We start from the raw sequence: 57,671 nt of genomic DNA, 5'->3' as shown, positions 1-57,671 counted from the left end.
TTAGCTTATTTATATATGAAAAGCTAAAGTAAATATTTAATCTAAAACAGAACTTATCGGTAATGTTACATTTTCTAATAATCCCATCGCTTTAGATACATTGTGAAAGTTTTCTGACAATGCCGCCGATACAGTAACAGTCTCCTTAGTGTAAGGGTGAATGAATGACATTTTTTTACAGTGCAAAAGCAAAAATTTGTTCTGAAATTGCTCTTCTAACATCTTATTCTGCTTATTATCACCGTATCTCGTATCGCCCAAAATATAGTGTCTTATTTTTCCAAAATGGAGTCTTAATTGATGAGTTCTTCCTGTAATAGGTTCTGTCTCCATGAGGGAAAAACGACTACATGGAAATTTACCAACTGGAATAGGCAATTCTACTTGATCTAGCTTTTTGAAAGTACTAACAGCATCTTTCGTATGTTTCTGATACCTACTTTTAATTGGTTCATCAATAGTCCCCTCTTCAGGAGCATAACCTCTAACTATTGTCCAGTATTTTTTGCTTACTCTTTTTTCATTGAACTCCTCTTGTAAAGCAGCACAAGCTTCTGGAGATAATGCAAAAATCAACACACCAGAAGTAGGTCTATCCAACCGATGAACTGGATAAACATACTGACCGATTTGATCTCTTAAGATTGTCATTACAAAAATTTCAGCTTTAGTATCAAGCTCCGTACGGTGGACTAAAATACCGTTTGGTTTATTAACCACTACGTAATATTCATCTTGATACAAAATTTCTAAAATTTCTTTCTGCTCTTGTTCTATTTGCTCCATGATGTATTGACTCTTCAAAATCAGAGAACTATTGTTAATTCCCTTTTCTTAAAATCTTCTAAAAATGAAATGAAGAACAAAAATAATTAAATTCTTTGGGAGTTTATGGTAATAAGAATCTAACGAATCCTTAAATTGCATCTGATTTTGAAGAAATTTCTATGGACAATTTCGTAGTATCTGCCAGAAAATATAGACCTAGTGCCTTCAATACGGTTGTCGGACAAGAGCACATTACGAATACCTTAAAGAATGCCATCAAGAATAATCACTTGGCACAAGCCTTTTTATTCTGTGGTCCTAGAGGTGTTGGTAAGACTACTTGTGCCCGTATTTTGGCAAAAACAATTAACTGTGAGAATTTAACGGCTGACCATGAGCCTTGCAATGAATGTAATTCATGTAAAAGCTTTAATCAGAATGCCTCATATAATATCATTGAACTTGATGCCGCTTCGAACAACTCTGTTGAAGATATCAGAAGCTTGGTTGATCAAGTAAGATACCCTCCTCAAGCAGGAAAAAAGAAAGTTTATATTATTGATGAGGTTCACATGCTCTCAAATGCAGCCTTCAATGCCTTTCTGAAGACATTGGAAGAGCCACCTGAGTATGCGATTTTCATTTTGGCTACTACAGAAAAACATAAAATCATTCCTACGATCCTTTCAAGATGTCAGATTTTTGACTTCAACAGAATTGGTGTAGAAGAAATTTCTGGTCAATTATCTTTTATCGCTCAAGAAGAAGGAATCACTGCAGAACAAGAAGCTTTGATGCTTATCGCTCAAAAAGCTGATGGAGGAATGCGTGATGCTCTTTCTATGTTTGATATGATTGTTACTTTCTCAGAAGATAAAACAGTCAATTATCAGACAACAATTGATAACCTTCACATTCTTGATTACGATTACTTCTTCAAAATTGCAGATAGTATTCATCAAGAAGACTTAGCAACTGTTCTCCTTACCTTCAACGAAATTTTAGGAAAAGGCTTTGATGGACACAATTTCATAGTAGGACTTTGTGAGCACTTCAGAAATCTTTTGGTTTGTAAAGACCAACAGACTGTTGCGCTACTTGAAGTTTCTGAGAAAGTAAAAGCTAAATATTTAGAACAGGCTTCAAAACTTCCAAACTCGCTCATTTTATCAGCCCTTCAAGTTGGAAACCAATGCGATCAAGGCTATAAAACGAGTAAAAATGCGAGATTACACGTTGAGCTTGCTCTCATGAAGATGGTGAGCATCCGACACGCATTATCCCTTGCTGGCACAGAGCAAGGAAAAAAAAAAGTAGATTAAGAAGGGTTAACGCCCAATTTGCAAATACAGGAGTTAAAAAAGTGGTAACTCCTAGCCCTCAAGCAGCAAATTCACAAAAAGTAGAAGAAGGCAATGCTCCAACATCAGAGTTGAAAAACTCGCTTTCTTCTGCTTTTAAAGCTGCCCGTACAAAAGCTGTAACTTTCAAAAGAACGAATGCGATCTCAAATAGCATTCAAGATGTAGGACAACGACTTGTTCAAGAGCAGCAAGCACAAGAAGCAAAACAACAAAAAACACAAGTCAAGCAGAGCTTTAGAAAAAGAGCTTTCAATCAAGATACGCTCGAAAAAGTTTGGTTTGAATACGTAATACAAGTCAAAAGACAGAATGTAAGTCCTTTGATTGTTTTGTTATTGGAAGATAGTCCTGTAAAGCTGGTTGGCGAAACACAAATCAATGTGTCTTTGACTAACCCAATGCAAGTTCAGCAGTTCCAACAGTTAAAACCACAGCTTCACAATTTCCTTAAAGACCAACTGCAAAACGACTACATCACTTTAGATGCTCAAGTAGTTGAGGTAAAAGAAGGGAAAAGGTTGTACACTCAAGCTGAGAAATACAATTATCTAAAAGAGAAATATCCTATTCTGGATGAAATGAGATCATTACTAGGATTTGAGCTGGATGGTTAAATTAACTTAATTCAGAAGTGAAATAATATTAATTCATATTTCTACCTTATTTTTGGAAAACCGTCTATGCTTAGATGGTTTTCTTTTTTTATAGAAACAGTAAACTTGCTATGAACAAAAGGCTCTTTTTTTCTATTCTAACAATATTTTCATTTCTCAACACTATTTCTTTTGCTCAAGAAGAAAACTCTGAAATCAGTATTGTAGAAATTCCGACCTATATAAAACAACACCCCGAAAGATTTGCACTTATTGTTCAGCAAGATAAAGCAAGACTTGTTGATGTAGGAAGTTATGTTGAATTCCCTGTTTTGAACCTACAAAACTTCCCAATTCTAATTGAATATGCTTATCAGATTGCAAATGGGAATTTCACTCCTGATTACAGAATCTCAATACGAGATTTAAATGTGTATCAAATGAATAATATTTCTACTAAATTCTGGCAAGATCACCTCGAACGATCTGGAAAAATTCAGAACAACAAAATCATGCTTCAAGATGTAGCTATGGGAATGATGTTGTTCAATGTAGATGCTTGTCACGAATATCTTGTAGAACTTCTTGGTAAAGGGGCAATTGAATCAAGATTAAAAAAATTAGGATTGAAAGATTTAGACTTCTATCCTTATCCTTCTTCTCAGCACTTTTTCCAAGCTCAATCCGTAAAGAATGCTGATGGCTTTGAATACTATCTGAATAATTTATCAGAGAAAGACAAAGCTAGTAAGTCTTGGGAAGTTCATAATGCCTTAAGAGATGATTTTGATAATACATATAAAGAAAATGATCTTGAAGTTAACCCTGCCACATTTAAAAAAATAGCTAAAATCTGGGTTGATCAAAGTAGAAAAGAAAAAGTAGAAAACTACATCAAAGTACTTCATCAGATCAACTCTAAAAGTTCTTTTCCGAACAAGGTCAATAAAGTAATTTCTGAAACCTTAGAATTGGAAATCATGAAATCACCTGAGGTTAGCAAAGACCTAAAACATTGTGGATTTACTACAGGATCTTACCTTAACACCCTAGTTATTGGAATGTATGGCGAAGACTTATACGGAAAGCAAACAGAAATGATTTTGGTAGTAACAGGGATGAATGAATCAGAACACATTCGACTCTCAAAAGAGCTGAATCAATTTGGTTTAAGAATTATTCGAGACAGAACTTATCGAAAGAAACTCATGGAATCATTTCCTATCAATCGATAAAAAATCCCTAACATGAGAGTTCATGTTAGGGATTTTTTTTAATTAAAATATTCTATTTTTCTAACCGTCATAAAATACGGCTCTCCATTTTCAATAACTACTTTCTGAACCCAATTCCCTTTATCATCAAAAGTATATTCAAAAGTCCTTTCTTCTGCAAGTTGATCATCTGGATTATAAATTCTTGAACTAAGTAGGTTTCCATTTTCATCATAAGCCAACACTTTCTTCGTCTGTACCTGACCTGTTATTGACTTAGATAAAATCTGAGAAACGAGCTTTTGCTTATTATACTCATACTCCTGAATTATTGTATACTGTTCTGAAGCTATATACTTCTTGTATCGTACTTTTTGTCTTTTCTTATACTCAAATACTTCTTCTACATTAGTTTCATCTGCAGAATTCATGTTCTTACGACCAATCAAATTACCTTTCTTATCATAAAAATAATCTGTTTTCCCTGCCTTTGTATTATCTACAAATTCATAGAGTACAGAAGATAGTAATTGACTTGGTTTATCTTTACTAAACTCATAAATGGTTTTATAAGTAGGTTCGTCTTCACTATAATATTGCAGCATTGAGTCTAGTTGATCTCCTTTATAGAAATATTGAAACTTATATTGCTGATCTCCCGAACTACTGAAAATTGTTTTAAGCGCTATATTTCCTGAAGGTAAAAATGTGGTCTTTTCTTTCGCATTATTGAATGGTTTCTCTCCTAACTTCCAAACACCATTTTCATTTGTAACCTTACCATATTCTACTTCTATACTTTTTACATTTCCTTTTAATCCCATTTTTGAACGGTCAGATTCTTTTTTGTCTTTAAAAGGACGTAAGGCCACTAAAGGAATCAGAACTAGAATCCATGATATGTTTCTTAATCTCATTCTTATGTTAATAAGGGTGGTTAATAAATTCAAGTAAATGAAGTTACAAGAATAGCACAAACCCTCTGTTGATATTCATCAACAGCTGAAAATAAATCATAAGATTCTGACATTACTAACAATTATTGACTTATAGCAAGTCAAAAAAGAGGATTTTAAAACCGAATACTACGTCAATAAAATAGCTTTTTAGGAGTATGAAATAAGAATTTATGACTTCAGTTTTAAATGATTATTATAAAAATAAGTTAGAATTGAGAACATATCGATAGTTTCATCCGTATCAAATCTTGTTATCACTAAAACTACAAATCAATAATTATGAAATGGATTGAAAATATCTCAGAAAAATTTGAGGAGTTAAAACAAAAAATTGATACTTCAACACAAAAAATAGTGGAAAAGAAATTGGCTGAATATTCAGAACAACAAGCACATCAATTTACAAAAGTAAGTCAAGAAATAGTAGCTCAGAAAGAAGTGGCAAAACATCTTGAAGACGAAATTCAAGAATCCATAAAAAATATTAGAGGTTTGACTAGTGAGTATGAAAACACAATCACTGAAAACGCTCAAAAAACAAAAAAACAGGAAGAAGATATTGAAAATCTTAAAAATGAGATATTGAGTCTAAGATCAGAATATGAAGACTTTAAAATAACAGCTACAAAGCAGATTCGTAATTCATCATTAATCTCTGCTGTTGTAGCTATTATCGCAATGGTTTCAGTGGTTCTGATCATGAAATAATCGATGGCTCATTAATTAAAAGAGTGAGCTAATTCTTTTTCTTTCATCTAAAAATTCTTCCCAAGTATCTTTTACTACTTCTGAAGCCGTTTTTAGTGAATCAATACTTGCAGAAACTTGTCCTATTTCCAATTCACCTTCTATCAAATCACCTTCAAAAATTCCTTTTTTCGCTCTTCTTTTTGCCAAAAGCTCTCTCAACTCTTCTTTAGAAGCACCTCTGTCTTCTGCTTCTTTGACTCTACTGTAAAAATCATTCTTTAACAAACGGACTGGAGTTACTGCTTTTAAGGTCAATGAAGTATCACCTTCTTTTGCCTTAATAACTTCTTCTTTAAACTCTTTACTAGCAGAAGATTCTACAGTAGCCGCAAATGCACTACCCATTTGAACTCCTTCAGCACCTAAGGCAAAAGCAGCAAGCATAGATTTACCTCCACCGATTCCTCCTGCAGCAATTACAGGGATATTTACAGCTTTAGAAACCTCAGGGATCAAACACATAGTAGTTGTTTCTTCACGCCCATTATGTCCTCCTGCTTCAAAACCTTCAGCCACGATTGCATCAACTCCTGCAGCCTCAGCTTTTAAGGCAAACTTCACACTTGAAACAACATGAACAACGGTAATTCCTTGTTCTTTCAAATGGGAAGTCCAAGCTTTAGGATTTCCTGCAGATGTAAATACGATTGGTACTTTATTCTCAATGATAATTGAAATAAGGTTATCCATTTCAGGATAAAGAAGCGGAATATTTACAGCAAAAGGAGCATCTGTAGCTTGTTTACATTTCTGGATATGTTCCAATAAGATCTCAGGATGCATAGAACCTGCACCAATAATTCCTAAACCTCCAGCATTACTCACTGCTGAGGCTAGCTTCCATCCACTACACCAAACCATACCTCCTTGTACAATTGGGTATTTGATGTTAAAAAGTTTTGTTACTCTATTTTCCATTGTGTTCATCAAAAAAAAAATGCCATCCTTTATAGAGATGGCAATGAATTTATATGATAATTAATCTTTTCGTTACTTTCTTATCGTGAGTTTTTAAACTCAAGAAATAGAGACCCGGAGTTAGTTTATCTTTTGGTGAAATTGAAAAAACTGTTTTTTCATTCTTTTGACCAATTTGAGTTAGTTCTTTAAAAACTATTCCCCCAATCGTGTCATAAATAATAACTTCTAGTGCATCAATTTCTTCAACAGACTCAATAACAAGCTTTATATGATCTCCAGAACTTGGGTTCGGGCTAACTTCAAAAGTCAAATCTGTATCTATTTCAGAAAAAGTAAGCACTGTAGGAAAACTCGCAAAAGAAGTAGAAAAACAACTTAAAACGAGTAACAAACAAAACAGAAGCCCCTTTTTCCTTGATTGGTAATTTCTAATCATAAGCTAAGGAATTTTACAAGGGAGCACATACAAAAAATATACTCAAAGTCTCAATAAGCTTAATTATAACCTATTTATTATAAATAAACTAATTTTTGAAATACTTCTTCATCCAACTTTCAGAAGCTTTTTGCTTCCAAGAACTTTCAAATGACTGATAATTAGTGATCGTATTATTAAATACTGTAGTTTCTTCACTAATCTCACCAGAACTTACGGCTTCTTTTAGCTCATTTAGCCCTTTTGTAAAAATATCTCCATCAGTATTCATCAAAGCGATCTGAGAACGATCTAAAAGAGTGATTTGATATTTATTTTCGATTTCTCTAATCAAACCTACAGAACTATCAATTGAGCAACCAGAAGGAGCATTTTGATCTTCCTCTGCCAAAATTAGAAGAAAACGTTTGTACAAAATATCGCATGATCCGAAAACAGGTGCTCCGTGCGTTTGCCAACTTTCTACAAACCCTCTTAAAGCAATTTGAATATCCTTTTGTTCGTCTTGTGTTAATTCTCTTGAAGCCTGATAAATCCAAACTTTCGAAGAAGGGCTAATTGTATTGATTTCCTTATACATAATTTTGCTTTTTTACGATATAACTAACGATCAATATGACACTTTGTTTTATAAAAAAACAGCGATTCCGATAAGAATCACTGTTTTCCGTATACTTATTAAGAAACTCCAGTACTGCCGTAACCACCAGCACCTCTTTCTGTCTCATTTAACGCTTCAACTGCATCCCACTGAATTGTCTCATGTTTCGCGATTACCATTTGTGCAATACGCTCACCATTTTTTACTACAAACTCATCATTTGAAAGGTTTACCAAAAGAACTTTCACTTCACCTCTATAGTCTGCATCAATTGTTCCAGGAGAATTTAAGACCGTCAAACCATGCTTATAAGCCAAACCACTTCTAGGTCTAACTTGTGCTTCAAAACCTTGAGGAAGTTCCATATAAATCCCCGTAGGAATCAACTTTCGTTCTAAAGGTTTTAAAACAATCTCTTCTTCTAAAACAGCTCTCAAATCCATTCCTGCTGAGTGAGAAGTTTGATAAGATGGTAAATCGTGTCCTGATTTATTTATTACTCTAACTTTCATCTAATATATTAATTACTAATCTGAAGATTTTGTAGTTTTTTCTTTTCAATGAATAGCGTTCCTAAAATATAAACAGCTACTATTCCATTTTTCAAGATTAATCCTAAAGTTCCTGCTGATATTTCAAAAAAGCAAACATAGCCAAGAACTACAGCTACAAACAAATGAATTAAACTATTCTTAGTAGTGTATGGTACTGGGTAATGCTTCTGACCTAATAAATAAGAAATCACCATCATACTTCCATAAGCAGAAAATGTTGCTATGGCAGAACCAAAATAGCCATATTTTGGAATTAAGATGAAGTTGATACTAATAGTAATCAAAGCACCAATTGTACTAATTACGGCTCCATATCTCGTTTTATCTGTTAGCTTATACCAAATCGCTAGATTGTAATAAATACCTAAAAAGATATTTGCCATTAAGAGAATTGGAACTACATTCAAACCTACAAGATATTCAGGTTTCCTAATCAAAATTGGTGCAATCCAATCTACATTGGCTAAAATACCAACATACATCATCGCGAGTACAATCACGAAATAACGCATAATGATACTTAACTGATTCTTAGAATTTTTCTCACCTGCTCTAGCAAAAAAGAATGGCTCAGCTGCATACTTAAATGCCATTACCGACATAGTTATAAAAATCGATAGCTTATAACAAGCAGAATAAACACCCACAGCATATTCTCCATCACCTTCTGCATAAAAACCATCTGGCAACCACGAAAACAGTAATTGACGATCAGCTACCTCATTGACAGCGAATGCTAATCCAGAAATCACTAAAGGCAAACCATAATTCAAGATTTTTGAATACAACTCTTTATCATAGACAAACTTCAATCTCAACCAATCTTTCACAAACATGAGTAGGTAGGTTGAGTTTGCGATAAGATTTGCTAAAAAGACATAACCATACCCAAGATTAGGGTCATAAAAACTTTCAACGAATGGCTTTAGACTTGAAAAACTCTCTCCTTTCAGAATACTTGGGCAAGTAAGAAGGAAAAAATAATTCAGCCCGAACATGATCAACACATTCACAATTTTATAAGACGCAAAAAGTGTTGCCTTTTTTTCAAGTCTTAGCTTAGCAAACGGTACAGAAACAATAGCATCAATCGCTATGAGCATAAATATCCAAACGACATAATGTTGGGCATTAGAATACCCGAGTGCTTCAGCTATATTCTGACTGAAATAAATTCCTATTCCAGAAAACAAGACAGAAGTAAACAATAAAGATGTCATGATTTGGTTGAATACCTTCTCTTTGTTCTCACCTTTCAGATTTGAAAACCTAAAGAAGGCTGTCTCCATCCCATAAGTATACACTACATTAAAGAAGACTATATAAGTGAAAAAGAGAGAGACAATACCATAATCATCAACCTTGAAAACACCTGTATGTAAGGGCACTAAGGCATAACTAACTAATCTAGTAAGAATAGTTGTTCCTCCATAAATAACCGTTTCTGAAAGTAATTTCTTGAACATATCGGTATAAGATAAAAACCCGCAGAAATCAAATTCCTGCGGGTTTACTTATGCATTAAATAAATTTCTTATTTGCCTGTAAAGATCGGCTTTCTCTTTTGTAAGAAAGCAGATGTTCCTTCTTTAAAGTCCTCTGTTCCACAACAGTTACCAAAAGCATTTGCCTCATTTTGGAAACCGTCATTTCCTGATGCAGCTAAATTGATGCAATCAATTACGTGAGAAATTGCAACAGATGCTTTTGAAAGGATTTTATCAATAATCTCAACAGATTTATTTACTACTTCTTCAACAGGAACAACATGGTTTACTAAACCAAATTCCTTTGCTTCAGCAGCACTGATGATATCTCCTGTCATGATCATCTCAAAAGCTTTTCCTTTCCCAACTAACTGAGTAAGACGTTGAGTCCCTCCATAACCAGGAATAAGACCTAAACTAACTTCTGGTAAACCAAATTTAGCATTTTCACTTGCTACTCTAATATGGCAAGCCATCGCTAATTCACTTCCTCCACCTAAAGCATAACCATTTACAGCTGCTACTACTGGCTTCGGACAGTTTTCAATTTGTGCAAAAATTTCTTGTCCTCTTTCAGCAAACTTTCGTCCGTTCATCTGAGTCAACTCCGAGATTTCAGCAATATCTGCTCCAGCTACAAAAGCTTTTTGTCCTTTCCCAGTAATCACTACTGCCTTAATCTCAGGTTCATCATATACACGCTGGAATGCACTATTCAATTCTTCCATAGTGGCAGAATTCAAAGCGTTCAATTTATCCTCACGGTTAATCGTAATCGTAAGAACGCCATTATTAGCTAATTCCAGTAAAAGATTTTCAAATTCCATTAGTTAACAGATTTTAGTTTTCCTGAGAAGTCACAAGTATTTTTTGACTTCCGCTTCCGCTATTGTACTGAACCAAGGGTAATTATATAAATATTTAATGAAAATTACACCCTAATCCCGTTGATATTTCAATCAACTAATCAATTTCTGTTTTGCAATTATAAGCATTTGAATGAAAGCCTTCCCCATTTTTCTGAGATTTTATGTAAAATGAGCACGCTTTTTCTATGTTTCCCTCTAACCTTTGAAGTTCAGCCTTAAAGAAATTATAACCCTCAAGATTTTCATCCATTGATTTTGCTTTTTCCAGAGTAGCTTCAGCTTTTTCAAACTCTTTATTTTGTGCAAAGTAAAATGAAAAATTTCTATACAACAAAGGATTCTTGTCATCATAATACTTTGAGATATCAAGATCATCTAAAGCCTTATCCAATTTACCCAGAAACAGAAGCGCTAAAGCTCTGTTATTTCTGAAATACGGATGAGATGAATCAATTTCTAATGCTTTATTAAACTCTAATTCACTTTTCTCAAATGAATTTTCTCTTAGGTACACTAAACCTAAATTATTGTATGCTAAAGCACTCTTTTTATCCAATTCTATTACCTTTTGGAAACTCTTTTTGGCCACATCATAATCACCATTTGAATAGGTTATATATCCAATATTTAAGAGACTAGCAATATCATTAGGTGAGTATTCAAGCTGTTTTTGAAAATCTAATAAAGCTGATTCATTTTGAGATAAAGCCAGTTTTGAAACTCCTCTAGTTGAAAAAAGAAAAGTTGAATCTGGGTTTGTCTTGATCAAAGAATCTAAAACCAATATTGTATTTTCATGCTTGTCTAGTTCTTGAAAAGCAAGTGCTTTATTTTTTGATGCTTCAAAATAACCTTCTCTGATCGCTTCTGCTTTTTCAAAATCAGAAAGTGCTTTTGGATATTCCTTTTTCTTCATCAATGCCACTCCTCTATTATTGATTGCATCTGCAAAAGAACTATCTAATTGATAAGATTCTGTAAAAAAGTGTATTGCTTCTTCATAATCTTTATCGTCCATTGCTATCATCCCTTTCAAGAAAAATTTATCCCTATCAGTTTGGCTAGAGCATGAAAACATAAAGATGAAGGAAGAAAATATTAAAATTCGAAACTGCCTATTTAAAAAAAACTCCATTGATTTGTTAGTTTTGTGAAATAACATTGACAAATTTAGTTAAGGACTTTTTAATCTAAAAAAAACTAAGGCTAATACTAATTCAGATGAAATATCTACAATTATCATTTTACATCTTTTTAAGTTGTATAACTCAATCTATTTTATTCGCTCAAGACGTTGAGTTTACAAAAAAGAATTTCCCAGATCAGAAAGAGCAGATGAAAGAAGCTGTTGAAAATATGAAAACTGGGCAGTCTTACATGGATGCTGGAGACTTTGATGGTGCTCTAGAATATTTGTTTAAAGCTCAAGAGTTTAACTCAAATAATGTAAGACTTAACTACATTATAGGTATCAGTTACCTTTACTGTACTCAGCATGATAAGACGAAAGCCTTAGAGTATTTAGAAAAGGCAATGGAACTGGATATGATTAATCCTGACCTAGATGAAATTCAAAAGTATTTGGGACTTACTTACCATTATAAAAGAGAGTTTCAAACAGCTATCAAGCATTTTCGTCGTTATATCGACTCTCACGGGGAGGATGAACTTATTTTAAAGAAGATTGAAGAATGTAGAAATGGAATTAGGTTAGCCGATAGTGGTGTTGAGGTTGAATTCATTAACCTTGGAGAAGCTGTAAACTCAGAATATGCTGAATACGGTGTAACCATTAATGCCGATCAAACTGAAATCTATTTTACATCTAGAAGAAGCAATTCAACTGGCGGTCAAATCAGTGGTGATCATCATTATTTTGAAGATATTTATTCTAGCAAATTCCAAAATGGTGCTTGGACTCCTGCATCGAACCTTGGTCATCCAATTAATACAGCCGAACATGATGCATCGGTAGCGCTTTCTCCTGATGGTAGTAAAATGATCATCTACAGAGAAGGACTATTATATGAAAGTATCAGAAAAGGGAGTCAATGGAGTGAGCCTAAGAAATTCCCAGAAACTATAAATATTTCAGAGCACCAACCATCAGCTTGTTATTCATATGATGGTAAAAAGCTTTTCTTCGTTAGTGACTATGATAAAAATACTCATGGAGGACTTGATATTTTTGTTTCTGAACTTCAAACAAATGGTCAGTGGGGAGAAGCTGAAAATTTAGGACTTGCCATAAATTCAATTTATGATGAAGATGCTGTTTATTTCCACCCTGACGGAAAAACTCTTTATTTCTCATCTAAAGGGCATCACACTATTGGTGGTTACGACATATTCAAAAGTACTTTAAAACACGGTACTTGGACAGAAGCAGAAAGCATGGGAAGTCATATCAATACTCCTGGTGATGATATTTTCTTATCGATCACAGCCAAAGGTGATGAAGGATATATTGCAACTTGGAGAGAAGATTCTTATGGTTCTAAAGATATTTATAAAATTGACTTTAAAATTAAAGAGGAGGAACCTGTTGTAGTTAAGGAAGAACCTGAACCTGTAGAAGTAAAAGAAGAAGTAGTAGTGGTTGAAATTGCTAAACTAATTCTTTTCAAAGGGTTTATTCTCGATGAAGAATCACAATCACCTGTAACAGCAAATATCACTATTACAGACGTAAATACGAATGAGGAAATCACTTCCATTACATCAAATAGTGAGACAGGTAAATTCTTGATGCCACTTCCTAGTGGAAAAGACTATGCAATTAATATTGATGCAGAGGGTTATCTTTTCCATTCAGAAAACTTTTCAATTGAAGAGAGTACGGAGTATTATGAAGCTGAAAAAATCATCACTCTGAATAAAATTAAAGTTGGTAGTAAAATTATCCTTAGAAATGTATTCTTTGACACCAACAGTGCTAACCTTAAGACAGAATCTGAACCCGAACTAGATCATTTGGTTATGATTCTGAATGAGCACCAAGATCTGAAAGTTGAGATTGGTGGGCATACAGATGATGTAGGTAATGAAGGTTATAACCAGCAATTATCAGAAAAAAGAGCTCAATCTGTTGTTTCATATCTTATTGGTAAAGGAATTGAAAGCAGTCGCTTAGTTTCAAAAGGATATGGAGAAAGCACACCAATTGCGGATAATACCACGAAAGATGGTAGAGCATTAAACAGAAGAACAGAATTCCAAATTATAGAATAAGAATCTACTTAATCACATAATAAAAGCTATGTTTTCTACATGAGAACATAGCTTTTTTTGTTTAAGGCAAAAAGAAGGTGTATCTTTTTACTATTACTTAACTATACTCAAAAATTCAGATCATATTTTAAACTTATTCTTACAATCATACTATGTCTACCCCTCAGAATAGTGAGGAAACTCACAAATACCCCTATGGAATTATTGGAAATTGTGCTTTCTTGGCTCTTGTCAGTGATAAAGCCTCAATCGATTGGCTATGTTTTCCAAGGTTTGATAGTAGTTTCTTGTTTGGAAAACTTTTGGATGAAGAAAAAGGAGGTTCTTTCTCAATAGTCCCAGAAGATCCAAACTTTACCACCACTCAAACTTACATTACAAATACGAATATCATTGAAACCAAATTTGAAACGGTTGATGGTAGTTTTTTGGTCGTGGACTTTGCTCCAAGATTCGAACAACAACAACGTACCTTCAAGCCACTCATGTTGATGAGGAAAATTATTCTTCTCAGTGGTAGCCCAAGAATCAAAGTAATTTGTAATCCAACTGGAGATTATGGCGAAATCGTACCTGATAAACTATTTGGTAGTAACCATATTCGTTATCAAGGTTTGGAACAAAGAGTTAGACTTACGACAGATATTTCATTGTCTTATATCAGTGAAGAAGAGTATTTCGTTTTAACAGACTCCAAATACCTCACATTGACTTGGGGTATCCCATTAGAAGGCGGATTAAAAGAAACTACAGGTAATTTCCTCAAAAAGACGATTGACTATTGGAGAACTTGGGTAAAAAATACAACGACAGAGTTCTTTGAACAAGAAGCGATCATTCGTTCTGCCCTAACCCTCAAGCTACACCAATACGAGGACACCGGTGCTATTATAGCAGCTGCAACTACAAGTTTACCAGAAGCACCAAACAGTACTAGAAACTGGGATTATCGCTTCTGTTGGATGAGAGATACGCACTATACCTTAAAAGCACTCAATGACCTCTCCCACTTCACTGAGCTTGAAAAATATGCCAACTACATTGAGAATATTGCTTTAAAGAGGGAAAGCAGAGATAGTGAAAGATTGAATCCATTGTACCCAATCGTTCCTAATAAACTACCAGAAGAGAAAATCTTAGACTTGAATGGCTACAAAGGGAACAAACCTGTACGAATCGGAAATCAAGCCTATGAACATATTCAGAATGATGTTTATGGACAAGTGATGGTGACCTTGTTACCTCTTTTCACTGATAAAAGATTAACCTACAATAGCACACCTCATATGCGAGAGCTAGTAATGGGAGGATTAAGGTTGATCGAAAGAACAATGGATGAACCTGACAATGGACTTTGGGAATTCAGAGGTCTAAAACAAAAACACTGTTTTACCTTCCTTTTCCACTGGGCAGGCTGTCAAGCAGCTCTCAGAATAGCTGAAGAAATGGAAGACTTCCAAATGCACAATCTAAGTCATGAGTTATCACTAGAGTCAGCCAAACGAATTGAAGAATGCTATGACAAGGAAAGAGGGGTTTATACACAAGCTATTGGAGTCAAACACCTAGATGCAAGTTTACTTCAGCTCATAAATATGGAATATCTTGATCCAAATTCTGAAAAAGCGAAAAGGCATTTGATGGAAATGGAAAAGGAATTGAAAACTGACGAAGGGTTATTCTTTAGATACAAACATGCAGATGATTTCGGTGAGCCAGAAACTACGTTCTTAATTTGTGCATTCTGGTATGTTGAAGCTCTTGCTCGTGTTGGTAGAATTGAGGAAGCTATTGAGACATTTAATAATATCAAGGGTTACTCAAATCATCTAGGACTTCTAAGTGAAGATGTAGATGCACATACAGGAAGTCAATGGGGTAACTTCCCTCAGACATACAGTCATGTCGGTCTTGTAAATGCTGCTTTTGCTATTTCTAGAAAAACTGCTAAACCTATCTATTTAAAATAAAAAAATGCCCGAGGATGAAATGATCATTCTTGGGCATATTCTTTTTTAAGCTTTTATCTCTTTTAGCTCAACTTTATTATTACCTAAAAGAATTGGATTTCCGAATCGATTTTCTTCTTTCCCATTCTCAAGTTTTAGCACTCCCCTAGGGCACACTGAAGCACAAACCCCACAGCCTACACAAGATGACCTTACGATGTTCTGTCCCCTTTGAGCATACCAACGAACATCAATCCCCATTTCACAGTAAGTTGAACAGTTTCCACAAGAAATACATTGTCCTCCATTCGTAGTAATTCTAAATCTAGACTTAAATCGTTGAACTAAACCTAAATAAGCCGCTAAAGGACAACCAAATCGACACCAAACTCTGTTTCCCATGAGTGGATAAAAACCCGTTCCTACCACACCAGAAAAAACACTACCAATTCCAAAGCCATACACTGATCTTACTTGGTAGGTATTCATTCCTAAGAAACTAGAACTGCTTGTAAAGTACGTATAAAGTACTCCAGCTGTCATAACTACTGCGAATACAAGAACTGAATGAATTACGATTCTTTCAATCTTCCATGCTTTTAAAGATTTATCTGATAGTTGTCTGAATGGATCACCTAATGTCTCTGCTAAACCACCACATCCACAAACCCAAGAACAATACCATCTCTTTCCGAAGAAATATGTAAAAACAGGTACAGCAACAGCAACCAAAGCAATCCCCCAAACCAACATAAAAATTCCTAATTGACCACTTGCTATCAATTGTGATAATGAATTATCAAAGAAGAAGTCATAATCTAAAGGCCAGATATTCTTAAAATCGTAATATGGGTAATTAAGTCTGATCAGAATCTCAGGAATTAGGAAAGCAAAAGCTGTCTGAAAAAACATTACAGAAATTGTTCTCAAAATCTGATAATTATTCCTCTTATACTTGATCATCATTCTAATCCCCATCACCCAAATACAAATCGTATAAAGGAAACCATATAGGAAAAACTCTCCTGCCTCATTTCCACTTAACAGCTTACTTACAGGGTCAACCATGATCACCCATGAAGTCATATACTCAGGGTAGAAATACAAAAGTATGTAGAACAAGATCAAGAATGAACCCAAGAGAATTCCTAACCAGCCTTTGTTTGTAAGAGCAGATTGGAAATTTCTATCATTAGTGAAAGCTTCAACATTTTTCTGTTGGGGTAAAATAAAAAGTAAAGCCCCTACTACTGCTCCTAAATAAGTGAGAAGTAAGAATAATAATGGATTTTGCCTTACAGGACTTGTATTCGCACTCTTTACAAGATTAAAGCGAACAGATTTAATCTGATATTGATCGATTCCTTTGTAAGTAGCAATCCCTTTATTTATATCTGAAACTTTAGCTGTTAACTGACTTTCTAATTCGTCTGTGGAATTATAGACTTTATTATCCATCCAAGAGGTATAACTCTGAAGCATTTCTTTCTTGAAGTTTAATACTTCTTCATCACCCGATAGCTGACTTTGAGCGACCTCTAATTGATAAGTATTCTCTCCTTGTAAAATTTTAATGATCGAGCTGATCTCAGTCACACTAATTCCATACTTAGCGACAACTAATTCATTTGTTTTATTAAACTCTGAATTTAAATCATTCACAAAAGAAATTGAGCTTAAGTATTCTTGACCAATCATAGAATTGTCTTTCAAGAATAACGCTCTTTTTTCTTCGTCTTGAATACTTTTATTGACAGTCTCTACATCTAGATTATATGTTTCCACAAATGGAACTGAAAGAAACAGCCCAAAAGCAGCTATAAAAATTAGAAGACCTAGAATAGATAAATTTCTTTTACTTTTCATTGATATTCAACTATGATATAGATCAAAGATATTATAATTCAATTCCGATGAGTAATACATCATCTAACTGTCTCAAATTCCCTTTCCAATCCACAAAAATTCCCTCCATTTTTTCTCCTAATTCTAGCAAAGGAATATGTTCATGGTCTTTTATGGTATTTACAAGTCTTCGAGATAAGAACTTTCGGCCATCTGGCCCACCTATTTGATCTTGGTAGCCATCAGAAAATAAATGGATTGTATTCCCACTTGAATAGTTTAAAATATGAGTTTTAAAAACTAACTCTCCAAGTCTTGATTGGTATTGGGTACCTCCTATCGGGAATCTATTTCCTTTGATCGTTTTAATTTCTTCACCCTGATTTATAACCAATGGTCTATTCGCACCAGCAAAATGCAATTCATTTGTATTTGGATCAATCTTAACCAAAGCGATATCCATTCCATCGTTGGTCATTTCCGAATTCTCTTCTTGTCTCAACAAAGCAACAATCTCTTTGTGTAATGTAGTCAAGATCATTCCTGGGTCAGAAATTCTATCCTTACCAATGAGTTTATTTAACAAGAAGTGTCCAATTACAGAAAGTAATGCACCAGGAACTCCATGACCTGTACAATCTACTGCTGCTACAAATATTTCACCTGTTTCTTTGTTAGAAATCACAAAAGGGAAATCTCCACTCACTTTTTCTTTTCCTTGATAAAGGATATATGATTTGTCGAAATACTTTCGAAGATCCACCTCACTAGGTAATAATGCTTTCTGGATACGGTTTGCATATTGAATACTATCAGAAATTTCTTTATTCTTTTTGGTAATCAACTGATAAGAAGCCATCAATTCTCTTTTGTTCGCTTCTTCAGTATCCATGATTCGTTTTAGGAAAAAGTAAACCAAAGCAAGCCCCATAATTAAGACTGCAAAACTCAGGAGAATATCCTCTATTAAAATTGAAAAAGCTCGATCTCTAAACTTATCTAAAGATTCATCGACATGAATGACTCCAACCACTTTCCCTTCACTGTTTTTAATAGGAGCAAAAGCCGAAATCCACATACCATGTTCTGTTTCGTAACCATCTATTACTCCACCTTTATCATAGTTTTCCTTTAATGTAGCTGGAAAGATTTTGTAAGGATTTCTGTAAAAAAACTGCTCTGATGTATGCAATACAAACTCGAAAAAACCTTTTTCTTCTTCCCAAACTAAAGTATAAATTTCAGTCTCAAGTTGATTAGATTCTTTAATTGTTCTGAGTTTTTTCCATAAGGTCATAAAATGCTCATCTTGAAATGAAGCATTGATATCTCCTTGTTTTGTATACTTTTCAGAAACATATTCATGAACATCTCCATTTAAAGTCAATGCAGTAGTATTCGCTATAGCAGCTAACTTTGCTTGTACAGCAGTCTCTGTATTTTCTAGATATTCAATATAATTCTGTACGGTTAGGTAAGTTGTAGCAATTAATAAGGTCATACAAACCACTATCAAAATCCTAGTACTGAGCGTACGAGCAGTAGTTAAAAAACGTGTCATAGAGTTGGTTCTAGCTTTATATGGAATTGAACAATTAAAACTCATTCAACTCCGAATTGTTTAATGTAATGTTTGTAGTTTTCTTCGATTATTTAAATCATCTACAAAAAATAATCCACTCAATAAGGTAACTCGACAAAATATAATATAACTCTATTTAAGAATGTAAAATGTCTTAAGGTCATTTTTATACTTAAGTTCGAGTGCTTTCATACGAGTAAGGAACACAAATTCGAATAATTGCATTTTAATAGTGTTTCACGCAAAAAAAATGGATAGAGTAAAAGTCATGCTATACGGAGCTGGAGGTCTTTTAGGAAAACTAATCCTTCAGAATCTTCAAAATAATGAAAATTTGGAGATCATTCTTGCTGGAAGAATCAAAGATATCGAGCTCTTTAAAGATTTTGATATGTATGAAACTCGCTTTTTTAACTTAGATAATGATTACGAAATCAATAGAAATATTCAAGATTTAGATATCCTTTTGAATATGGCTGGCTCTTATCACAAAACAGCTTTAACTCTAGCGAATGCATGTGTTGAATACGAAGTACATTACCTAGATTTTTCCAAATATTCTACCGATTACGAAACACTTTTCATTCTAGATGAACAGGCAAAGCTGAAAAATATCATGCTCATGCCCGGGATTGGTTTTTCTATCGTCCCGACAGATATACTTGCTACTCATCTAAACAATAAGATTTCAGAAGCTCAAAAATTGATTTTAGCAATCATGACTCCAATTGGGGGAATTACGCAAAATCACTTACTCAATATACTTCATAAGTCTTCTACTACTGGAACATTCTTGGTAAATGGGACTACCCAAATAGTAAGAGCCGCTCATAAAAAGCTTGAAGTAAAAGTACATGGCCATACTTTTGAAACAATTTCAGACCCTTGGAGAGGTGATACCTTTAGTGTATCACTAAATAGTGATATTCCAAATGTTGAAACATACACTTACTATCCTAAATTATTTAGCTTACTTCTTGAATACTCTCATCGAATCGATTGGATGTTACACCCCTCAATCCCCGAATGGATTATTAAAAAAGTAGGTAAAAAGGAAATTGGGGATATTTCACCAGACCATAGGACCTATGCTTATGCAAAAATTATTAACCACACTCATTATGTAGAAAGTTATATTGAAGGCCCTGACATGTATAATTTTTCAGCTAAAACGGCTCAGATTATTATTCAAAAAGTTGCTGATGGGAAATGGAAAAAAGGCTTCCAAACTCCAGGAAATCTATATGGAAATAAAATCATTGACCATATTTCTGATGTAAAAATGCATACTTCAAAAATGAAAAAACTCTAGGGCTAACTATTTTACACGGCAAAAAAATCCCTAGTATTTACATACTAGGGACTCTTCTTTGAAAAGAAGTTTCAACTAATCTCTTCTAACATCTATAACTACGTCAATTCTACGATTCATTTGAGCACCTTCTTTTGTATCATTTGAAGCGATCGGTTTTGACTCTCCATAACCAACTGCTTTAATATGGTCTGCATCATACTCTGGAAGATTGGCTGACATATAATTCTTTACAGCTTCTGCTCTTTCTTCAGACAATTTCTGATTCGCTTTTTCACCACCCGAAGAATCTGTATGTCCTTCTACAGTTATTTCATTAGTAGGAAATACTCTTACAGCATTTTCAACCTGACGAAGAGTTGCATAATTTGATTGCTGAATTTCTGCACTACCAATTGGGAATGCGAATGATTTCATACGAAGGATGATTTTATCTTGTTGTCTGAAAACTTCAACTTCGTCGGGATTAAACATATTAAAGACTTCATTGAATTTAGCCTCTACTTCTCGCTCATGTGCCAGCATTGCCCTCACTTCTTCTAAACTCCCGATTTCACTTGAATATTCATCAAGGTTTCCTTGAAGTTCATCAATTGTTCCCATCAACATATCCATACTGTCACGTAAAGCTTGAACAGCAGAGTTCACCTCATCTACTCCATTGGCAGTTCCTTCATCAAATGCAGGGCTTATTCCAACTACTGAACCTATACGAGCTATATCTGACTGATGTCCTAAAATTATATCTTCTTTACTAGCCTTGCTTTTCTTAAGCTCTTTGACTTCTTTATTGATCGCCATAGACTGTTTTGCCTTATACTCAGCTTCTTTGGCATACATTTCAGCTTCTGTCAGATTGTATCTTGAGGCTTCGGCTACAGTGACACCTTTAGTCAAACTCGTCTCTGCACCATCCAATGTTTTCTCCGCAGTTTTTTGAACTTTATTGTCTTCTGCTTCATCTATCATTTCTTCTGCTTCACCAAAAACATTGGTTTTGATAGACTCCATCTCTGTACTTTGATATTGCTCTTTTGCTTCTTCTGAAACACTTGCAGCCTTAGACTCTTTACCTTTCTCTAGTTTTTCAGCGGCATGATTAAGCCTCTTCTCTGCATCATTCCACATTTCCTCCTGATTGTCAGGACTACCTGCTTCAACTGCAGCACTTCTTGCATCTAATGCATCATTGAACATTGTTCTTGCCTCTGGAGCATGTTCTACACAATACTCAAATTCACCTGTGGCTTTGTCAATGTTTTTCTGGATCTTTTCTAACGACTTTCCTTTCTCAAAATCACTTTGTGCCTTTTCTAAATACTCCATACCTTTTTCATAGGATGAAGGAGTTAACATTTCAGCATCTTGGTTGTCTGCTTGCTCTTTTAGCATATTTACCTCTGCAAATAATGAGGATCTTGAGTTTTGAGCGAGTAGTGTGGAGAAATAGAAGTTTGAAACAATGAATGTTAGAATTACTTTAAATAAAATTCCTTTCATAACTGTATTTGCTCGTTTTTCTTGTAATAGTTAAAAGGTCACTTTAGAAAGTACACCTCACAAGAAACAACAGTCATAATCTCTTATTTGAACATTTTGGACTTTGTATTAACAAAATAATTTAGCAAACCTTATATCATAAGTGTTAATACATACTTTCAAAAGTAGATTTTGAGCAAAAAGAAACCCGAAAGACAAAGTCTATCGGGTTCTAAAGAAAATACAAATCTATAATTATGAATCTTGTGCTTCTTCTTCAAGCATTTTTTCAAGCATCTTCTTCGCACATTCTGGAATGACAGAACCTGGTCCGAAAACAAATGCAACACCTCTTTCATACAGATAATCATAATCTTGCGCTGGAATTACACCACCTGCAATAACCATGATATCTTCACGTCCTAGTTTCTTCAACTCTTCAATTAATTGAGGAATCAAAGTCTTGTGACCTGCTGCCAATGATGACGCTCCCACTACATCTACATCATTTTCAACTGCCTGACGTGCTGACTCTTCTGGTGTTTGGAACAATGGTCCGATATCTACATCAAACCCAATATCTGCGTAAGAAGTAGAAACTACTTTAGCTCCACGGTCGTGACCATCCTGTCCCATTTTGGCAATCATGATACGAGGACGACGACCTTCAATTTCTGCAAACTTATCAGCCAATTCTTGTGCTTGCTTAAAGGCTGAATTGTCTTGAGCCTCTTTTGCATATACACCAGAAATTGAACGGATAACTGCTTTATGACGTCCGAAATGTTTTTCCATAGCATCTGAAATTTCACCCAAACTAGCTCTTAGTCTGGCAGCATCAACAGCTAACTCCAACAAGTTTCCTTCACCTGTTTCAGCACAAACAGAAATTGCTTCTAGTGCTTTTTCAACAGCCCCTTGATCACGGTTAGCTTTCAAGTCTTTCAGTCTTTGAACTTGAGACTCTCTTACTGCTGTGTTGTCAACTTCTAAGATTTCAATATCTGCTGGTTCATCAGTTTGGTACTGGTTTACACCAACCAATGTATCTTTACCTGCATCGATACGAGCTTGACGACGAGCTGCAGCTTCCTCAATTCTCATCTTAGGAACACCTGTCTCGATCGCTTTTGCCATACCGCCAAGTTCTTCAACTTCTTGGATAAGCGCCCAAGCTTTCTCAGCAATTTGCTCCGTCAAGTACTCTACATAATGAGAACCTGCCCAAGGGTCAACTGACTTACATACATTTGTTTCTTCTTGGATGTAAAGCTGTGTGTTACGAGCGATACGAGCAGAGAAATCTGTAGGAAGTGCAATTGCTTCATCAAGTGCATTGGTGTGCAATGATTGCGTATGTCCAAGAGCTGCTCCCATTGCTTCGATACACGTACGTGAAACGTTATTGAATGGATCTTGCTCAGACAATGACCAACCTGAAGTTTGAGAGTGCGTACGCAATGCCATTGACTTAGGATTTTTAGGATCAAATTGTTTGACCAATTTAGCCCAAAGCATACGACCTGCTCTCATTTTAGCAATCTCCATGAAGTGGTTCATACCGATTGCCCAGAAGAATGAAAGACGGGGTGCGAAATCATCAATTCCCAAACCTGCTTTCAAACCTGTACGGATATATTCCAATCCATCCGCCAATGTATAAGCCAACTCAATATCAGCTGTAGCACCTGCTTCTTGCATGTGATAACCTGAGATTGAAATCGAGTTGAACTTCGGCATTTTATTCGAAGTATATTCGAAAATATCACCGATGATCTTCATTGAAGGAAGCGGTGGATAGATATAAGTGTTACGTACCATGAATTCTTTCAGAATATCATTTTGGATAGTACCACTCAATTTTTCTCTAGAAACACCTTGCTCTTCTGCTGCTACAATGTAGAATGCCATTACAGGAAGAACGGCACCGTTCATTGTCATAGAAACAGACATTTTATCCAATGGAATTTGATCGAAAAGAACTTTCATATCTTCCACTGAATCAATAGCTACACCTGCCTTACCTACATCGCCCACTACACGAGGGTGATCTGAATCGTAACCACGGTGAGTTGCCAAGTCAAATGCGACAGAAAGACCTTTTTGTCCTGCTGCCAAGTTTCTACGATAGAAAGCATTTGATTCTTCTGCTGTCGAGAAACCTGCGTACTGACGGATTGTCCAAGGACGAGTCACGTACATTGTAGAATAAGGACCTCTAAGGAATGGTGGCAAACCAGCTCCATAGTCTAGGTGCTTCATCTTTGCTGTTTCTTCAGCATCATAATAAGCAGGAACATCAATACCTTCGGCAGTTTCCCACTTTTTATCTAAAGCTTTAGCTTCTAGTTCTTCAAGCTTTAGTTTATTTATATCGATTTTCGAAAAGTCTGGTCTCATTTGAATTCAGCGGTTTAGTTGAATAGACGATCTTGAAGCGCTGTTAGAGAATCTAGTGTATTGACACGCATGTGAATGAAGTCATCCAAACCTGCGTCTTTCAATTCCTCAACAATTTCTGCAGGATAACCTGCCAAAATCAGCATTGTATGTGTGTTATGACGACGGAATGCATTCACAAATTCGAAAGCATGCTCTTTGTAATCGTCATCTGAAGCACAAAGTACTACGATTTCTTTTTCGTTTTTAGCACTTAACAAAGCTGCTTCTTCTGCTGATTTGTAAGGAACTTCTTGTGTTTCAAAACCTGCAACTTGGAAGAAGTCTCCAGCAAATGTTGCTCTAGCCTTACGCATTGCAAGATTTCCAAACAAAGCCAACTCAATTTGAGGACGGTTACCCGTTTCTTTCACATACTCCTCTGTACGTAACCTCAATGCTTCAAACTGAATTCCTGATCTTTGCTTTTTCAAAGCTTTTTTGTCAGAAGATTCCTCTTTTACCAAATGAATATCTGGCGTTTCCAACCCGTTTGGATAACGGTTTGTACCAACCAAGACCTTACGACGTTGCGAAATCAATTTATTATTCGCTTGTAATGTCTCCTCAATTTTCTCTTGGATATAACCTGCTTCAAAACAAGTTACAAAACCACCTTTACTTTCAATATCTTGGAATAAAGTCAAAGCTCTTTCCAAAATCTCAGAAGTAATTTTTTCAATATAATATGACCCTGCTGAAGGGTCTACTACTTTATCCAAGTATGATTCTTCCCTTAGAAGGTGAGAAATATTAAGGGCAATACGGTGGCTAAAATCGTTTTCTTCTCCTTGGTATTTGTTGTGAGGTGCAATCCAAATTGAATTACATCCACCCAATACCGCAGACATTGCTTCAGTTGTGTTACGAAGCAAGTTTACGTTAGGATCAAGAGTTGATTTTGACCATTCCGATGAAACCCCCATAATGTGTAATTGCTCTACAGGGAAGTTTTCATCGTACATTTTAGCTACTTCCAAAAGAAGTGTTCTTAAGGCTCTGTATTTCGCAATCTCTTGGAAATAATCTGATCCGAAAGCTGAAATTGGAAGTACTTCTTTAATTACTTCTTCAACATGAAGTTTTGTATCTGCAAAACGAGCAAGATACTCCGCTACCATATTTAACATGAATGCAGCTTCTTGGATGTGATTACCACCTGCATCTCTGATAATTTGAGAGCTAAGTGCCAACCCATAGAAATGTGGCATTTGTTGAGTAACAGACAATAAAGCTGCCCACTCTACCAATTCTTTTTCTTCAAAAAGTTGCCCTGTTTCCGTATACTTTTCAAGAAGATCACACTTAATGTAACCACTAAGTTTTTCCTTCGGCACATCTTGAAGTTTGGCATAAGCTACATAGTTTCTTACCCAAGCTTCTGGATTTTTTACATTTTCAAAAGAAACTGCACAGCAATCCAAGTAAATGCCTGTCAGAAGTTCTTCAGCATTTGGTGCTTCAACCGCTGCCAAATCAAAGATAATCCCTTCTGCTCCTCTTTTCCCTAATGCTTCCAAGGCTGTTTTATTTGCCTCTTTTTCATTAGTAACTTTGATTTTTCTGTAATTCACCCAAGCTCTTGGCGCTGCATCACCTTCAGCTTTAGGGAAAGTGTATTGTAGTTGATTAAAACTTTTCTCTTGCAGATCAGAACGCATATAGAACGGCTCCAAAGTATAGCCATTCTCTGTTCTCCAAAGCAGTTTTTTGTTAAAATCTGCTCCTTTCAAGTCCACAGTAGCCTTCTCTACCCACTGTGCTTTTTCTAAAGGAGGAAATGATTCAAATAAATTCTTCTCCATGGTTGATCAGAATACGATAGTTAAAAAGAAATCAGTCACGGCAGAGGAGTTTGAAATTCTCCTCTGCTATTACTTCTGGTTGTCTATTGGTTATACGGTAGCTGCTGCAACATTTAGCACTCCTTTACCGAAACGACGCATTGCTTGCTCTTCCAAATGCTCTCTGTGAGCTGGGTGAGCAATCTTGATCATTTCTTTTGCTCGTTGCAATAGATCTTTTCCATAAAGATCGGCAACTCCGTACTCTGTAACAATATAACGAACGTGTGCTCTTGTTGTTACTACACCTGCTCCTTCTTTTAGCATAGGTGAAATTTTTGATACACCTTTTGCTGTAATCGAAGGTAAAGCAATGATTGGTTTACCACCTTTAGACAAGGCTGCTCCACGCATAAAGTCCATTTGACCACCTACACCAGAGTACATTCTTGGTCCAATAGAGTCAGCACAAACCTGACCTGTAATATCTACTTCAATCGCTGAGTTAATTGCTGTTACTTTAGGATTTTGACGAATAACAGCTGTATCATTTACATGCGAAATATCTAACATTTCAATATCTGGATTGTCATCCATGAAATCATAAAGTCTGCGAGTACCCATTGCAAAACCAGAAATGATTTTACCTGTATGGATTTTTTTCTCGCTACCATTTACAATTCCTTTTTCAACTAGATCGATAAGACCTTCTGAGAACATCTCTGTGTGTACTCCAAGGTTCTTATGGCTGTGTAGTTGGTGTAATACTGCATTTGGAATACCTCCGATACCCATTTGAAGCGTAGCTCCATCTTCAATAAGTCCTGCGATATGATTACCGATAGCTACTTCTTCAGGAGTTGAAGAAGCGAACTTCATTTCATATAGTGGCTCATCTACTTCTACGCAAGCTTGGAATTCAGAAATATGAATAATCCCATCACCAAACGTACGAGGCATTTGTGGGTTAATTTGTGCGATAACTGTTTTTGCACATTTGATTGCTTGTGCAACTACATCTACAGATACACCCAATGAACAGAATCCGTGTTTATCTGGCACAGAAACATTTACCATTACAACATCTAATGGAATGATTCCTTGGCAGAATAATGAAGGAATTTCACTCAAAAAGATTGGCACATACTGAGCTGATCCTTGTTGAACCGCTTTACGCATATTGCCACCAATAAAAAAGGCATGTGTGTTAAATGACTCATTGTAAGGTGCATAAGCATATTCTGCATAGCCTTCTGTATGAATGTGATACACATCAATATCACTTAGCTCAGTATAGCGCTCAGTCATTGCTTTTGTAAGCGCTTGAGGTGTTGCAGAACCACCTTGAATCAAGACATTATCACCTGACTTAATGAGTTTTACGGCTTCTTCAGCACTTGTATAATTAATGTTCATAGTGTTTATAGTGTTTTTAGTTCTTAGTATCAATTAAAAAAGTGTTCAAGTGCTTCAGTACCTTTCTTGTGTTATTTAGAAGTCTGCTTGTGTTTAATAAAAAGACTTCCGCACTTGAACTGATAAACCAATTATTTATCTTCTAGAGTAGGAAACTCATCAATACTCCTGCCGCAATAGCTGAGCCTATCACTCCTGCCACATTTGGTGCCATGGCATGCATTAGTAAATGGTTAGATGAGTCGTGTTGTAATCCTACGTGTTGTACAACTCTTGCTGAATCTGGAACAGCAGAAACTCCTGCGGCTCCAATTAATGGATTTATTTTGCGATCTCCCTTCAAGAATAAATTCATGAATTTAGCGAATAAAAGACCACAACATGTGGCTACCATAAATGAAACAGCCCCGAGTACAAAGATTTTGATCGAATCTAGTGTTAAGAATTTATTGGCTTGAGTAGAAGCTCCTACAGTCACACCCAAAAGTATCGTTACGATATCAATCATTGAGGTTCGAGCTGTATTTGCTAAACGTTCAGTAACCCCACTTTCTTTCAAGATATTTCCGAAGAACAACATCCCTAGAAGAGGAATGGCACTTGGTGCTAAAAAGGTTGTGAGAATTAAACCGATAATTGGAAACAGAATCTTTTCTCTAGACGAAACAACTCTTGGTTGTTTCATATGAATCTTAGCTTCTTCTTTTGAAATCAACAACTTCATCAACGGAGGCTGGATCACTGGAACCAATGCCATGTATGAGTAAGCTGCAATTGCAATTGCTCCTAAAAGTTCTGGAGCTAATTTAGAAGCTAGAAAAATGGCCGTAGGCCCATCTGCTCCACCAATAATACCTATCGCACCTGCCTGTTCGAGTGAAAAACCTAAGCTTATAGCTCCAAAAAAAGTGGCGAATACACCAATCTGAGCTGCGGCTCCTAATAATAAAAGTTTAGGATTTGCGATAAGCGTAGAGAAATCAGTCATGGCTCCAATCCCCAAAAATATAAGCGGAGGATACACCCCATACTTCACTCCAAAATATAGGTAATTCAATACCGAGCCTTCTTCATAAATCCCGATCTGGTTTCCTTCAACAAAAGGAATATTTCCAATGATGACACCAACTCCAATCGGTACAAGTAAAAGAGGTTCAAACTTGTAGCGAATACCTAAAAATAGGAATACACAACCTGTGATAATCATGGCTAAATGTTGCAAAGTCAGATTTGCAAAACCAGTCAAATCAATAAAAGACCCAAGTCCTTCTAGGGTGAGACTCCAAACTCCTTTGGAAGCTTCAAGAGTTTGAACAGAGGTCAACAATTCACCTATTGGCTGTGCAAAAAGTTCTTGTTGCCCCAATGTCCAAAGTCCTGTAAGAATGGCCAAAGAGAAAAACACTGTTTTAAGTCTTCTCATAACATAGCTATTCGATTTGTATGAATCCTTATTCAATCTCGACTAAAACGTCACCTTGCATTACACTGTCACCCTCACTAACTCTAATGTCTTGGATAACACCGTCTGATTCTGCCAAAATAGAGTTTTCCATTTTCATGGCCTCCATCACCAAGATGGTATCTCCTCTTTTGACTGTTGCTCCAGTTTCTAATTTAATTTCTAAGATAGTTCCTGGAAGTGGAGCTGCAATTTTATTTGCTTTTTTACCTGTTGCTAATGGCTGAGCTTCAGCTTTCTTAGGAGCCGAACGAACGATCTTAGGCGTTTTAGAAGATTTCACTTCTCTTTCTAGCTCAACTGTGAATGACTCGCCATTCACTTCCATGTACATTGTGTTTCCTTCAAGGGAATTGATTACCACATTGTACTTACGCTCATTTATGTTGAATTTATAACTTTTCATAACTATCGACGGTGATAAACTAAATTGTTATGTGTTCCATAGATTTTCGAACTCCAAGGTGAATAGTTTTTCTTCACCTGATTGATGGTCAGCACTGTAGCTTCCTCATCATGTCGTTCGTCAAGATACAAATGCACTGCGGCACTGATGGCTGCTGTTGTTTCAGCATATGTATCTACACTTTCCTCTAATTTCACATCCTCTTCCCCTTCACTCAATCGATTAGGCATAATGCGATGAATCAACTGAGGAGAAACTTTGAATACAATAAACAGGGTAATGAGAACGACAAATACAACAGTGACTCCTGTTAGGGCGATCACCATTCCTTGATCTAAGTTTTCCATAATTACTGTTTATTATAATGGGATATTTGAGTGTTTCTTCGGAGGATTTAGTTCCTTCTTCGTCGCTAAAGTTTCCAACGAACGGATAATACGGAAACGAGTATTTCTTGGCTCAATCACATCATCAATATATCCGTAACGTGCTGCGTTGTAAGGGTTCGCAAACTTCTCTAGATACTCTTGTTCTTTCTCTAAGATGTATTGCATTTTCTCCTCTTCTGTTTCCATTTCTCTGATCTTACGACCTTCAAGAACCTCGACAGCACCTTTAGCTCCCATTACTGCAATCTCTGCGGTTGGCCAAGCATAGTTTACATCACCACGAAGCTGCTTACAACTCATTACATCATGTGCTCCACCGTAAGATTTACGAAGCGTAATTGTAATCTTTGGAACAGTTGCTTCACCGTAAGCAAATAGCAATTTAGCACCATGAGTAATGATTCCACCGTACTCTTGAGCACTACCTGGCAAGAATCCTGGTACGTCTACAAATGTAACGATTGGAATATTGAAGGCATCACAACAACGAACAAAACGAGCTGCTTTACGAGATGCTTCAATGTCTAGTACCCCTGCCAAATACTTTGGTTGGTTGGCTACGATACCCACCGAACGACCATTGTAACGCGCAAAACCTACTACGATATTTTGAGCATAACTTTGGTGTACTTCTAAAAACTCATTGTCATCTACTGTTGCATGGATAACATCTTTCACATCATAAGGCTGATTAGGATTATCAGGGATGATGTGGTTCAATGCATCGTCCAATCTGTCAATTGGGTCATGACAAGGATGCATTGGAGGCTCTTCCAAATTGTTTGAAGGAAGGTAGCTCAAGAGCTTTCTCAACATCAAAATTGCCTCATGTTCGTCTTTTGCAACAAAGTGCGTAACGCCCGACTTAGTTGCATGCATGTTAGGTCCACCTAAATCTTCAGTAGAGATAACCTCACCTGTAACTGTTTGAACAACCTTCGGTCCTGTCACAAACATGTAAGAAGTTTCTTCTGTCATCAAGACAAAGTCAGTAAGTGCTGGAGAGTAAACCGCACCACCCGCACAAGGCCCTAAGATTCCTGAAATCTGAGGAATTACTCCTGATGCCATGATATTTCTCTGGAAGATTTCAGCATAACCTGCCAATGATCTTACACCTTCTTGGATACGAGCACCACCCGAATCATTCAATCCGATCACTGGAGCACCAACCTTAAGTGCTTGGTCCATAATCTTACAGATCTTCAAAGCAAATGTTTCTGACAATGAACCACCGAATACGGTAAAGTCTTGTGCAAAAACAAATACTACACGTCCGTCTACAGTACCACGACCTGTGACTACACCATCAGAAAGATAATGTTGTTTTTCCAAGCCAAAAGAGTGTGTACGGTGCGTCACAAACATATCATACTCTTCGAAGCTACCTTCATCCAAGAACAATTCGATACGTTCTCTGGCGGTCAACTTCCCTTTCTTATGCTGAGCATCAATACGTTTCTCACCACCACCCATACGTGCTTCATCACGCTTGGCTACTAACTCCTGAATTTTTTCAATGTTACTAGGCATGTTGAATTAATTAGTGTTTTATAGAAGCCATCAAGAAAGTTTTATCACTTTCTCGATGGTTGTCCAATAGCTAAATGTTAATCAGGCAGTACATTCAGAGTTGATGTACCACACACACTTGAATCTTATTTTAATTTCGATCAAGCAAAAAATAGGATATCTGCCTTCTCACAGATTTGATTAATAAGGATACCTAAAAGGTAAGCGTAAGTGTTTAGTGTTGAATATTATTTGTTCTTGTCTTCGCAAAGCTCAGTAAGAACGCCAAATGTTGATTTAGGATGTAGGAATGCAATATCCAAACCTTCAGCACCTCCTCTTGGAGTTTTATCGATTAGTCTCACGCCTTTTTCTTCAGCATCAACCAATTGATCTTCAATATTGTCAACAGCAAAAGCGATATGGTGCATACCTTCGCCTTTCTTCTCAACAAACTTTCCAATAGGACCTTCAGGGTCTGTACTTTCCAATAACTCGATTTTTACTTCGCCTACTTTAAAAAATGCTGTCTTCACCTTCTGCTCTTCAACCTCCTCTATTCGATAGCACTCTAATCCTAGAACTTTCTCGTAATAAGGTATTGCAGTATCTAAATTTTTTACTGCTATACCAATATGCTCAATTTTGTTGACTTTCATATTGGTTTTGGTTAATCTTGAAATAATTAAAAAATAGCTCTTAGTTGCCTGCGTACAAATGACACTTGCATCATGTCGTAAAGGTCTGAAATCTTACATTCACTTTTAAAAGACCTACATCATCTTTTTAGATAATCTTAATCATGCTAGATAATGAGAAAACGCAATAGACTTTCGGCTGAATCCTATATAAAAGGAATTTTAGAGGGAGATCGAGTTATTTTAAGTAGAGCAATTACTGTCATAGAAAGTAATCATCCGCTTGATTTGCCCTTAGCCGATGAAATTTTGGAAGGAATTTTACCTCATACAGGAAATTCTTTAAGAATCGGGATCACGGGAGTGCCCGGTGTTGGTAAAAGTACATTTATTGAATCCTTTGGGAAAACAATCACAACTCAAGGAAAAAAATTGGCTGTGCTAACCATTGATCCGAGTAGCCAAAGGTCAAAAGGAAGTATTTTGGGAGATAAAACTAGAATGGAAGAACTTTCTCATGACCCACTTGCCTACATCCGCCCTTCAGCTTCGGGTTCTACATTAGGTGGAGTAAACCAAAAGACTAGAGAAACGATGCTTCTTTGCGAAGCTGCAGGTCATGAAGTAATCTTGGTTGAAACAGTTGGGGTTGGACAATCGGAAACGGCTGTTCATGGAATGGTAGACTTCTTCCTACTTCTAATGCTTGCTGGCGCTGGTGATGAATTACAAGGAATGAAGAAGGGTATTATGGAAATGGCAGATTTACTTGTCATCACAAAAGCAGATGGTGATAACAAACAAAAATGTAAACTTGCGGCTTCCAATTATAGAAATGCATTACACCTCTTCCCCCCTACTCCTTCGGGTTGGGAACCGAAAGTTCAACTTTGTTCATCGGTAGAAAAAGATGGACTGGAAGCTATTTGGGAAACCATGGATAGCTATTTTAATAAGGTGAAAATAAATGGCTATTTCCAACATAAAAGAGAAGAGCAACATGGTCAGTGGCTTGAAGAATCGATCAATGCTCACCTCAGAAATGACTTTTTCTCAAATCTGAATGTGAAATCTTTATTTGAGAATATAGAACCTGAAGTGGTGCATGGTAAAACAGCAGTTTCTTTTGCTGCTAGAAAACTACTTCAGACTTATAAAGAATCAACGAACTAGACTTATATATTTGAAAGAGGCATTTAAACGAATGCCTCTTTACTTTTTCCATTTCTACTATATGGGGCAATTTTCTGTAAAAGATCGAATCATGAGCTTCAAGTATGCTTTTAAAGGCATTTATTTTCTACTTAAAGAAGAACATAATGCTCGTATACATTTAGTCGCATCATTGTTTGTTGTGATACTTGGGTTCTATTTTCGTATTAAAGCAGCAGAATGGCAATGGCTTATTTTTTCAATTTCCTTTGTATTTGTGGTTGAGGCTTTAAATACTTGCATTGAAAACTTAGCAGATTTTATTCACCTAGATCAGCATCCTCAAATAGGGAAAATAAAAGATATTGCAGCAGCAGCCGTCTTGATAAGTGCTATTGGAGCCGCTCTGATCGGGCTTATCATTTTCATTCCTTACCTCTACGATTTGCCGTCCTAATAAGCATATGAATAAAAAAAGACTGCCACAATATAATGACAGCCTTTAAATCTATATGTTTCACTAAAAGTTCTACTCAATAGGAATTAGACTTATTGCTTGCCCTCCTCCTTTTGCTAAATTCATAATCAAGGTATCTCCTTTCTCTACAACCTTAGAAGAAATATGAATTGCTGTAGGATTCGTTTTCCAATCCGCATCTTTAGCATCTGCATAAATTCCTGCTTTATACTTTTTGCCTTCCTCTAAAAAGTCTAAAGAAATTTTTAGTTCTCTTTTATCTTCATTTGTAATACTACCCACAAACCAAGCAGTATCACTACGCCTTGCCACAGTAATGAACTCACCTATTTCACCATTTAGGGTAATACTTTCGTCACAGTCTGCATTAAAGTCTTCTAAAAACTTAAAGGCAGGATCGCCTACATAATTTTCAATCACATCACTAGACATTTGGAAAGGACTATAAAGTACAACAGCCAAAGCCAACTGTTTCGCTACCGTAGTTTGTACTCTTGCCGTTCCTTGATCTAATGCATTCCATTTTACTCTTTCTCCTGCCGTTTCATAGGTTGGGTCAAAAATACCCGGAGTATAATCCAACGGTCCAGAAAGTTGTCTTGTAAAAGGTAAAATACAGGTATGAGAAGGTGGGTTTCCATCACTCCAACCATTCCACTCCATACCACGAACACCTTCTCGTGTCATCATATTCGGATAAGTTCTTCGAATTCCTGTGTCTTTGATCGGTTCATGGACATTGAGCATGATCTGATATTTGGCAGCCGTTTCGACCACTTTTCGATAATGTCTGACCATAAATTGACCGTGATGGTGTTCACCTCTAGGATAAATACCTCCTGCATAACCCGTTTTTACGGCTTTTACGTGATTGTCTTGACAAAGTTTGAAAGCATCATCCATAAATTTTTCATAAGAAGGAATATCTCCTCCTGTTTCATGATGGCCCATCATTTCTACCCCATTTTCATGAGCATATTTCGCTACTTTTTCAAAATCAAAATCTGCCGCAGGTGTAATTTGGTCGAAAGCATCTTTTCCACCCCAGTTGGCCCAGCCATCATTCCAGCCTTCAAAAACAACTCCTTCTATCTGATGTGCTTTGGCAAAGTCAATATATTTCAAAGCATTTTCGGTAGTAGCACCATGTCTGTCACCTTCATGCCAAGTCTGTGTTCCGATATGCATTCCCCACCAAATCCCAATGTATTTCATGGGCTGAATCCATGATGTATCTTCAAGTTTATTTGGTTCATTCAAATTTAAGATCAGATCAGACTGGGTCAGCCCTTTGGCATCTTCCGAAACTTGAACAGTACGCCAAGGTGTTTTCATTGGCGCAGAAGTTCTTACTTTATCACCATTTGCCCATGGTACCAATTCTGATTTATAGGTCAAACTTCCTTTCTTCTGTTTGAAAGTCATTCCCGCATAATCAGTCAAGTTGGCTTCATGAAAAGAAAGGTAAATACCCTCTTTTGATTTCATAGTTACAGGTGTAGCAGCCCAAGTAGCTTCTTTCAATGATGTTTCTTGATACAACTTTTCGTAAGTATTGTAATCAGCCCAAATCCACCAAGTCTTATGATTATCTGTTAGTGCAAATTCAGACTCTTCAGACATAATGATAAAGTCTTTTAGGTATTCTTGTTCTGGGATTTCATATCTGAAAGCAAATCCATCATCATACAATCTGAAGAAAATATTAAGCTGACGTGCATTTTCTTTGTCTTCAACCAACTCTATTTTCAATTCATTGAAATGGTCTCGGATTTCTTTCCTTTCTCCCCATACTTGTGACCAGCGTTCATCAGAAGAGTTTGAACTGACATTTTTAATTTTAAAACCTTCCAATAAATCATCTTGCTCTTTTAATTTAAATCCTAATTTTGAAGGAGCTAAAAGCCTTTGATTTTCGAAAGTCAAACTATAGTATGCAATACCTTTCGCATCTAAGTTGAATTCCATATTCAGTCTTCCATTTGGAGACTTTAATTGTTCTTGAGAAAAACCTGTAAGTGTAAACCCCAAGAAAAATAGATACACTAATGAATATTTTTTAAGCATATTGATTTTTGATCTTGAGTGAAAAGGATTACAACTCTTGTACATAAAGTCTGAATTGCTCATTGACTTTAGCTGCTTTCAATGACTTTGTTTTAGTCAATCCTCTTTCATCTTTAAAGTCCACCGTAAATTTGGCATTTTGCTCAATTCTGAATGAGAAAAACTTATTCATATCCTCTTGTGGCCCTGCCGAATTCCCTCTTGCTATTTCTTTACCATCTACTTTCACGACTAATTCTTGTACCACTCTTCCATCTCCAGGAGAACATGATTGGTCTTTGAACAATAAAATATGAACAGGTATTTTGCCATCCTTTTCAGCGGCTAGTTTAGCTTCTTTAGCCTCAAAAAGTTTGATATATCTGTCAGTTACATTTTCTGCATTTACGTATTCGATAGAAAGGTCCCAAACAAGGGGGAAATGGTAAGGCTGTTTTTTGAAAGATGAAGCGTAAATCCAATTTTTAGGGTCATTTGGGTTTGCTTTTCCTGCATCACCTAAGAACCATGCATCATCAAATTGTCCTGGATAATAATACTCGGTAAACTTCCATTCACCATCTATATAAACCTCTACCCAATTGTGATTTCCAACCTTGGTTGTCCAATTTGGCGTACCAGCAATACGGGCAGGAATACCAACCGAACGAAACGCATCTGTCAACAATACCGAAAGCCCTGTGCAAGAAGCTAAACCACATTCCATAGATTCGTATGGACTCTGATCTGCTTTTGGTCTTTTTGTAGAATAGACCACATCTACCTCATCCATGATATTTTGATTTACAGCAAGGATCGCTTCGTAAATATCTTTTGCGTCTTTTACCTTTGGAGCAAAACGCTTGTAAAAATCTGCCCTCCAATTATCTCTTCGCTCATTCAAACTCGTATACGGTAGTACATCATTATAAAAGATTGAATCGGGTAACGTTCTGGCCCATGCAAATTCGTTTTTAGCTTTATAAGCCAAATCGATATTCTCCAATAAATATTCAGTAGTTAAAGAATCGAGGTCTCTTTGAGGCATATTGGCCACTAAAAATGAAAGTCCTTCTGCTTGTTCAGTAGGAATTTGCTGAAATGCCTTTTCAAAAGTTTTGGCATTTGTTTTCGCATTCTGTAAAGCGATTTTAACCTCATTTTTGTAGGTATCTGAGACTTTATTTTCCGTACAGGAAACAAGTCCTACAAATGCGAAAGCATATAGAAATTGTTTGTAATTCATGGATAGTCGAATGTTTGTTAGTGTTTATTTTACGCCTAAAAGTAGGGAATTTACCTGCACGTTTGTACGTGTTTAAAGAATATTAAGTAAAAATACATGCAGCAACAATTATTTACACGCAAAAACAAGAACCCCCAAGCCATGTAAAACAGCTTGGGGATTTAGTGGAATTAAAACTACTTAGAGTGATTTGATCTGTTGGAGTATTTTCTCTAAGTCAAGAGAATCAAGATCATCCGTCTCCCTACAAATTTCTAATAATAACTGATCTTGTGCTCTTCCTTTTCGCATGGCTTCTGAATACGGAATATCAGCATTGAAGGTGACCAAAGAATATTTAGAATAATATTCGGGGAATTGTTGCTCCATTTTTGTTTCTAACTTTCGTTTCTTCATAAAATTTTCATCAGAAACATGATCTCTCATTTCATAAAAATTATCTTCCGCAAGTGTTGCTATGGCATCAGTATCTTTCTTTCTGCTCTTCTGATATTCAGAAAAAATCTTCTCCCAATCACCTTTATATTTCTCCAAATATTCAGCAAAAACGACACAATCTTCAAAGGAACAATTCATTCCTTGTCCGTAAAAAGGAACAATCGCATGTGCTGAATCTCCCAATAACAAAGATTTCCCTTCTACTTGCCAAGGGTAACATTTTACAGTAGCCAAACTACTTGTAGGATTATTTTCCCAATCAGCATCAAAGCTTGGCATTAATGCCAAAGCATCTGGAAATTGTTTTTCAAAAAAAACTCTTGCTTTTGAAGAAGTATTTAAAGCATCCAAACCATTTTCTCCATCATAAGGATGAAAAAGTGTTACCGTAAAGCTTCCATCTTTATTTGGTAAGGCTATAAGCATATACCCACCTCTAGGCCAAATGTGCAATGCATTTTTCTCCATTCTGAAATCGCCATCTTCTGTTGGAGGAATGCACAACTCCTTATAACCGTGGTCTAGATATGCTTTTGAGAAACTAAAACGCAAACTTGCCGATTTCTTCTGCATATCGTTTCTGATTGCCGAGCCAGCCCCGTCGGTAGCGATAGCCGTTTCAACTTCTATCAAATATTCTTCTTTGGTTTCTTCATTCAAAAAAGATAGTGTTGAAGACTTGTAGTCCATTCCCAAACACTTCTGATTGAAATATATTGGAATTCCTAGCCCTTCTACTTTATCCATCAACTGACAATTCAATCCGCCTCTTGAAACAGAATTGATATGCTCACCTTCTCTTCCCGAATAAGATTGGAAGTTTTCAGAACCACCTAATAAATGAATTTGCCTTCCAAACATCGGTACAGCCTCTTTCAGAATATCAGTATCCAAATCAGCTAACTTTAGCGCTTTTATACCTCTGTCAGAAAGTGCTAAGTTGATTGAACGCCCAGCAGATATTTCTACTTTTCGCATATCGGGTCTTCGTTCATAAACTTCAACGTCATAGCCCTTTTTAGCTAGAATAATGGCCAAGAGCGAACCCGATAAGCCTGCTCCTACTATTGCAATTTTCTTTTCCATGATTTAAAGCACTGATTTCAAGATTTGAACAAACTCATAGATATCTGAAAAACTATTATAGAATGGTACGGGTGCGATTCGGATCACATCTGGCTCTCTCCAATCAGCAATTACTCCTTTCTCAGAAATGGCTTCGAATAAACTTTTATCTGTATCAATCACTCGGATAGATATTTGACAACCTCTCTCCTTTTCGACCTTAGGACTTATCACTTCTATTCTCTCATTATTTAATTCGGACAGAGAATATTCAAGATAGGCAACCAATTTTCTTGACTTCTCTACGAGTGCATCTATTCCCACTTCACCAAATAAATCTAAGGATGCTCGCAATGCTGCCAAGGGTAGAATTGGCGGATTACTCAGTTGCCAACCTTCAGCTCCTTTGATTGGATTAAAATCTGGTCCCATCAAGAAACGAGTGTCCTTATCATGTCCCCACCAACCCGCAAATCGAGGAAGATCATCTCTTTCAGCATGATTTTCATGGACAAAACAGCCTGCGATACTTCCAGGTCCCGAATTGAGATATTTGTAGGTACACCAAACGGCAAAATCTATATTCCATTCGTGTAATTTGAGTTTTACATTTCCAACCGCATGGGCCAAATCAAAACCAACCATGCAGCCTTTTTCATGCCCTTTTTCTGTAATCTTATCAAGTTCAAAAAACTGCCCTGTATAGTAATTTACCCCTCCAAGCATCACCAAAGCAACGGCATCACCTTCTTGCTCGATGACTTCCAAAATATCTTCTGTTCGCAATAGACTTTCTCCTTCTCTTGGTTTCAATTCTATGATTGATTCTTTAGGATCAAAACCATGAAAACTCACTTGTGATTGGACTGCATATTGATCTGATGGAAAAGCGGAATATTCCATAATGATTTTATAACGCTCAGTTGTCGGACGGTAAAAAGAAACCATCATCAAGTGAAGATTAACCGTCAACGTATTCATCACAACCACCTCACTTGCTTTTCCACCGACAATCTTTGCCATATTTTCAGTGAGAAATTCATGGTAAGGCATCCAAGGGTTTTTCGCATGAAAGTGTCCTTCCACACCTAGGTTTTCCCAATCTTTTAATTCTTGCTCTACATATTCCCTTACAGCTTTAGGTTGTAAGCCAAGTGAGTTTCCACACATGTAGATATAAGGCTGTCCGTTGGATTGGACTGGGTGGTGAAATTTATCTCTATACGAGCGTAATGGATCTTCTTGATCTAATCGTAAAGCATATTCTTTATTATTACTGTATTCCATCTTGAGTCGTTAGTTTATGGTTTTTAAATAATTGAATTGGTTAGTATTGCTCTTTTTCTTTTGTCTTGACCTTCACAATTCTATTGAGAGTTCTTTAAGCTTAATAAAAAATCCACTATCCACAGCGTAGAGACAAGGCATGCCTTGTCTCTACAATTCGATAATCAACTTTAGTCTATTGCTTCTAATTCATATAGTATTGGTCTGCTAGGTGAAGCGTCTGAAACGAATGCTGCCATTTGAAGATTGAGAAGGTAATGACCATCTAAAACTTCGTTTGGAACGAAAATCATTTCAGTAATACTCTTTTCAGATACCTTTTCTATATCGACAGTATGAGAACCTAAAGGCATTTCCCAAAAAATGTGATGAGCAGTCAACCGACCTTCATCAAATGTTCTATCTACTGAAGGAAGATCAATCAACAAGTGTTTTACTCCCAAATCTCTGATATATTCCATTGCTTCTATCGTGAAAAAAGCAGGATTTTTTTCAGCGTATCTTCTTTCTTTCTTGGTTTCAGAATTGGGAAGTGTCCGAATGATCAAAGCATCAAGAAAGCCATCCATCACATTCAAAGCATTTTCGATTGTAGCTTTCGTGATCACCAAATCATTAGCATCCAACTCGGGTAAATACTGATCGGATACTTCTCGCCCCAATTGAGGTTCGACACTTATCACAGTTGAAGGAATCAAACTGTCTTTTAACTGATGATGGACAGAGATTCTTTCTTCTGAGATATGCCCGATACATTCGGTATGTGTCCCATTACAATGAGGTGTAAATTCATAGGTTTCAAAATTACAACCACTTCCTTCTCGGACATCTCCTACCCAACCCTCTCCTTGATAAGCTTGCGACTTTGCTATTGGGATATCATAAGTGTTGGGTTGAGGTCCATTAAAAAGTAAAGGGATGCTGATATGTATCGGGTGCTTATGATCTACACGAAAAGTCTGACTACCTATTTTAAGTAAGAAATCCATAAGCAGTAAGCTTTAAATAATACCTTTTCTAACCCCTATAAACTGCTCCTTTTCCAAACCTAACCAATCAAGGGCTGTACCTGATAGCAATTGTCTTTTCAACTCAGGTGAGAAATCATCCATTGATTCAATCAGTTTTCCAGGCTCCAGTTCTCCCAATGGAAATGGATAATCTGTTCCTAAAGCGATTCTGTCAGCTCCCATCAGATCAACGATATAACGCAACATTTGAGGATCATGGACCAATGAGTCTAAATAGAACTTCCCTAAATATTCTTTCGGATTAATCGGATTATCTACGGCACAAAGGTCTGGGCGAACATTATAACCATGTTCGATTCGTCCGATGGTTGCGGGGAAAGAACCTCCACCATGTGCAAAAGCGACCTTCAGCTTTGGTAGTCTTTCGAATACTCCACCGAAGATCATCGAACAAATTGCTAACGATGTTTCGGCAGGCATTCCTACAAGCCAAGGCAACCAATATTTCGGCATCTTTTCTTGTCCCATCATATCCCAAGGATGTACAAAAAGACTAGCCCCTAATTCTTCTGCAGCCTCAAAAAATGGGAACAGTTTTTCGTGATCTAGATTCCATCCATTTACATGAGAGCCAATCTCAATACCCGCCATTCCCAACTCTTTTATACAACGCTCCATTTCTTTGATCGCCAAATCAGGGTCTTGTAATGGGACTGTCCCTAAACCGATAAAGCGATCGGGGTAATCTGCCACGATACTAGCAATATGATCGTTCAAGAATCGAGAGACTTCCAGGCAATCTTTTGGCTTTGCCCAATAGTTGAATAATACAGGAATGGTTGAAAGGACTTGTACATCTATACTATGATGATGACAATCTTTAAGCCTTGCTTCTGGGTCCCAACAGTTGTCTTGTACTTCTCTGAAGAAATGATCGTCTTTCATCATTCGGGCACAACATGGCTTATGATGATCTAGACTGATAAATCCTCCATACCCAAACTTTTCTGCCCATTTAGGCATCTTTTCGGGCATGATATGGGTGTGTATATCTATTTTTAAATGCGTGTGTTCTACGTTCATACTTGTGAGTTCATTGGTAAATTCCTCTTCTCAAACCCACCCTTTATTCCCCTCCAAGGAGGGGAATAAAGGGTGGGTTCTACGAAATCTATTTTGGTGGTTCCATGACTGTCCCGCAATTATCACATGTTCTTAATGCTTCATTTGGGTAGAATTCATTGAAAATGGTTGGAAGGCTTTTGACAATATCATCCATTGGGAATGGTGCTCTGAAAAGTTGATTTCCGCAGTTCTCACAATACCATTCACAAGCATCAAGCATCCCTTCGGGGCGCTTTTGCTCAATTACGAGACCTATCGTGTTTTCATAACGAACTGGCGAGTGTGGAATATTTGATGGTAAAAGATAGATTTCTCCTTCTTTGATCGGTACATCTACAAATTCACCATCAACAATAATTTTAAGCAGAATATCGCCTTCTACTTGATAGAAAAACTCAGGGGTCTCATTGAAGTGATAATCTTTTCTGCTGTTAGGTCCTCCTACAACCATCACGATAAATTCGCCATCTTCATATACGACTTTATTGGCTACTGGAGGCTTGAGTTGAGCTCTATTTTCTTCAACCCATTCTTTTAGATTTACAGTGGAAAAAAGCTTGGTAAGATTCATATGTTTTGGGGTTTAAATAGTTGCAATAACTTTCAGCTCAATAGCGATAGGCGTAGGTAAACTACTAATCTCTACGGTCGTTCTACAAGGCTGATTATCTTTAAAATACTCTGCATAGATTTTATTGTAGATGGGAAAATCTTCCTTCATATTGGTTAAGAATACGGTAACATCTACAATTTGCGCCCAACTGGAACCTGCATCTTCTACAATTGCTCGAATATTATTAAAAACGGAATGGCATTGCTTTTCGATGTCATAAGAAAGAATATTCCCTTGTTCATCGAGCTCAACGCCAGGTATTTTCTTGGTTCCTCTTTCTCTTGGTCCTACTCCCGAAAGAAACAGGAGGTTTCCCACTTGTCTGGCATGCGGATATAAACCGACAGGTTCTGGAGCTTTAGTTGACTCAAATTTCTTGTTGCTATCTATCATGTCTTAATAGTTGTTTTTGGTTTTATAAAAAGTCATGGGTGAACTTCCCTCTTCTACAGTCGTTGGGAAGACTTTTACATGCGTTTTTCTCCCCCTACAGTCGTTGGGAACACTTTTACATGCGTTTTTCTTCCCCTACAGCCGTTGAGAACACTTTTACATGCGTTTTTCTTCCCCTACAGCCGTTGGGAACACTTTTACATGCGTTTTTCTTCCCCTACAGCCGTTGGGAGCACTTTTACAGACGTTTTTCCTTCCCTACAGCCGTTGGGAACACTTTTACATGCGTTTTTTCTATCCCTACAGCCGTTGGGATCACTTTTACATGCGTTTTTTCTATCCCTACAGCCGTTGGGCAAGAAAAACGTATAACAATACCGAATCTGATAGAGAGTGAATATTTAAATGTAAGTATTAAACTGCTATCCATAACGTAGAGACAAGGCATGCCTTGTCTCTACAATATCAAATCATTTGCCCACCTACCTAAATTCCTACTGATACTGTATGCAAACATTTTTAGGCTCTGTGAAAAAACGGAGAGCTTCCCATCCGCCTTCTCTTCCTACACCCGATGCTTTTGTTCCTCCAAATGGTGTACGCAAGTCACGATGTAGCCAACAGTTTACCCAAACAATTCCTGCTTCTATTTGCTCAGCCATTCTGTGCGCTCTATTCAAATCAGCAGTCCAAAGTGTAGAGGCCAAGCCATATTTGACTGAATTCGCATATTTCAAAACTTCCTCTTCCGTATCAAAAGGCATGATGGTAACTACTGGTCCAAAAATTTCTTCTTGGTTCGTTCTACAATCATAGCTTAAGCCTTCAATTACAGTAGGTGAAATAAACCATCCATTTTCACAGCGTCCTTCTAACTGTACTCGTTCCCCTCCACATAAAATAGTTCCACCTTCTTCTTTGGCAAGATTATTATAGCTCAATACTTTCTGCATATGAGCTTCTGATACCACGGCTCCTAGATTTGAACCTTCGACAAGAGGATCTCCTACTTTCAGTGCTTTTACTTTTGCTACAAAATCTTCTTTGAACTTTGCGTAAAGACTTCGCTCTACAAAGATTCGAGAGCCACACAAACAAATTTGTCCTTGATTGGCAAAAGAAGATCGGATTGTGGTATTCAACATCTTTTCGTAGTCACAATCTGCGAAAATGATGTTAGGGTTTTTCCCACCTAATTCTAAGGAAAGTTTTTTGAACATTGGTGCTGCAATTGAGGCAATTCGAGCACCTGTATTCGTTCCTCCTGTAAATGAAATGGCTTTGATCTGAGGGTGTCTAACCATCGCTTCCCCCACAGTACTCCCCAAACCATGAACAATGTTTAGGACACCTTGGGGTAAACCTGCTTCGATACAAATTTCAGAAAGTAAATAGGCCGTCATAGGTGTCACTTCTGAAGGTTTTGCAATTACACAATTACCTGCTGCTAAAGCAGGCGCAATTTTCCATGTAAAAAGATAAAGCGGAAGATTCCAAGGTGAGATGCAGCCTACAATCCCGATAGGTTTTCGGAGTGTATAATTGATTGCATCCCCTGCCATCTCATGAGATTCTGAAGCAAAATGCATGATTGCTGTTGCAAAAAATCTGAAGTTGGATGCTGCACGAGGAATATCTACAGCCATAGCCAAAGAAATAGGCTTTCCATTATCTATACTCTCCGCCAAAGCCAGCTCTTCTCTTCGTTCTTCAATTTTTTCAGCTATGGTATTTAAAATCAAAAAACGTTTTTCTAAGGCTAAATTTGCCCATTCGTCTTTTACCTTCTGTGCTTCTACAATCGCTAGATGAACATCCTCAATACTTGAATCTGGAATTTCAGAATAGACTTCTCCAATAGCTGGGTTGAAATTATTCAAGTAATTGTTTGAGATTGGGGGAAGAAGTTTTCCCCCAATATAATTTTGAATTTTTTTTAACTCCATAGGCTAGAAATTAAAGTGAAGGTGTACGTCCACCATCTACAGGAACGTTAATTCCATTGATGTAAGAAGCTGCTGGTGTTGCTAAAAAAGCTACTGCATTTGCAACCTCTTGGGCTTCACCAAAACGTTGTGCTGGAATTTCACGCATCATTTCTTGACTTACCGCTTCTGATGTTGTTCCTAATTTCTCAGCTTTTTTAGCGATAATACTTTCCAACCTTGCAGTCATTGTAGCACCTGGCAAAACATTATTGACCGTAATGCCATATTTTGCTACCTCATTTGAAACAGTCTTTGCCCAACTCGCTACTGCTCCTCTGATCGTATTGGAAACGCCAAGGCCATTCAGTGGCGCTTTTACAGAAGTAGAAATCACATTGATAATTCTTCCATATCCTTCTGATTTCATACTTTCCAAAACGGCTTGCATCAAGATATGATTACATTTCAAATGGCGAGAAAAAGCATTTTCAAACTCATCAAGCTCTGCATTTATAATTGGTCCTCCATTGGGTCCTCCTGTGTTATTGACCAATACATGAATAGGTTTATGATCTGTAAGAAAATCATCAATTACTTTTTTGAGCAAATTTGGCTCATCGAAATTCGCACACAATAATTGGTGATTTTGAGTACCATTATTTGGAATACTGTCTAAAGCTTTCTCCAATCTTTCTTGGTTTCTGGCCAACAGGATTACGTTTGCACCTAGCTTAGCCAATTCTATGGCTGACGCAAAACCTATTCCTTGGCTAGAGCCACATACAAGGGCATTTTTGTTTGTTAAATCTATATTCATAATTCTAGTTATTGTCTTTGGGAAAAGAGACTCAAGCTTGTGAAAAATAAAAAATACAGTTGAATCACTTTATTTTAAAAATAAGGTTTTATGTCAAAAGGGCAAATTAGTTAAGTGCTTATATAGATTTAAAGAATGGGTTCTTTACAATTGTTTAGAACTAATCTTAGTCCAATCCACCTTCTCAGATTATAAATCAGCTATATTCAGACGACTTAAATTTTTTAGTAAATATGAAAAACATCACTTTATTAGCTTTCCTTCTGAGTCTCACCATTCATGTGTTTGGTCAAGGAACCACTTTCACCAATCCAATTATCTCAGGGGGATACCCTGACCCATCAATTACATATGATGGTGAGTATTATTACATCGTCAATTCTTCTTTCGAATACTTCCCTGGCTTACCGATCCATAGAAGTAAAGACTTAGTGAATTGGGAATGTATTGGACATGGACTCCATCGTAAAGAGCAATGCAATGGAAAAGTAAACCTATTAGATGTGCAATCTGACGGAGGAATTCACGCCCCTACAGTTCGATATCACGATGGACTATTTTACATTATCACAACTAATGTCTATAGCCCTGCAGAAGGCGAGCCAGCACAACTTGTCAACTTTATTATCACCGCTGAAAATGCAGAAGGTCCTTGGTCTGAACCTCATGTCATTGAAGGTGCACCAGGTATTGATCCTGACATTTTCTTTGACGACAATGGAAGGGTTTGGTATGTAGGACAAGGAGCTGCAAGAAATCCGTCATTCTCAGGGGAAGGAGAAATTTGGACGCAAGAACTAGACCTTGAAAACTGGAAACTTAAAGGTGAAAGACACTACCTCTGGACTGGTGCTTGCGGCGGAGTTTGGGCTGAAGGTCCTCATATGTACAAACATGATGGACGTTACTACCTAATGATCGCTGAGGGAGGAACGGGTTTTGAGCATGCTGTTATGATCGCTGTCAGTGACAATGTAATCGGTCCGTTTACATCAAACCCTAGAAACCCAGTACTCACCACAAGAAACCTATCTTATGACAATTGGGTCAATAGCACAGGACATGCTGATATGATTCAATTAGCAGATGGAAGATGGTATATGGTAGCGCTTGGAATTAGAAATGAAGAAGCGCGAGCATCAAATATGGCACGAGAAACGCATTTATTGCCAATGCAATGGGAAAGAGAACCTTATGATTGGAAAGAAACAAAATACGAATGGCCAGTAGCTGCACCAGAAACAGGTCGTATTTTAAGGAATACTCCACTCCCATTTGCAGATAAACCTCAATACCGAAATGATGCTTTCATTGATCACTTCGAAAATGAACGACTTGATCTAGAATGGAATTTTAGAAGAATTCCGAAGCAAAGAACTTACAGCCTGTCAGATCATCAAGGATATCTTAGGTTATACACAAGATCAGAAATTATACAAGATAGAGTCAGCTGTAGTTGGATTGGTTTCCGTCAGAAAGAAAGTGATTTTGAATATAGTGCAAAGATGAATTTTAAAGCTAAAAAGGAGAATGTAGAAGCTGGAATTAGTTTATTGTACAAAGACAACAAATACATCAACTTTACACTTGAGAAAGGGAATAACTCATACAATCTGAAACTCAATTTAGCACAGAAAGAAAAAGAAGTTCGAACGCTGAAATCTAAAAAGCTTGAAACTTATAAGGGTGAAATTATCTTTAAAGTCATTTCAAAAAATCATACATACCAATATTTCTATTCTTTAGACCAAGGTAAATCTTATGAGCTTTTTACAACAACTTCTGCTAATCTCATTTTGGGAGATGGATACACAGGCGCAAACTTAGGGCTTTACACGTCTAGTAATGGCCAAAAATCTTCTGATTATGCCGATTTTGACTGGGTAAATTATAAGGGCTTCGAAAGAAAATAAGTAAAAAAGAAAATGCCATCCCTTTTAAAGGATGGCATTCTTTATTTAAAAATTCAATCTATCTATTCTATAACTAATCTTTGTTGTACTACACCTCTACCAGAATCAATCAATAAGATATAAACTCCAGCACTTAGTGATGACAACTCTTCAGTTTTCCATTGTAAGAAGCCTGATGTGTCTGATTTCAATTGTTTTATCATCACTTTCTTACCAAATACATCATACACTTCTAAGCTTACATCTTCTTGCTTTTTCAAACCGCCTAGCTCAATATTCAAGCTTGTATTTCTTAGCGGATTTGGGTAAAGCTTCAATGTGAAATCATCTAAATCTGATTCTCTTGAAACAAGGACAATTGCAGTATAAGTATACCTTCCACTGAAATCCGTTTGTTTCAATCTGTAATAAGAAGTTCCATGGTAAGGAGAATCATCAATTACTGAATAGTAAAGTGATAAGTCGCTATATCCTGCACCCTCTACTTTCTCAATTGATTCGAAGTTTACTCCATCAATTGATCGTTCTACAGTGAAATAATCATTATTTATTTCTGAAGATGTTTCCCATTCTAAAAGTACCTCTCCTGCTTTGTAAGATGCTACAAAGTATGATAAAGAAATAGGTAACAAGTTATCTGTAGTGCTAGAACCAAAAGTAACATAGCCATATTCTGTAAGAGGGAAATCACTACCTACTGAACCTGCAGTTGTTGCTGGCCCTGTTGCGTCTCCGCCTTTGGTATACCAAGTATTATCATCAGTATCAAGATGTGCTACTGAAATCTCATCTAGCTTGTAAATAAGACTTCTTTCATTGTCTGTCCAGTAAAGTCTAACATTAGCGTCGTCAGTACCAGAAGTCCTTTCAAGATCCCAATATTCAATTCTACTTACAGCTTCTAGTTGTCCAGCTTCATACGTTGATGACAAAGTATTTGCATTGCCTTCAATGTACTCCACTTTAAATGTACTTGAAGATCCACTATAGTCGTAAAGCCCTAATTGAGCTAAAATACCATTCTTTCCGACAGGGAAAATGAAATCTGAACCACCTTCTTTGATTGCGACACCATCGATGTAACTTGAAGCAGATGCTCCTGTAACACTTGAACTCGTTCCAAACGATATTGTCTCATTTGTACCTCCCAAAATAATACCGTCTGTAAATGTAAGCTGAGACGCTACATTAATCGGATCATTTAGGTTGATTGCAAAACCAGGTGCATCATTATTAACTATAAAGTTATAGAAATCACCTGTTCCCGACTGGTAGATATTTTGTAATTCATCACCTTCAAAAGTAACTGTTCCATTACCGTGGTTGAAAACACCACTGTTTGTCCAATCACCATCTACAGCCAATGAAATTCCACCATCAATCGTAAATGTACTTGTACTTGAAATTACAAGGTTATGAACAGACGTTGAGGATTTTAAAGTTTTAACATCGGTTCCGTTCAATTTCAAGTTATTCAAGCTCGCAGTACCTGTAAAAGTGATATCCTGATTAGCTCCATCTAAAGTAACTTCTCCTGTTGAGAGGTTTAAAGTCCCTGAAGCCTGCACATCAATATTTCCTCCTACATTTAAAGTACTAGATGTATTCGCCAATTCTAATCCTCCGTTTTGGATTGTAAGATTTCCATTTACATCTAACACATCAGTAGAATATGTTGCAGTACCATTTATTGTCAGATTATTAAGAGAAATATCCGAGTAAAGAGTCAGTGGAGTTGCAGACTCAGACTCTAAAACTAGAGTGGATGCATCTCCAAAATAACTACTTCCACTACTATTAAGGTTTAAGATATTCTCTCCTACGGTTACAGTAGATGAAGAACCGTCTTGAATAATGAAGGTTTCACTATTTATATCAAGATAATCTTCAATATTCAAATTGTATCCGCTTGTAATTGTCAAGTGACCACCTTCTTGGAAAGTAAGACCTTTAGCTTCAGCATTTGCAGTTGAAATAATCGCATTTGCAGTTCCTTGAGGAATGAAAACCTCTGAAGTACTTGATGGAACCGCATCTCTATCCCAGTTAGCTGAAGTATGCCAGTCTGTACTTACATCTCCTTGCCAAATAAATGGTGCATTATCATAGGTCCAAAGAATTAAACCAGCCACATCTGAAACTGCCTGATCATCTTTTTCAAAAGTATACCCTGAAAGTGCTCCAGTACTATTAAAGACTGTTAAGTTTCCACTTCCTGATTCTCTTACAACATTGTAAGTTGGTCCTGAATTAAATCTAACTTCTGAGAAAGTAATACCAGACCCCAAATCATTTACTACATGTAAATAGCGAGAGTTTGCTGAATTTTCTCCATTAGAGAATTCACCATTAGTCATTGCCTCACCAGACGTTTCTTCAATCGTAGCTCCAGATAAAATTTCAAGACCGTTTTCATCAAGATATTCAATCAAATAATACTCTCCATTAATTGTCGCTCCTGATTCAACCGTAAATGAATAAGGCATATTCACTCTACTTGACACTTTAGCTCTATTAGATTCAGAAGAACCTAGCAGATTAATCTTTCCACCGTTAGCAATTACTAAATCAGTTCCAGAACCTAAAGCAAGAGTCTCTCCTCCATTCACTTCCAATGTTGCACTATTCGCAACTTCTAATTTATCAGTAGCATCAGTACCTACACTCATATCATATGAATTCAAATCTAATGAAGTCATATCTACATAAGCATTACCATCAATTGTGAGATTATCTGATAATTGATAAGTATTAGAAACAGAAGGATTAAAATACACATCATTAAAAGCAACACCGCCAGTTAATACTGTTTTAGTTGCTCCATCTGAAGCATTGAAGTAGAAAGAAGAGTTATTTGGTGTCAACGTTCCTTCATTAGAAAGATTACCACCAACATAAACATCTAAAGAACTTGTGTTATCTACTTCAAGCGTACCTGTAGTTTCAACAGAAAGGTTACCTAAAATAATAGTATTCTCTTCAAAAATATAATGTCCATTTGATACCACTAGATTATTGAAAGTAGAATTACTGTTGTTTATGTATTTAGTACCTGTAGTCGTATTTAAGCTTACTGTACTTTCACCAGGTGAGAACACAGCACTTGCATTTGACTTAGACCAGTTTCCTTGAACTTCAATATCTACATCATTACCTGAATTTGTGAATACACCCTCAATTGTAACATCTCCTGAAACAATTAAATCTGAACCATCAACTTCTGATAATACATTCAAGAATGCCCCAGACTCAACTGTAAGTGACTTAGCTAATGCAGTCCCAATAGAACCATCTACTACTGGTGCATTTACAGCCGTTGAAGAAATGATAATATCTTCTAAGCCTGTAGGTACTTTCCCTGCACCTAAGTTTGAAGACCAGTTACTAGCCAAGAACCAGTTTTCACTTACACTTCCAACCCATGTTAGTGTTTCATCTCCTAAGAATGAGATTAAATCATATGGGTCATTATCAAAGTTTTCACCAGAAAGATTACCTCTTGTATTGTAGAATTCAATATCTCCTGAAGCTGCATTAAGTTTTGTAACGTTTGTTGCGCCATTTCCTGGGTCATCTACAAATGTTAGCTCTTCAATTCGATTTGAACTAGTTAAATTTTGCGTGTTCTCAATTCTTAGATAAGTACCTCCAGCAATACCTCTTGAGAAAGAACCATAACTTAAGTTATCTGTCTCGTCAATTGTACCCGTAGAAGTAATATTAAGACCACTCAAATTCAAGTCACTAAATATATAGTAACGTGCTGCAATCGTTCCATTTACAATGAAATTATATCTGGTTCCAGATGTAGATTCAATTGTTGCAAATTCACTTGAAGTACCAATTGCTTCAAATCGTCCTGTTTCACTTACCTCGAAAGTAACATTCGAACCTAAAACTAATTGACCAGCTGGACCTACTTTAAATGTTGACTCAACTGTCATTACATCCGAACTATTCCCTAAAGTTGCCTTATTACCATTCAAGTCGAAAGTTCCTTTCAATTGCGTGAAGTTACCATTCAATGCAAATTCATCTTCAAGACTGAAACTTGCATCACCATTTATAATGACATTATTGAAAGTACTTCCACCTGAAGTAATGAATGCTGGTCCAGAATTCTTAATCAAGTTTAAAGTTCCTCTAGTTTGGAAGTTACCATTGTCTTGAATCGTAATATTTCCACTTACGTAAAGATTATCATCATTATCTGATATTCTAAAGTCTCCTTTATCAATACGGAAGTTATTTAGAATATTCAGCGTTGCGTATTCTTGATCAATACGTCTTTCACTATTTACAGTCAGATCGTAAAAGTCTTTCGTTCCTTCAGCACCTAAATAAATATCTTGATAATTAGTATCATCAGCTGTTGGAGCTGCAAAAATCACTTCACCACTTCTTGCCAAGAATGACCCTATAGAATTATTATAAAAATCATCGTACAAAGTCAAAGTATAGTTACTTGTACTAACATCTAATGTAGCATCATTGATATACAGTCTTTCTTGAACAGTAATATCATCTGAAAGTGTTTTAGTGTTAGGATTTCTCAAATCTAACCTTCCGTAAGCTACATTACCTTTTACTGTCTGATCTACCACTCCATTATAAAATGTTGTAGAAGATTCATCCATTGAATACGTACCAAAATTATCAGGGAAGTTATTTGCACCTTGAACTTGGATTCTTGAACTAGCTTCCATCACAAATTCACCTGTACCATTTGTACTCTGAATTAGGTATTCATCAGTATATAAGTAATTTACATTTGATCTTAAATAAACATCTCCTGTAACATCTACATCACCCATTAAATACACTTCATTAGATGCGGCTAAATTCAGATCTAAGTTGTTAAACTTAGAAGCTTCAATATATTGATCTCCAGTACTTACAAATTCTATTGTACCTGCACCAGCATAAGAACCTTCTCCTTTCCAATTTCTTCCTGAGAAATAGTGAGTAGTACCACCATCATCGAAAGTAGCTCCACTTTCGATAATTACATCACCTTTAAAGTTAATTGTGGCAGTTGCTGCTGAAGTAAGATTAGAAACTATAGTTAAATCATCCTCAATTGTATTTGTTCCTTCAAAAGTTTTCACTCCTGTTCCATCTATTTGAAGATCATTAAATACAAAATCTTTAACAGTCTGGTTATCTCCATTCAACACAAAAAGACCCGTAGTAGAGGCAGAAACATCTCCACCATTATTCAGTAAGTCTTTTGCTACATAATGAGTGTAATTACTAGTAATCGCTGAGAGATTACCATTAGAAAGTGTCATACTCCCTAGAACATGAATCTCTGAACCAATCATTCTGAAATCTACATCACCATTGTAAATGATATTACCAAATTCAGAATTTGCGTTTGCAGTAAGGTTTACTGTACCTGCTAAAGGTGTGAAGTTAAATGTACTTTCAGTACCCTTGAAGATAGCATTACTAGACATATCCAAACTACCATCTAGTTCGATAGTCGCTCCTGAAGCTGCAGTAAGAATACCTGCATATGTTCCCGTACCAATCGTTAAGTCAGAAGAAACAGTTAAATCTGCTGCATCAGTAAGTGATAAGATACCATTAGATATAGTCAGCTTATTACATTCTGCTGTTGTACTGATAATTGGGTTATTAGGAGAACCTAGAGGAATTACCACATTTTCAGTTGATGTTGGTACTGTTCCAGAACTCCAGTTAGCAGCCGTATTCCAATCTGCACTTACTGCACCTTCCCAAGTAATATCAGTAGTACCGCTCCAGACAATTAGACCGTCAGCATCACCTGTATTCTGATCATCTTCGTAAGTAGCACCTGCCAAACGACCATTGATTTGTCCATCAAAGGTAATTTTACCTGTAGCAGTACTTAAACGACCTACATTGTAATGTACACCTTGACTCGGCGTTCTATCATGATTGAACATGACATTATTTATCGTTATACCAGCTCCTAAATCATTATCAATTTGTAGGTAACGATAATCACCACTATTGCTCGTACTAATACCTGTCCATAAACCATCTGAGAAGTTGTGAGTAGCATCAATTGTTGCTCCTGAATTTACAATAAACCCTGTATGAGCAATATGGCTAAACTCATAAAAACTTGCTGCTACTGAGCCACCAGAAAGAATGTTGATCGCTAATCTTTGATTACCCGATCTTCTTTCAATTTTGGCTAGATTCTCTGTTGACCCTACAAATGAAATTGAACCACTAACATTAAGTGTTTGATCTTGATCATTACCGTCAAACTCTAAAATACCGTTTTCTCCTATGTAAATTGCTCCATTTGCTTCAACAGTATGTGTTTCACCTAAAGGATAATCCGTATCATTATTACCTAAACGTAATGTATTATTAATAACCTCAAGAGTTGCATTCGCTTTTACCTGCAATTCATTCTCAATGTAAAGCTCATCTTGAATTTGATAAGTTCTAGCATTGGTTTGATACTCATTAATGATAAGATTATAGAACTCATATCCACCACTTGTAATTGTCTTTGTGGTAGTATCATCACTATCTAAATAAACATTAGATGTATAGGTATAAACACGTCCTTCGTTTAACCAATTACCTTTTACGATTAAAGTTGAAACGTTTTCTCCGCCATCCTCTGAAAGATACAAATAAGGTGAGCTCTCAACATGAAGGTCATCTATAGTATAAGTATTTGCAGGAATATATTTTCGACCTGTTCCACTTATTGTAAAATCTTCAAATGATAAATCAATTGCTGGTAAATATTGGTCACCAGTTCTATTGAAAATAAAACTTGCATTCGTAGAATTGATTGTACCCTCAAATGAGTGAGTATTTGAAGCTAATTCATGAGTAAGTGATCCAAAATCTACAATTGAAGTAGAACTGATATTTAAATACCCATTAATCACTTTCATGCCATTTGTAATAAGTGTATAGGTACCCCCACTTCCGTTAAAGAATACATTTCTCAATTGATTTTCAACACCAAAGTTAAGATCGATATCTCCAACGCCATTAAACTCAAGCCCATAAGTATTTGAAGTCTGAGTGAATGATCCATTATTTGTAAAAGATCCAGCGACATTCATTTGTCTACTTAATCTTACAAATGCGCCAGAGTTTACGGTTACATCACCTGCTATATTCCAAATATCATTCCCTCCATCTAAGGTCTTTGTTCCACTACCTGAGAATACAACATCATTCAATTCAAATGTCTCTGAACCACTATTTAAATCATTTCTGATTGTTTGATCAGCTCCATCAAAATAAACTGTAGAAGAATTACTCGCAGTATAGTTTTGAAGATCTACGTATGAACCTGCTAGATATAAATCGTGACCATTATCAGTATCAAGGAAAGTCGTAGAGCTCATATCAAAAATACCGTCAACGTCTAGATCACCTTCCAAGCTAGCAGTCAATGTTCCACGTAAATTCAAACGCCCGAAAGTAACTCCAGATGGCAAAATCACAGCATCAGGGGCACTAATGGTTACCGTTGAATTTTCTGATAAACTATAAGAACTAAAGCCATTGGCAAAAGCAGGCTCTGTAGTAGACGGATGATCGTTAACGACCATACTAGCAGCTCCTTCCAAAGTAAAAGCACCACCTCCATTTAGTTCATAATCATTCAGATCAAGCGATACACCGTCTTCAACAGTCAAATCACCTGTTACAGATAAATCTGCTAACAAGGCTTTAGTACTAGTACCTCTAAGTATAAGATTATTGAAATCTGTTATATCTCTATCGATATTCCAACCTCCACCTTTATGAATCAGGGTACCTGTACCCCAATTGATTGTAGTAGAAGTAGGTACACCTAAATTACCTTCTAATTCTAACGTATGATTATTGACATTGAAAACAACATTACTTTTATCAATATTCAAATAACCATTTACAGTAATATCACCTAATAGGTTTTTATTATATGCATCCGTACTTGGGATATCTAGAATTAAATTATAGTAAGTTGTTTGGTAGATATTCTGATCTAAGTCTGCTCTATATTCTACTGCGCCACCTAATAACTGATATGTTCCGAAATTAGAAGGGAAGTTATTAGCTCCTTTCACAGTCATCGTTCCGTTTGTCATTTCTAAAGATGCAGTAGCTTCTCCAGTAATACTCACAGACTCTTCTACTTGTACCGTTCCTGTTGAAGAAATAAGCATTTCCTTAAGAATATGAGCACTCTCATAAAAATACTTGTTACCTGAACCTGTAAGATAAAGCGTACTAAATTCTGTACTTGATGTACCAGTGATTGACTGATTACCTCCATTGAAAATCACAGAACTTGTTCCTGCATCGAAGGCTGCAGTTGAGTTGTTATTTACCCAATCTCCTTTTACGAAGATTAATTTATCCTCTCCCTTTAACACCGTTCCAGCGTCTGCACTAATAGTCAGATCATTCTGGATTGTCATATTCGAAGAAAGAGACTTATTACTCCCTCCACTAAGGATTACATTATAAAATACGCCACCTGAAATGGATTGATCAGAAGCACCTGAGAAATCAACCGTACTTGTTCCTTCTTGGAAAATACCTCCATTTTTCTGCCAATTACCTTCAACAGTTATTGTACTAGCTGTCAGTATATCAAATAAACCTGAAGTTAGTGTGAAATCACCTGTAACAGATAAATCACTAGAAACCATATACCTAGCTTCATCATCCTCTGCTTCAAATGTCACATTATAGAAACTTCCATTTGAACCTGCCACTGAAACCAAGTTCGAAGCACCAGATACACCATCAAATTTAACTGTAGAAGTTCCCGCATTTAAAACAGCTGTACTTGCTACAATATAATTTCCTCCAACTTGAACTTCACCACTCGTACCAAGTTCAAAAGTACCATCTGTAAAAGTTAGATCATTTATGTCTAAGGTATTCCCATTTAATGATAGCGTCAAATCTCCATTAATATCCAAATTATTGACTTGAACAGCTGAAGGGATACTTACATTATAATTGCCCGCAACAAGAGAATTATCTAATACAACATTATCTGTAGAAGTTGGAATAGCATCACCTGACCAGTTAGTAGCAGTATTCCATAAACCATCTCCAGCATCTCCATCCCATTTGACAATTGTTAGAGCATCATTATCCCATTCAATAAAGCTTGCCGCATCATTTTCATAAGCTTCGCCACCAAGAGAACCCAAGTAATCCTTGAATGTAACAACACCTGATCCACCACTTCTTTCAACGTTATTAGTCGGTCCTTCATTAAAAACTACATCTAATACATCAAAATCAGTGAATGAAATGCTATTTAGTTTTAGATACTGACTTCCAGTACCATCTGAAAATATACCATTACTAAAATTATCAGTTGCATCGATGCTACCACCTTGAATATCCAAACCATCTTTTGTGTTTTGGATAATATAGTTTTTAGCATGAATTGTACCTCCAGTTTGAGTATATGTATAAAAATCTCCTGTGTCAGGATCAGATGATGCTAATGAGGCTGGTGAAGATTCAGTACCAACTACTTTAAAAGCACCATTGCTCATCGTGATTGTTGCATCTGTACCCAAAACAAGATCTGCACCTTCATCAACATCAAGAATACCGCCATTAATCAAGATATCTGTCCCTGATGAAAATTCAATTGAATTTCCATTGAGAGAAAGTTCTCCATTCTGGACAGTAAGTAACCTGTTGTTTGAACCACTAATTGATAAATCACTTTGCAATTCATAAACTGCTCCACTTGCATCAACAGTAATATCTCTAAACGATGAAGTTCCAGGGTTAAACAAATGTGTTCCAGAAGAAGCATTAAGTGTTAATAAAGAAGCATCATTTGAATGTGAAAAAGTAGCATTATTTACAAAGCTTCCTCCTACATAAACATCCATCCCTCTAGTATGTAAAATACCAGAGTTAATTGTTAGATCATTATCAACATCAAATGTTGAGTATAGACTTACTGTATTATTACTTCCTAATTCAAAAACTACATTATAGAAGTTATTAGCATCATACTCTCCTGTTTGCTCAGTTGGGTGTGGGTAAATATTAGCATTTCCACCTACAAAAGTTACTGTTCCCTCTTGAGCTTCAAATGCTCCATCATTTGTCCAGCCTTCCTCAACTGATATGGAATAATTACTAGAACTCACATCTAAAGTAGCTCCAGCATTTATATCCATATAACCACTTAAAACTACATTACCCTCAAGAGTAGTAGTACCTGTTGTTGAGATTACTAAG

General features: G+C 36.4%; 42 protein-coding genes (1 of these 42 cut by a window edge). 10 read left to right on the top strand and 32 right to left on the bottom strand.

Annotated features, from left to right (window positions below; genetic code table 11):
- Positions 1–36: 36 nt before the first annotated feature.
- Positions 37–786: a pseudouridine synthase gene (locus BC781_RS14150; protein WP_109618840.1), complete on the bottom strand. Its 750-nt coding sequence runs from the start codon at positions 784–786 to the stop codon at positions 37–39.
- Positions 787–947: 161 nt separating this feature from the next.
- Here BC781_RS14150 and BC781_RS14145 point away from each other — a divergent pair, with 161 nt between their 5' ends.
- The 3 genes from BC781_RS14145 to BC781_RS14135 all read left to right on the top strand — a co-directional run bounded on the left by BC781_RS14145 (position 948) and on the right by BC781_RS14135 (position 3,960).
- Complete coding sequence (locus BC781_RS14145; RefSeq protein ID WP_109618838.1) at positions 948–2,090, top strand: DNA polymerase III subunit gamma/tau; 1,143 nt, start codon at positions 948–950, stop codon at positions 2,088–2,090.
- A gap of 41 nt (positions 2,091–2,131) precedes the next feature.
- Positions 2,132–2,746: a hypothetical protein gene (locus BC781_RS14140; protein WP_109618836.1), complete on the top strand. Its 615-nt coding sequence runs from the start codon at positions 2,132–2,134 to the stop codon at positions 2,744–2,746.
- Between the two features lie 110 nt (positions 2,747–2,856).
- Entirely contained in the window at positions 2,857–3,960 is a 1,104-nt protein-coding gene (locus BC781_RS14135; protein ID WP_158281483.1) for a serine hydrolase, read from the top strand.
- A 38-nt stretch (positions 3,961–3,998) separates the two neighbouring features.
- Here BC781_RS14135 and BC781_RS14130 read toward each other — a convergent pair whose 3' ends face one another.
- Positions 3,999–4,856, bottom strand: a complete 858-nt coding sequence (locus BC781_RS14130; protein ID WP_109618832.1) for a hypothetical protein — start codon at positions 4,854–4,856, stop codon at positions 3,999–4,001.
- Positions 4,857–5,177: 321 nt separating this feature from the next.
- Between BC781_RS14130 and BC781_RS14125 the strand changes: the two genes are divergently transcribed.
- Positions 5,178–5,606 (top strand): hypothetical protein, encoded by a 429-nt coding sequence (locus BC781_RS14125; RefSeq protein WP_109618830.1) that lies wholly within the window; start codon positions 5,178–5,180, stop codon positions 5,604–5,606.
- Between the two features lie 15 nt (positions 5,607–5,621).
- Here the strand turns inward: BC781_RS14125 and BC781_RS14120 are convergent, their stop codons facing one another.
- The 7 genes from BC781_RS14120 to BC781_RS14090 form a co-directional block, all read right to left on the bottom strand.
- Positions 5,622–6,566 carry an NAD(P)H-dependent flavin oxidoreductase gene (locus BC781_RS14120; protein WP_211323809.1) on the bottom strand — a complete coding sequence of 315 codons (945 nt, stop codon included), beginning with the start codon at positions 6,564–6,566 and terminating at the stop codon, positions 5,622–5,624.
- 49 nt (positions 6,567–6,615) lie between these two features.
- Positions 6,616–7,005 (bottom strand): T9SS type A sorting domain-containing protein, encoded by a 390-nt coding sequence (locus tag BC781_RS14115; protein ID WP_109618825.1) that lies wholly within the window; start codon positions 7,003–7,005, stop codon positions 6,616–6,618.
- Positions 7,006–7,093: 88 nt separating this feature from the next.
- Positions 7,094–7,585, bottom strand: a complete 492-nt coding sequence (locus BC781_RS14110; protein ID WP_109618823.1) for a hypothetical protein — start codon at positions 7,583–7,585, stop codon at positions 7,094–7,096.
- 98 nt (positions 7,586–7,683) lie between these two features.
- A complete protein-coding gene (gene dut, locus BC781_RS14105; protein ID WP_109618821.1) occupies positions 7,684–8,118 on the bottom strand; it encodes a dUTP diphosphatase in 435 nt (144 codons plus the stop codon).
- Between the two features lie 8 nt (positions 8,119–8,126).
- Positions 8,127–9,626, bottom strand: coding sequence for an MATE family efflux transporter (locus BC781_RS14100; protein ID WP_109618818.1), 1,500 nt, complete (start codon positions 9,624–9,626; stop codon positions 8,127–8,129).
- A gap of 68 nt (positions 9,627–9,694) precedes the next feature.
- Positions 9,695–10,474, bottom strand: coding sequence for an enoyl-CoA hydratase/isomerase family protein (locus tag BC781_RS14095; protein ID WP_109618816.1), 780 nt, complete (start codon positions 10,472–10,474; stop codon positions 9,695–9,697).
- A 136-nt stretch (positions 10,475–10,610) separates the two neighbouring features.
- The gene (locus BC781_RS14090) at positions 10,611–11,543 is read right to left on the bottom strand and encodes a tetratricopeptide repeat protein (protein WP_262510265.1); all 933 of its coding nucleotides are present in this window, start codon (positions 11,541–11,543) and stop codon (positions 10,611–10,613) included.
- A 194-nt stretch (positions 11,544–11,737) separates the two neighbouring features.
- Between BC781_RS14090 and BC781_RS14085 the strand changes: the two genes are divergently transcribed.
- Positions 11,738–13,747 (top strand): OmpA family protein, encoded by a 2,010-nt coding sequence (locus BC781_RS14085; RefSeq protein WP_109618811.1) that lies wholly within the window; start codon positions 11,738–11,740, stop codon positions 13,745–13,747.
- Positions 13,748–13,899: 152 nt separating this feature from the next.
- Complete coding sequence (locus tag BC781_RS14080) at positions 13,900–15,717, top strand: glycoside hydrolase family 15 protein (protein ID WP_109618808.1); 1,818 nt, start codon at positions 13,900–13,902, stop codon at positions 15,715–15,717.
- Positions 15,718–15,762: 45 nt separating this feature from the next.
- On the opposite strand, the gene BC781_RS14075 is transcribed toward BC781_RS14080, so the two are convergent.
- Together BC781_RS14075 and BC781_RS14070 are read right to left on the bottom strand one after the other, a co-directional pair.
- Positions 15,763–17,562: a 4Fe-4S binding protein gene (locus BC781_RS14075; RefSeq protein WP_109618806.1), complete on the bottom strand. Its 1,800-nt coding sequence runs from the start codon at positions 17,560–17,562 to the stop codon at positions 15,763–15,765.
- Between the two features lie 31 nt (positions 17,563–17,593).
- On the bottom strand, positions 17,594–19,102 hold the full coding sequence (locus BC781_RS14070; RefSeq protein ID WP_158281481.1) for a PP2C family protein-serine/threonine phosphatase: 1,509 nt from the start codon (positions 19,100–19,102) through the stop codon (positions 17,594–17,596).
- 271 nt (positions 19,103–19,373) lie between these two features.
- On the opposite strand from BC781_RS14070, the gene BC781_RS14065 reads away from it, so the two are divergent.
- Positions 19,374–20,435, top strand: a complete 1,062-nt coding sequence (locus tag BC781_RS14065) for a saccharopine dehydrogenase NADP-binding domain-containing protein (protein WP_109618802.1) — start codon at positions 19,374–19,376, stop codon at positions 20,433–20,435.
- Between the two features lie 75 nt (positions 20,436–20,510).
- Here BC781_RS14065 and BC781_RS14060 read toward each other — a convergent pair whose 3' ends face one another.
- The 9 genes from BC781_RS14060 to mce all read right to left on the bottom strand — a co-directional run bounded on the left by BC781_RS14060 (position 20,511) and on the right by mce (position 31,981).
- Positions 20,511–21,935, bottom strand: a complete 1,425-nt coding sequence (locus BC781_RS14060; protein ID WP_109618800.1) for an OmpA family protein — start codon at positions 21,933–21,935, stop codon at positions 20,511–20,513.
- A 234-nt stretch (positions 21,936–22,169) separates the two neighbouring features.
- Positions 22,170–24,314, bottom strand: a complete 2,145-nt coding sequence (gene scpA, locus BC781_RS14055; protein ID WP_109618798.1) for a methylmalonyl-CoA mutase — start codon at positions 24,312–24,314, stop codon at positions 22,170–22,172.
- Positions 24,315–24,328: 14 nt separating this feature from the next.
- Entirely contained in the window at positions 24,329–26,158 is a 1,830-nt protein-coding gene (locus BC781_RS14050; RefSeq protein ID WP_109618796.1) for a methylmalonyl-CoA mutase family protein, read from the bottom strand.
- Between the two features lie 90 nt (positions 26,159–26,248).
- A complete protein-coding gene (locus BC781_RS14045) occupies positions 26,249–27,553 on the bottom strand; it encodes an acetyl-CoA hydrolase/transferase family protein (protein ID WP_109618794.1) in 1,305 nt (434 codons plus the stop codon).
- A gap of 142 nt (positions 27,554–27,695) precedes the next feature.
- A complete protein-coding gene (locus tag BC781_RS14040; RefSeq protein ID WP_109618792.1) occupies positions 27,696–28,976 on the bottom strand; it encodes a sodium ion-translocating decarboxylase subunit beta in 1,281 nt (426 codons plus the stop codon).
- A gap of 28 nt (positions 28,977–29,004) precedes the next feature.
- Positions 29,005–29,421 carry a biotin/lipoyl-containing protein gene (locus tag BC781_RS14035; protein ID WP_109618790.1) on the bottom strand — a complete coding sequence of 139 codons (417 nt, stop codon included), beginning with the start codon at positions 29,419–29,421 and terminating at the stop codon, positions 29,005–29,007.
- Between the two features lie 2 nt (positions 29,422–29,423).
- Entirely contained in the window at positions 29,424–29,747 is a 324-nt protein-coding gene (locus BC781_RS14030; RefSeq protein ID WP_158281480.1) for an OadG family protein, read from the bottom strand.
- A gap of 33 nt (positions 29,748–29,780) precedes the next feature.
- Positions 29,781–31,343 carry an acyl-CoA carboxylase subunit beta gene (locus BC781_RS14025; RefSeq protein WP_109618785.1) on the bottom strand — a complete coding sequence of 521 codons (1,563 nt, stop codon included), beginning with the start codon at positions 31,341–31,343 and terminating at the stop codon, positions 29,781–29,783.
- 227 nt (positions 31,344–31,570) lie between these two features.
- The gene (gene mce / locus BC781_RS14020; RefSeq protein WP_109618783.1) at positions 31,571–31,981 is read right to left on the bottom strand and encodes a methylmalonyl-CoA epimerase; all 411 of its coding nucleotides are present in this window, start codon (positions 31,979–31,981) and stop codon (positions 31,571–31,573) included.
- A 153-nt stretch (positions 31,982–32,134) separates the two neighbouring features.
- Here mce and meaB point away from each other — a divergent pair, with 153 nt between their 5' ends.
- Together meaB and BC781_RS14010 are read left to right on the top strand one after the other, a co-directional pair.
- Positions 32,135–33,133 (top strand): methylmalonyl Co-A mutase-associated GTPase MeaB, encoded by a 999-nt coding sequence (gene meaB, locus BC781_RS14015; protein WP_109618780.1) that lies wholly within the window; start codon positions 32,135–32,137, stop codon positions 33,131–33,133.
- A gap of 10 nt (positions 33,134–33,143) precedes the next feature.
- Positions 33,144–33,569, top strand: a complete 426-nt coding sequence (locus tag BC781_RS14010; protein WP_245935619.1) for a diacylglycerol kinase family protein — start codon at positions 33,144–33,146, stop codon at positions 33,567–33,569.
- Positions 33,570–33,641: 72 nt separating this feature from the next.
- On the opposite strand, the gene BC781_RS14005 is transcribed toward BC781_RS14010, so the two are convergent.
- The 11 genes from BC781_RS14005 to BC781_RS13955 form a co-directional block, all read right to left on the bottom strand.
- Entirely contained in the window at positions 33,642–35,657 is a 2,016-nt protein-coding gene (locus BC781_RS14005; protein WP_109619404.1) for a glycoside hydrolase family 97 protein, read from the bottom strand.
- Between the two features lie 28 nt (positions 35,658–35,685).
- Positions 35,686–36,882 (bottom strand): transglutaminase-like domain-containing protein, encoded by a 1,197-nt coding sequence (locus BC781_RS14000; RefSeq protein WP_109618776.1) that lies wholly within the window; start codon positions 36,880–36,882, stop codon positions 35,686–35,688.
- Between the two features lie 180 nt (positions 36,883–37,062).
- Entirely contained in the window at positions 37,063–38,406 is a 1,344-nt protein-coding gene (locus BC781_RS13995) for an FAD-dependent oxidoreductase (protein ID WP_109618774.1), read from the bottom strand.
- 3 nt (positions 38,407–38,409) lie between these two features.
- Positions 38,410–39,672, bottom strand: coding sequence for a kynureninase (kynU, locus tag BC781_RS13990; protein ID WP_109618772.1), 1,263 nt, complete (start codon positions 39,670–39,672; stop codon positions 38,410–38,412).
- 170 nt (positions 39,673–39,842) lie between these two features.
- Positions 39,843–40,661, bottom strand: a complete 819-nt coding sequence (locus BC781_RS13985; RefSeq protein ID WP_109618770.1) for a cyclase family protein — start codon at positions 40,659–40,661, stop codon at positions 39,843–39,845.
- A gap of 12 nt (positions 40,662–40,673) precedes the next feature.
- Positions 40,674–41,726 (bottom strand): amidohydrolase family protein, encoded by a 1,053-nt coding sequence (locus BC781_RS13980; protein ID WP_109618768.1) that lies wholly within the window; start codon positions 41,724–41,726, stop codon positions 40,674–40,676.
- 88 nt (positions 41,727–41,814) lie between these two features.
- Positions 41,815–42,339, bottom strand: a complete 525-nt coding sequence (locus BC781_RS13975; protein ID WP_109618766.1) for a 3-hydroxyanthranilate 3,4-dioxygenase — start codon at positions 42,337–42,339, stop codon at positions 41,815–41,817.
- A gap of 12 nt (positions 42,340–42,351) precedes the next feature.
- Complete coding sequence (locus BC781_RS13970) at positions 42,352–42,774, bottom strand: RidA family protein (RefSeq protein WP_109618764.1); 423 nt, start codon at positions 42,772–42,774, stop codon at positions 42,352–42,354.
- Positions 42,775–43,012: 238 nt separating this feature from the next.
- The gene (locus BC781_RS13965) at positions 43,013–43,204 is read right to left on the bottom strand and encodes a hypothetical protein (RefSeq protein WP_109618762.1); all 192 of its coding nucleotides are present in this window, start codon (positions 43,202–43,204) and stop codon (positions 43,013–43,015) included.
- Between the two features lie 64 nt (positions 43,205–43,268).
- Positions 43,269–44,720 (bottom strand): aldehyde dehydrogenase, encoded by a 1,452-nt coding sequence (locus BC781_RS13960; protein ID WP_109618760.1) that lies wholly within the window; start codon positions 44,718–44,720, stop codon positions 43,269–43,271.
- Between the two features lie 10 nt (positions 44,721–44,730).
- Complete coding sequence (locus tag BC781_RS13955) at positions 44,731–45,519, bottom strand: SDR family oxidoreductase (RefSeq protein WP_109618759.1); 789 nt, start codon at positions 45,517–45,519, stop codon at positions 44,731–44,733.
- 233 nt (positions 45,520–45,752) lie between these two features.
- Between BC781_RS13955 and BC781_RS13950 the strand changes: the two genes are divergently transcribed.
- Positions 45,753–47,432, top strand: coding sequence for a glycoside hydrolase family 43 protein (locus BC781_RS13950; RefSeq protein WP_109618757.1), 1,680 nt, complete (start codon positions 45,753–45,755; stop codon positions 47,430–47,432).
- 62 nt (positions 47,433–47,494) lie between these two features.
- Here the strand turns inward: BC781_RS13950 and BC781_RS13945 are convergent, their stop codons facing one another.
- Positions 47,495–57,671, bottom strand: the 3' portion of a protein-coding gene (locus tag BC781_RS13945) for a T9SS type A sorting domain-containing protein (RefSeq protein WP_146201693.1). The gene runs 2,915 nt beyond the window's last position; only the last 10,177 of its 13,092 coding nucleotides appear in the window; its start codon lies beyond the right edge, outside the window; the stop codon is at positions 47,495–47,497.

The sequence above is a fragment of the Sediminitomix flava genome, assembly GCF_003149185.1.
Taxonomy (GTDB): Bacteria; Bacteroidota; Bacteroidia; order Cytophagales; family Flammeovirgaceae; genus Sediminitomix; species Sediminitomix flava.
This window is presented reverse-complemented; position numbering and strand designations above follow the sequence as displayed.

What these genes read in the sequence shown, in the direction of transcription:
- BC781_RS13965 (WP_109618762.1), bottom strand. Translation starts at nt 43,204, where the DNA reads ATGGATAGCAGTTTAATACTTACATTTAAATATTCACTCTCTATCAGA.
- BC781_RS14085 (WP_109618811.1), top strand. Translation starts at nt 11,738, where the DNA reads ATGAAATATCTACAATTATCATTTTACATCTTTTTAAGTTGTATAACT.
- BC781_RS13995 (WP_109618774.1), bottom strand. Translation starts at nt 38,406, where the DNA reads ATGGAAAAGAAAATTGCAATAGTAGGAGCAGGCTTATCGGGTTCGCTC.
- BC781_RS13975 (WP_109618766.1), bottom strand. Translation starts at nt 42,339, where the DNA reads ATGAATCTTACCAAGCTTTTTTCCACTGTAAATCTAAAAGAATGGGTT.
- BC781_RS14115 (WP_109618825.1), bottom strand. Translation starts at nt 7,005, where the DNA reads ATGATTAGAAATTACCAATCAAGGAAAAAGGGGCTTCTGTTTTGTTTG.
- BC781_RS14090 (WP_262510265.1), bottom strand. Translation starts at nt 11,543, where the DNA reads ATGATAGCAATGGACGATAAAGATTATGAAGAAGCAATACACTTTTTT.
- BC781_RS13955 (WP_109618759.1), bottom strand. Translation starts at nt 45,519, where the DNA reads ATGAATATAGATTTAACAAACAAAAATGCCCTTGTATGTGGCTCTAGC.
- BC781_RS14045 (WP_109618794.1), bottom strand. Translation starts at nt 27,553, where the DNA reads ATGAACATTAATTATACAAGTGCTGAAGAAGCCGTAAAACTCATTAAG.
- BC781_RS14135 (WP_158281483.1), top strand. Translation starts at nt 2,857, where the DNA reads ATGAACAAAAGGCTCTTTTTTTCTATTCTAACAATATTTTCATTTCTC.
- BC781_RS14095 (WP_109618816.1), bottom strand. Translation starts at nt 10,474, where the DNA reads ATGGAATTTGAAAATCTTTTACTGGAATTAGCTAATAATGGCGTTCTT.
- BC781_RS13970 (WP_109618764.1), bottom strand. Translation starts at nt 42,774, where the DNA reads ATGATAGATAGCAACAAGAAATTTGAGTCAACTAAAGCTCCAGAACCT.
- BC781_RS14080 (WP_109618808.1), top strand. Translation starts at nt 13,900, where the DNA reads ATGTCTACCCCTCAGAATAGTGAGGAAACTCACAAATACCCCTATGGA.
- BC781_RS14005 (WP_109619404.1), bottom strand. Translation starts at nt 35,657, where the DNA reads ATGCTTAAAAAATATTCATTAGTGTATCTATTTTTCTTGGGGTTTACA.
- BC781_RS14075 (WP_109618806.1), bottom strand. Translation starts at nt 17,562, where the DNA reads ATGAAAAGTAAAAGAAATTTATCTATTCTAGGTCTTCTAATTTTTATA.
- BC781_RS13985 (WP_109618770.1), bottom strand. Translation starts at nt 40,661, where the DNA reads ATGGATTTCTTACTTAAAATAGGTAGTCAGACTTTTCGTGTAGATCAT.
- meaB (WP_109618780.1), top strand. Translation starts at nt 32,135, where the DNA reads ATGAGAAAACGCAATAGACTTTCGGCTGAATCCTATATAAAAGGAATT.
- BC781_RS14065 (WP_109618802.1), top strand. Translation starts at nt 19,374, where the DNA reads ATGGATAGAGTAAAAGTCATGCTATACGGAGCTGGAGGTCTTTTAGGA.
- BC781_RS14100 (WP_109618818.1), bottom strand. Translation starts at nt 9,626, where the DNA reads ATGTTCAAGAAATTACTTTCAGAAACGGTTATTTATGGAGGAACAACT.
- BC781_RS14035 (WP_109618790.1), bottom strand. Translation starts at nt 29,421, where the DNA reads ATGAAAAGTTATAAATTCAACATAAATGAGCGTAAGTACAATGTGGTA.
- BC781_RS14025 (WP_109618785.1), bottom strand. Translation starts at nt 31,343, where the DNA reads ATGCCTAGTAACATTGAAAAAATTCAGGAGTTAGTAGCCAAGCGTGAT.
- dut (WP_109618821.1), bottom strand. Translation starts at nt 8,118, where the DNA reads ATGAAAGTTAGAGTAATAAATAAATCAGGACACGATTTACCATCTTAT.
- BC781_RS14130 (WP_109618832.1), bottom strand. Translation starts at nt 4,856, where the DNA reads ATGAGATTAAGAAACATATCATGGATTCTAGTTCTGATTCCTTTAGTG.
- BC781_RS14120 (WP_211323809.1), bottom strand. Translation starts at nt 6,566, where the DNA reads ATGGAAAATAGAGTAACAAAACTTTTTAACATCAAATACCCAATTGTA.
- BC781_RS14070 (WP_158281481.1), bottom strand. Translation starts at nt 19,102, where the DNA reads ATGACACGTTTTTTAACTACTGCTCGTACGCTCAGTACTAGGATTTTG.
- BC781_RS14110 (WP_109618823.1), bottom strand. Translation starts at nt 7,585, where the DNA reads ATGTATAAGGAAATCAATACAATTAGCCCTTCTTCGAAAGTTTGGATT.
- scpA (WP_109618798.1), bottom strand. Translation starts at nt 24,314, where the DNA reads ATGAGACCAGACTTTTCGAAAATCGATATAAATAAACTAAAGCTTGAA.
- BC781_RS14030 (WP_158281480.1), bottom strand. Translation starts at nt 29,747, where the DNA reads ATGGTGATCGCCCTAACAGGAGTCACTGTTGTATTTGTCGTTCTCATT.
- mce (WP_109618783.1), bottom strand. Translation starts at nt 31,981, where the DNA reads ATGAAAGTCAACAAAATTGAGCATATTGGTATAGCAGTAAAAAATTTA.
- kynU (WP_109618772.1), bottom strand. Translation starts at nt 39,672, where the DNA reads ATGGAATACAGTAATAATAAAGAATATGCTTTACGATTAGATCAAGAA.
- BC781_RS14000 (WP_109618776.1), bottom strand. Translation starts at nt 36,882, where the DNA reads ATGAATTACAAACAATTTCTATATGCTTTCGCATTTGTAGGACTTGTT.
- BC781_RS14150 (WP_109618840.1), bottom strand. Translation starts at nt 786, where the DNA reads ATGGAGCAAATAGAACAAGAGCAGAAAGAAATTTTAGAAATTTTGTAT.
- BC781_RS13950 (WP_109618757.1), top strand. Translation starts at nt 45,753, where the DNA reads ATGAAAAACATCACTTTATTAGCTTTCCTTCTGAGTCTCACCATTCAT.
- BC781_RS14050 (WP_109618796.1), bottom strand. Translation starts at nt 26,158, where the DNA reads ATGGAGAAGAATTTATTTGAATCATTTCCTCCTTTAGAAAAAGCACAG.
- BC781_RS14125 (WP_109618830.1), top strand. Translation starts at nt 5,178, where the DNA reads ATGAAATGGATTGAAAATATCTCAGAAAAATTTGAGGAGTTAAAACAA.
- BC781_RS14060 (WP_109618800.1), bottom strand. Translation starts at nt 21,935, where the DNA reads ATGAAAGGAATTTTATTTAAAGTAATTCTAACATTCATTGTTTCAAAC.
- BC781_RS13980 (WP_109618768.1), bottom strand. Translation starts at nt 41,726, where the DNA reads ATGAACGTAGAACACACGCATTTAAAAATAGATATACACACCCATATC.
- BC781_RS14145 (WP_109618838.1), top strand. Translation starts at nt 948, where the DNA reads ATGGACAATTTCGTAGTATCTGCCAGAAAATATAGACCTAGTGCCTTC.
- BC781_RS13960 (WP_109618760.1), bottom strand. Translation starts at nt 44,720, where the DNA reads ATGGAGTTAAAAAAAATTCAAAATTATATTGGGGGAAAACTTCTTCCC.
- BC781_RS14040 (WP_109618792.1), bottom strand. Translation starts at nt 28,976, where the DNA reads ATGAGAAGACTTAAAACAGTGTTTTTCTCTTTGGCCATTCTTACAGGA.